The following is a 57,671-nucleotide window of genomic DNA, read 5'->3' on the forward strand; positions in this document are numbered from 1 at the left end:
GAGCAAAAGGATGGATGAACGGATGCATATCCGTGCTGCTGAGATCGTGTTTTTCATACCATGTCGCCGCCGGCAGCACGATATCGGAATACAACGCCGTACCCGCCATTCGAAAATCAAGATTGATTAATAAGTCGAGCTTACCTTCCGGCGCCTGCTCCCGCCATTTAATTTCTTCAGGGCGGATGCTGTCGCTGTCGTCATTCATCAAACCGTTCGTCGTTCCCAGCAGATGCTTGAGAAAATATTCATGCCCTTTTCCTGAGCTTGAGATCAGATTGGCCCGCCATACGAAGAGATTCCTTGGGAAATTGGCTTCATTGTCTGGATCTTCAATCGCAAATTTCAGTTTTTTGTTTTGAAGCTGCGAGGCGACGTACGCACCAACGTCTTCAGGTGTCTCCGCCCCCGCTTTTTCAGCCTCTTTGTATAGGTCAATGCCGTTTTTATCGAAAGTCGGGTAGGACGGCAGCCACCCTAATCGCGCCGCCAGCACATTGTAATCGGCGTGATGCTTGTAGCGGGATGACGCAGCGATCGGTGAGGCCAAGTCACTGATCGGCTGGTCTTCGTAACGCCACTGGTCTGTCGCAAAGTAGAAAAATGAGGTGCCGTTTTGCAGCTTAGGCACGCCTTCCCAGTCCTTTGCATTTGCGATCGTTTGCCACCCTTCAGCAGGACGGAGTTTTTCCTGACCGACATAATGAGCCCAGCCTCCGCCGTTTACGCCTTGGGCGCCTACGAGTAAAACAAGATTTAACACCGCGCGGTAGATTGTGTCGGAATTGAACCAGTGGTTAATCCCCGCTCCTACGATAATCATGGACCGGCCGTCTGTATCAATCGCATTTTGAGCAAACTCCCTCGCAATCTGAATGACGGCTTCTCTTTTAATTCCCGTGATCTGTTCCTGCCAGGCAGGTGTAAACGGACGAGGATCATCATAAGATGCGGCTGATTGTCCGCCGATGCCCCGGTTCACCCCGTAGTTGGCCAATATCAAGTCAAACACGGTCGTGACACACACCTCTTCGCCGTTCAGGTCCAATTTTTTAATAGGAAGATCCCGCTTGAGCACTTTGTTTCCGTCATTTGAAAAATATGGAATGCGCACCGTACTGATTTCGTCCTCCATTCCAAGCACAGAGAGTCGGGGTTCAATCGGTTCCCCAGTGTCTTCATCGATCATATGCAGGTTCCATTTCTGCTGCTCGTCCCAGCGGGAGCCCATTGTTCCTTGCGGTATGGCAAATTCGTTTGTCTGTTCATTCCAGACTGCAGGCTTCCATTGATCATGCTTTGTCTGCCGCCCAATGTCCTTCGCATGCAGAAACCGGCCCGCTGTATATACACCGTTTTCTTTTGACAGAGTGACGAGGAATGGAAAATCCGCGTATTGCTTCGCATACTTGATAAACCGCTCCGTCTCTTGATTCACGTAAAATTCCTGCAAAATGACATGCCCCATTGCCATCGCAAGCGCCCCGTCAGTCCCTTGGCGGATACTGAGCCAGTCATCGGCGAACTTTGAGGATTCCGCAAAATCCGGACTGATCGAAATGACCTTAGCGCCTTTATAGCGGGCTTCCGCCAAAAAGTGCGCGTCAGGCGTTCTCGTTAACGGAACGTTTGAACCCCATGTGATGATATAGCCGGAATTGTACCAATCGCTGCTTTCCGGAACGTCCGTCTGGTCGCCCCAAATTTGCGGGGACGCCGGCGGAAGATCCGCATACCAGTCATAGAAACTGAGCATAGGGCCGCCGATTAAAGACATGAATCGCGAACCTGATGCGTGGCTGATCATGGACATGGCCGGAATCGGTGAAAAGCCGACATTCCGGTCAGGTCCGTATTTCATGACTGTATACAGCAGAGAGGCTGAAATCAGCTTCAGCACCTCAGACCATTCAGCGCGCACAAATCCGCCTTTCCCTCTTGCCTGTTTATAAGACTTCGCTTTTTCAGGATTTTCAACGATTGATTTCCAGGCATCAAGCGGATTTTGATGCGCCTGCAGTGCTTCCCGCCACAAATTGACCAGCACACCGCGCACGTACGGATATTTCACACGGAGCGGGCTGTAGATGTACCACGAAAAACTGGCGCCCCGCGGACAGCCTCTCGGTTCGAAATCAGGCATATCCGGGCCTGTTGATGGATAATTCAAGTTTTGTCCTTCCCACGTGACAATTCCGTTTTTCACGTAAATATTCCAGCTGCAAGAACCCGTGCAGTTGACGCCGTGGGTGGAGCGAACGACTTTGTCGTACTGCCATCTGTTTCTGTATACATTCTCCCAATCACGATCTTCGCTAGTGGTTTGGCTATGTTTATTTGAATGATGTTCGATAGGAGAAAAATAGTTTAATCTCCTGAACAGCGGACTCATTTTCTTTTTCCTCATGATCGTTCACTCCTTCTGAGTCAGGTGATGCTATGTACACTATAAACAGGGAGAGCGCATTTCCTTGTGAACTATGTCACACACTCTGCTTTTTTCACAAAACGTTCAAACAAAGGAGCAGGAAAGACGGCGGCGTTCATGGCAGGACGTTTTCTTTCACAAAAAAACCGGCTCTAATTAAGAACCGGGCTCGGCGTTTTCATCGCGTGATGTATGCAGGTACCTCAAAAACAACTGATAGGAACAAAAGACATTTTGCTGAAGCATCGCCAAAAAATTCATTTGCAGCCGCGGATGGTAAGACATCATCTGCTTAAAAACGGAATATGGAATATGGAGTGCCAGAATGTCTGGTGAGGCATTGACTGAGATAAAAGGCGATAAAGAATGCCCGCCTTTTTCATCAATCGGAAACACATCGCCTTTATCCCACAGCGCAACGGTTTGTGACCCTTCAGGGAGCCTGCTGTCCGTAAAACGGATACTGCCTTTTAATACAATATAAACGGATTGTGAATGAAGAAAGGATGGAGACTGATCAGATGATCCGCTGATAAACGTCCCGTTTTTCAGCAAAGTTTCGACAATGGACAGGGGCACTTCGTTAAACATAGGAAGTTGTTTCAGAAATAATAAATAGTGACACTGATTCATAGGAAAGCCTCCTGTGCTGATGATAGCTTTAGTGTAGCCCGATTGAGCCTGTGCGGCAGTGATGTATTTCACAGCTTGTATGATGAATATCACTTATCAGGAGGATGCTTGCATTTATAATGACATACAAAAGGAGGATTTCGATGAAGGTGATGATTCCGAATCAGCACGGCGCATGGGCGATGCTGCTGATTCCGTTTTTACTCGGCATGGTCAAAGGAGGCCCGGTTTTCTGGCATATTCCGCTCTTTCTGGGCTGGTTTTTCCTTTATTTAACGGTTTATCCCGTTTCGCTTGCCTTGAAAAAGAAACGGCTCAAACCCTATCAAAAGTGGATATATATTTACGGTTTTCCGGCATGCTGCTTTTTGATCATTTCTATCTATCATAAACCGCAGCTCGTCTGGGTGGGGCTTTCTTTATTGCCGCTGTTTCTTATCCATATGCATTATGCCCGCCGAAAAAACGAACGGGCACTCGTGAATGATATGGCGGGAGTTTTGTTCTTTTGTTCAGGCGGGCTTGCGAGCTGCTGGCTGGGGACGGGAACCCTTGACGGCTGGGCTTGGTTTATTCTCTCTCAATCTGCTTTATTTTTTATCGGAAGTTCCTTTTATGTGAAGTCGGTCATCCGGGAGAGAAAAAACAGAACATTTGCGTACTGGTCATGGGGATATCATTTGCTGCTCCCCTTTTTATCGTGTCTTCTCGGAGCAGGCTGGGCATTTCTCGCTTTTATCCCCAGCAGTTTGAGGGCGTGGTTTTTTCACGGGAGAAATTGGCCCGCGAAAACGATCGGCATGCTGGAAATCGCAAATGCCGGCTTCTTTTTCGCCGTCATGTGTATATGTATCACAAATTGAAAAAACAAGGACACCGGCTGTCCTTGTTTTTTCAGTCAATATTGCAGATCTCAAGCGGACAGTTTTCACACTCGATCTCACACCGTAAATAGTCCCGCTTGTGCAAAATAATTTTTCCGGTTTCGTCTATCGAAATAACCCCTTGTTTGCGCAGATCTCCCAGCATGCGGTTGACACTTTCCCGTGCCGCCGCACAAAACTTTGCCAAATCCTGATTTGTCAGCACAATGTTAATCAGAATCCCGTCGCTTCGTTCCACCCCGTAGCTGTTTGACAGACGGATAAGGGTGGAATAGAGCGCCCCTTTTTTGCCGTGAAGAAGCAGATCCCTGATCTTAGACTGGATTTTTCGCAGATGGGTGCTCATCCATTTCATAAATTCAAACGTCAAATTACCGTTTTGAATCAATTCCTTTTCCAGCTTGTTTTTATTAATGACGAGCACCTCGCCGTCCTCTAACACTTTTGCACTGAGCATATACCTCGGCTCTTCTGTGAACAGTGTCAGTTCCCCGACGATATCGTGTTTCTGGCAGATTCTAAGTGTCAGGTCTTTTCCGTCAGACGTCAGCTTGCCGATTTCAATGAGCCCCGATTGAATCAGATAAAGCTCTTCTGCATCCATTCCTTCTTGAAACAAATAGGTGTGTTTTTTCATTTTCTTTTTCGTGCTGATTGATTCCAGCAATTCATGCAGTTCACGGGAAAGAAGTTCTTTATCAGATTTTCGGACAGAGAGAATATTCATGAGCTCACCTCGAAGAAAGTCACGTTGCGTATGTATATTGTAACGTGACTTGATTTGCACTCACCCAGAAAAAACTAACAATCTTGTGAATGGATCATTATGAATTGAGGCTCTGACTGTTTCTCTCCGTATGTGTTTTCATTCTTTCCTGCCAATACAGCCAGATCACAAGAACAAAGCTGGCTAACGCAACCTCTGAAAGCGCCATGAACCCGATCGCGTATTGGCCCGTTGCCTGAAATACACTTGCCAGAATCAGCGGAGGGAAAAAACCGCCCAGCCCGCCCATTGCAGACACAATACCGTTGGCAATCCCCGCCTGCTTCGAAAAATAGAAAGGCACCAGTTTAAATACCGTCCCGTTTCCAATCCCTGAGCAGACTGCCACCGTCAGTGATCCGAACGCATAGAGGCCGATCGCCGGCGAGAAAGACAGCATAACGCCTGACAGCGTAAGCCCTGCGAAAACGAACATCAAAATGCGGAGCGGGTTCATTTTATCGGCAAGAAATCCTCCCGCTGGCCTGAGCAGCGTAGAGACCGCAATAAAGCCGGCCGTCCGCAGCCCTGCATCCGCGGGGCTCAGCCTGAAATGCTCAACCAAAAAGTTCGGCAGATAGATGGTAAAGGCGACAAAAGCGCCAAACGTAATAAAATAAAACATGCTCAAAAACCACAGCACATGATTTCGGTAAACAGCTTTGATTTGGGTTTTTACGGAAACTTTGGCCTTCTTCTCATGCCGGTCGCCGAACAAAACGTGCAGTAATGCGAAAACAGCCAGCAAAACGAGATACATCTGCACGGCTGCTCTCCATCCCGCGGCCTGAGCGATAACCGGCGCCGCAAAAGTGGTAATGGCGGTTCCGATGTTTCCGGCACCGTAAATCCCATTGACGGCACCGTGCTTTTCTTTCGGATAATATTTCGGAAGCGACGTCACTCCGATGGAGAATACCGCCCCTCCGATCCCTAAGAAAAAGCCGCCCGCGATTAAATCAAACAGAGAATCCGCCATACTGATCCAAAACACGGGAAACAAAAGCAGGATGAAGCTGATCATGAACATCAGCCTCGCGCCGTACCTGTTCGTTAAATACCCTAAAGGAATGCGGAGAAGCGATCCTAGAATAACGGGAATCGCCGTCACCAATGAAATCTCGCCTTTGGTTAAATGAATATCTGATGTCATTTGGGAAATGAGCGATGAAATCAGCACCCACACCATAAACCCCGCCACTAAGCTTAATGACTGCAACGATAATTGAATATGTTGACGATTGATCATTCGGCTTGCCCCTTTCACTGATTCAATATCAGTCTTATCATACAAAAACTCGGTGTGCGAGATTGTGAAGTACATCACACGTTTTATATACAAAAAAAAGACAAAGCCCGAAGACTTTGTCCTATCATAATGATTACATTTTTTCCGGAGCCGATACGCCGATCAGCTGAAGCGCGTTGTTCAGCGTAATTTGCGTCGCCTTCATTAAAGAAAGGCGCGCGCGGCTCTTCTCTTCATTTTCCGGATCGATGACTTTCTCCGCGTTGTAGAAACTGTGCAGAGCAGAAGCCAGATCATAAATATAATTTGTGACACGGTGCGGGATTCGTTTTTCCGCCGCTTCTGCCACTGCCTCAGGGAAGCCGCCGATCGTTTTCAGCAGGTCATATTCTTTTTCTGATTGAATATGGCTGAAATCAAGATCCGCCGCCGGTTTAAGTCCCTGCTCCTCCCCTTGGCGAAGCATGCTGCAAATACGGGCATGTGCATATTGCGCGTAATACACAGGATTTTCGTTAGATGTCGATACGGCAAGGTCCAAGTCAAAATCCATATGCGTATCAGCGCTGCGCATCGCGAAGAAATAACGGACTGCGTCAAGGCCGACCTCTTCAATCAGATCACGCATCGTGACGGCTTTCCCCGTACGTTTGCTCATCTTCATTTTTTCGCCGTCTTTATATAAATGAACGAGCTGAATGATTTCAACTTCCAATGTGCCTTTTTCGTAACCGAGCGCTTCAATTGCCGCTTTCATACGCGGAATATAGCCGTGGTGATCCGCGCCCCATACATTGATGAGCTTGTCGAATCCGCGGTCAAGTTTGTCTTTATGGTATGCGATATCCGGCAGCAGATAAGTGTATGAGCCGTCTTTTTTGATCAGCACGCGGTCTTTGTCGTCGCCGAACGTTGTGGAACGGAACCATGTCGCACCGTCCTCTTCGTATACATGGCCCTTTTCGCGAAGCGCCTCGAGCGCCTGATCAATTTTTCCGTTTTCGTACAGTGACGTTTCAGAATACCATACGTCAAAAGGCACGCGGAAATTCTCCAGGTCGGAGCGGAGTTTATCAAGCTCGTACTTTAAGCCGTATTCCCGGAAAAATGCCCGGCGTTCGCTCTCCTCTTCATGTACGAAGCGGTCGCCGAAATCTTCGGCAAGCTTTTTCCCGATAGCGATAATATCTTCCCCGCGGTAGCCGTCTTCCGGCATCGGTTTTTCGAGACCGAGCGCTTCAAAATAACGGACTTCAACGGAAAGCGCCAGATTGTTAATCTGGTTGCCCGCATCATTAATATAGTATTCGCGGCTCACATCATAGCCCGCTTTAGAAAGCACGCTGCACAGCGCGTCACCTACCGCCGCGCCGCGCGCATGGCCTAAGTGAAGATCTCCCGTCGGGTTGGCGGACACGAATTCAACCTGAATCTTTTCGCCCTGTCCGACGTTTGTCTCACCGTAATGTTCACCCGCTTCAAGCACGGACGGGATCAGTTTTGTTAAGTAGCTGTTGTTCATGTAAAAGTTGATAAAGCCCGGTCCCGCAATATCCATTTTTTCAATGGAAGCCTTTCCTTTATCAAATGACGCCACGATCTCCTCGGCGATTTGGCGCGGCGCTTTTTTTGCGATTCTCGCCAGCTGCATCGCCATGTTTGTGGAATAATCACCGTGTGTTTTGTCTTTCGGTGTTTCTAACAGTACGCTTGGAATCTGGCTTTCTTCCGCCAGGCCCGCTTTCAGAACGGCCGCTTTGATTTCTTCCTTCAGCACGTCCTTCATTTGTTCCGCAATGTTCATGCGTGAGTTCCTCCCTCATACGTGATCGTCATATTATGTAAATGCTGCTGCTCGTCTCCGACATGCATGTCATATGCGATGCTGATTCGGCCTTTTTCTTCACCGAGATCAGATTGAATCGATTTTGTGCTTGTTTCCAGCTCAAGCTCACCAAATGACATTTTATATTTCGCAATTGTGGAAGCTCCCGGTATGAAACGCTGATTCATTTTAACAGCGCCTGACCTCATGATCAGGACTTCGCCTTCGCTCACCTTCACAATCGTTTTTACTTTGCCTAGGTCGTGTTCTTCATAATAAGATAGATACACTTTTTGTTGTTTTACATAGTAAAATCCGGTAGTACGGAATTCGATGACTTCCTCATTTCCGTCATCCTCGATCACAGACTTCACATGGAGTGTTATCGGTGTCTCTTGCTTCATTTTGACACGTCCTTTTCATCATTCCACTTTGACTTGAATAGTATAATCATTCAGCTTGTAAACTTCAACTGCTTCTATCTTACCATCATTGCTCATTAGATTTGAAGATAAACCTCATAAAAAGCGGTTCCTTATTAAGAAGAGAAAATCATATCACTATGTCACCCAATCCGTGAAAAACATGACAGCAGCTTTTCAGAAACTCACACAGTCTCATCAAAGCTGCTGCGACTTCCGGCAACATAGATTGTGCAGCAGCTATGCCAACGATGTCAAAGCGCTGCGTGTTCGAAATCGTCAAAGCCGTCCCTTTCCGCTTTCACACGCCCCTTGCCGTATCAATAGGACTCGCGGTGTTACTGATTCGGCTCATTTATTTATAAACGATTGTCTTATCGCAGCTCTGCTTCTCTCAACCTGAGAAATAAGCTACATTGCAATCGCAGACGGACCCGCGCCAACCGGGATCACCGTCACAGCTGTATAATCGCTCGTGCGGTACACGGTCACGGTATTGTCGTCGGGCTGTGCTGCATAAATGTACTGATTATCAGGTGTTACGGCGAGATCAGAGACGCCGGGGAGAGAGGCAGTTGTTATAAAAGTATGCTGCGCTGTATCTACCACAGTGAGATTCTCCGGGGATGCATCAAAATAGGGCTCAAGGAAAAACGCACGAGTCCCGTCAGCAGAAAAAATAATTGTAATTAAACCGTCAAACAGTCTGTTAATTCGTGAAGATTCGCTAAATGTTGTCAAATCTATCACAGAAACGGCATTCGGCCCTAGCTCACCATTTTCCAGATAAGCAAAATCCCCTATTATCGGGGTTACAATTAAATTTGGTGTTTCAAAGTTACTTAAACTTTCGATCAGCTGTCCGGTGTTTAGGTCATATTTATTAACGACCCAAAATACAGAGTTGGTCGTATAGAAAAACTGTCCGTTAGGGTCTAGGGCAAAATCGTCAGCAGCGGGTGACACCGTGAACGTATTGGTAATGGTTTGCGAGGAAATATTAATTTCATAAACGGAGCTGCCCCCTGCGAGAATATAAGCAAATTCTCCCCCAGTTTCAAACTGGATTTTTCTTGGGGCCCCTGCAAGAGGGATGGTTTGTGTAACCGTTAATGTTTCGTTGTTAATGATCGATACAAGATTCGCATTCCTATGGAGAACATACGTATACGCTTTATTCAAGGTAACACCCAAATCAGTCGGGATATCAGATAAAGAAATGGTACTTACAAGAGTATTCACGTCAGCATCAATGACAGAAACCGTGCTGTCTCCAGTGTTTGCAGTAAACACGTAAGATCGCTGATCCGGTTCCGGCACAAGCACAATCGTGCCCGTCACCGATAAAGGACTGCCATAGAATGGCGGAACGACAACAAGGTTCTCGATCGTAATGTCACTGACATCCGGGCAATCATCGGGTTCATCAGAATAATAGACGACTTGGTCAATCTCTGCATTGCGGATGACAGAAACAGACCCGTCCCCTTGTCCATATTGATTTCGCACTGGTGAGACACTGACGAGAAGCGTAACAGTTCCCTGCAGGCGCACTGCGAATTGAATACCGATTTCATCAGGCTCAGGCCCCGTCTCAATGAAACAGCGTTCAATGATACAAGAAAGGCTGTCTGCATTCCACGTCACGTTTGCAACAGCTTCAGCCGGATCAACAACAAACCCCTCAGGCAATTCAATCGGCGCTTGAAACATCGCTTCACGGCTTGCTTCTTCCTCGCAAAAACATAAACATTCTTCCTGTGCGGCTCCTGCTTTTTCTTTAAAGGAAAGCTTGTTATTTCTCATATCTTCACTTCCTTTTCAGACATACACTGCTCGCGCAGATACAACAGAATATGGGAAGGTGTATTTGTTTGCTTGTACAAATTGTCGGGGATCATAGCGGATTTTTGAAATGATATCCGCAGACATGCGTTTTTAACGAAAGAAAACATTGCGGTTTTTTTGCGCTATCCTTCCGAATGAAAATGATAAAATATGTCATATACATAACGTGGAAGGGAGGGATTCGGAATAGTGGCGAGTGTTGTATCGTCTTCAGCGGTTGGAGAAAAAATCAACGAATGGTATATGTATATTCGAAGGTTCAGCATCCCGGACGCCGAGTACTTGCGGAGAGAAATCAAAGAAGAGCTTGCAAGCCTGGAAGATGACCAGGATCTTCATCTGTACTATTCTCTCATGGAATTCCGCCACAATCTGATGCTCGAATACCTCGAACCGCTGGAATCGCAGCGGATAGAAGAACAGCCGAGACTATCGGATCTGCTCGCGGATATTGATAAAAAGCAGGCCCGGCTGACCGGACGGCTTGATTATTATTTTAATTTTTTCCGGGGGATGTATGAGCTGGAATGCCGTGAGTATCTTTCAGCCATTCAGTTTTTTAAGAAAGCTGAAAGCAAATTGACGTACGTTACAGATCAGATAGAAAAAGCGGAATTTTACTTTAAGATGTCAGAAGTCTATTACTATATGAAACAAACTTATGTTTCAATGGACTATGCGCGGCAAGCTTATTTAATTTATAAAAATGGGGATAATTATAGCATTAGGTTGACTCAGTGCCATTCTTTGTTTGGCGCTAATTATCTTGATGTAAAGCAATATGATCATGCAATATCCCACTTTCAAAAAGCATATACGATGGCTGAACTGGATCAGCAGCCTCAATTAATGGGGAGAACACTTTTTAACATCGCTTTATGCTACAATAATCAAAACAATAAAGATGAAGCCATTCCTCATTTAAAAGAAGCCATAGCTGTTTTTGAAAAAGCTCAAATGAGTCATTCACTTCCGCAGCCCTACTTCTTACTTACACAGATTTATTTTAAGTTAGAAAATATAGATAACGCGTACGATTATCATAAAAAAGGTATCTCAATATGTAAGGAAATAGATGATATAATTTACGAGGAAAAGTTTAAATTTTTGGAATGTTTGTATATGCCGGATCCAAGAGATACGTTAATAAACGATTGTCTGCATTTTCTTGAAAGTAAATTGATGTATGCTGATATTGAGGAATTAGCCCTTGATGTAGCTAAATATTATTACACAAAAGAAGAATATAAAAAAGCTTCTGTATACTTTTTAAAAGTTGAAGAAGCCAGACAGCAGATCGAAGGAGGAGTGAATTTATATGAAATTGAAGTATAAATTACTTATAGTCTGTTTTGCTGTGAGTACGCTATTAGTATCAGCAGGAATAACGAATAGTTTAACTCCTCATTATTATATATCTGAACGTGCAATGATCTGAATTTATAATGAAAGATTTCACTTTAGGTTTGCGGTGACAATTCCCTTGAGTTTTTTTATTCAAGAGATAGATTCTATTACAAAAACCCGGAACAAAGGCTTCTTCTGCCCTATTATTCCGGGTTTTTTTCTTTCTACTTCACAAACCCAAGCAGCATTTCACGAATCATCTTGCTTGCCGTGTTTGCGGTTTGTTCTGAGTGGTCATAGACCGGCGCGACTTCTACGAGGTCAGCGCCTTTTACGTTGACTTCTGAGCGCGCGATTTCATGAATGGAGGCGAGCAATTCCTTAGACGTGATGCCTCCTGCGTCAACCGTGCCCGTTCCCGGCGCATGAGCGGGGTCAAGAACATCAATATCAATGGTGACGTAAACAGGACGTCCCGCGAGCTGCGGCAGCACTTTTTTCAGCGGCTCAAGCACTTCAAACTTAGAAATGTGCATGCCGTTTTCTTTCGCCCATTCAAATTCTTCCTTCATTCCGGAACGGATGCCAAATGAAAATACGTTCTGCGGCCCGATGAGCTCGGCCGCTTTGCGGATCGGAGTAGAGTGGGAAAGCGGTTCGCCTTCATAATCCGTGCGCAGGTCAGTGTGCGCGTCAAAATGAATGATGGCAAGGTCCGGAAACTTCTTATACATGGCTTTTATGACAGGCCATGACACAAGGTGCTCCCCTCCCATGCCGAGCGGGAACTTTCCTTTTTCTAAAATGCTGTCCACGTATTCCTCAATCATATCAAGACTTCTTTGCGGATTCCCGAACGGAAGCGGAATGTCGCCGGCGTCAAAGAAATTCAAATCAGCCAAGTCACGGTCGAGGTACGGGCTGTATTCTTCAAGACCGATAGACACCTCGCGAATTCTGTTTGGGCCAAAGCGTGAGCCCGGGCGATAACTGACCGTCCAATCCATCGGCATGCCGTAAAGGATGGCGTCCGCCTCTTTCCAGTCGGGACGGCTTGCGATAAATACTTTTCCTGAATAAGCTTCATCAAATCTCATGATAAAACCCTCGCTTTCCTGTAAAAAAGCGCAAGATTCGCTCCTGCGCCATACATTTTTATTTGATTAAGTCGCTCACAAATTTCGGAAGAACAAATGCCGCTTTGTGAAGCTCTTTCGTGTAATACTTCGTGTCGATGTCGAAGAAACGGCTGTCCTCCACCTCAAGCGGATCGTACTTTTTAGAACCGATTGTAAATGTCCACAAACCGCTTGGGTACGTCGGGATATTGGCCGTATACAGGCGGGTGATCGGGAAGATTTCTTTCACGTCACGCTGTACGTTTGTAATCAGCTCCGGTGTAAACCACGGGTTGTCCGTCTGCGCGACGAAGATGCCGTCTTCTTTTAACGCCTTGGAAATTCCGGCATAGAAGCCTTTTGAGAACAAATTGACGGCCGGTCCGACCGGCTCTGTTGAATCAACCATGATGACGTCATACTCATTTTCTGATTTTGCAATGTGCATGAAGCCGTCATCGACTCTTACGTCGACGCGCGGGTCATCAAGTTTGCCCGCAATGGACGGAAGAAATTTTTTAGAGTATTCAATGACCTTGCCGTCAATGTCGACAAGCGTCGCTTTTTTTACGCCAGGGTGCTTTAAAATCTCTCTGATGACACCGCCGTCTCCGCCGCCCACAACGAGGACGTTTTCCGGATTCGGGTGCGTAAATAACGGTACGTGCGCAACCATTTCATGATAAACGAATTCGTCTTTTTCAGAAGTCATGACCATTCCGTCTAAGAACAGCATGTTTCCGAATTCTTCTGTCTCTACCATTTCCAGATGCTGAAATTCAGTCTGTTCAGTATGTAATGTTTGTTTCACCTTTAATGTAATGCCGAAATTCTTCGTCTGCTTCTCCGTATACCAAAGCTCGCTCAATTGTCATCTCCCTTTCAAGGCTTATTTCATTTATTGTAAGCGTCTGTTTCGCTTTTATTCCGGTTAAAATCTCATTTTCACCTAAGGAAAAAGTATAGAGGATGGCGGGGAAAAAGTAAAGAAGTGTCGGGTTTGATATGTTTAAAAAACCCCCTTTTTTCACATAATAATAGAATCATGAAAAAGGGGGTTCCCAAAAGTGGATAAAGTATCTGGAAAACAGCTCAGAATCACGCTCAAAATCATCCGCGCCTGCATCTTTCTGACGTTGATCGGCGGAATGCTGGCCGGCGTCTGCTTCACATCCGTTCTTCTTGCAGCGAAATGGCAGGGCGCCCCCTCCGTCCGGGTCCCTCAGTCTACGATTCTTTATGCAAATGACGGCTCAAAGCTGGGAGAGACCGATTTCGGTGAAAAACGCTATTGGGTCCGGTTAAAAGATATTAATCCGATGGCGGTGCAGGCCGCCATTGCGGTAGAGGATCAAAACTTTTACAGCCACCACGGATTTGATTACCGGCGGATGGCCGCTGCCGCGCTTGCCGACATAAAAGCAATGGCCAAGGTTCAGGGCGCCAGCACCATCACCCAGCAATACGCAAGAAACCTCTATCTTGAGCATGATAAGACATGGAAACGAAAATGGAATGAAGCATTTTATACGATCCGCCTTGAACAGAACTATTCTAAAAACGAGATTTTAGAAGGTTATGTAAATACGATATATTACGGCCACGGCGCATACGGAATCGAAGCCGCCTCCCGCTTGTATTTCGGCAAACACGCCAAAGATCTGAACGATGCGGAAGCCGTGCTTCTGGCAGGCATACCGAAAGGCCCGTCCGGCTATTCGCCTTATGTCAGTGAAAAGAAGGCCAAACAGCGCCAGGAAACCATTCTCCGATTGATGACCGAACAGAAAATGATCTCAAAAGAAAAGGCGGAAAAACTCAAGAAAACACCGCTTGCCTATCAGCCGCTGAAAAACAGAACCGCGGCAAAAACGGCGCCTTATTTTTACGATGATGCGATGAAAGAACTCGAGAAAAAGCTCGGGATGACGCGCGAACAGCTGACAACGAGCGGGCTGCGTGTTTATACAACGCTTGATAAGCGCATGCAGCGGATCGCAGAAAACACTGTGGCACATACGATCCGTACCGGCTCTGACATTCAGGTCGGCTTTTCCGCGATTGATCCGGCAACAGGGCGCGTACTTGCGCTGATCGGCGGACGTGATTACGAAAAAAGCCCGTTTGACCGGGCGACACAGGCGAAACGCCAGCCGGCTTCCACGATCAAACCGCTTTTATACTACAAAGCGATTCAAAGCGGCTTTACTCCGGTCACGCTGATGAAAAGCGAAGAAACAGAGTTTCAGATTGACGATAACGGAGATACTTATTCTCCAAGCAATTACAACGGCTACTACGCCAATAAACCGATTACGCTGCTTCAGGCGCTTGCGTTATCAGACAACATCTATGCCGTGAAGACCCATCTCTTTCTCGGCATGAATAAGCTCGTGTCGGCGGCAAAGGAATTCGGCATCAGCGAACATTTAAAGCCCCTTCCGTCTCTGGCGCTCGGAACTGAACCCGTGCGCCCGATTGAAATGGTCAATGCCTACGCGATGCTCGCAAACGGGGGGAAACAAATCACCCCTTCCTTTATCACAAAAGTAACGGATACTGCCGGCAATATCTTGTATGAACAGCCGCGCAGACATCAGCAGGCGCTCGATAAAAAAGCCGCATTTGTGACGGCGAGCATGATGACGGGCATGTTTGATCAGGATTTAAACGGCTATACTTCCGTCACAGGGCGCACCATTTCAGACAGGCTGACCCGGACGTACGGCGGGAAATCAGGCACCACAAGCGCGGACAGCTGGATGATCGGCTTTAATCCCGCTCTTGCTGCCGGTATTTGGACAGGCTATGACAAAAGCAGCACGATAGATTCCGTAGAGGAAAAGAGCTATGCGAAGACGATTTGGGCGGACTTTATGGAGAAGGCGCTTAAAGGAGAACCGGAAATAGCGCTTAAACCGCCGAAGGGCGTCACGGGCGTCTATATCGATCCCGCTTCCGGCTACACATCGGGACCTGGATGCGCCGCAAAGCATTATACGTATTTTATCGCAGGCACAGAGCCCGCGGATGTGTGCTACGGACCGGAACCGTCTAAAAAAGAAAAGGAACACGCTCCAACCCGCAAGGAACCTCCGCGCAGAAAGTGGTGGGATAAGTGGCTCGGCAAAAAAGACTAAGCCCGGTGCATCGTGCGCCGGGCTTTACTCCGCTTCTTCCTCAAGCACCCACGGGAGCAAGAGTGAAAAGTCGAGATGGATAATAGGATCGGGAAAATCCTTCGGTATAAAAATGTTGTACTCGGCAAAGAAAATGAAAAGCGGATATCTCCCGCTCTCTCAATATGAAACTTCGGCCAGCCTTCCCTAAGCCTGCCGACAATCGGATAACTGCCCGCATAATGATGCCAGCCGTTTTCCTTTCCATGCTCCCCTAAGTCGCGGCAGACAGCCGGACGAATCCCAAACTGCGTAAACAGCCTTGTTTTCTCGGCGGGAAGGAGATTCATCGCCTCGGAAAAGTTCCGGCAGCTCCCGCAATCGCAAGGATCAGCCCATGATTTTTCATATTGTTTTCTCGTTTCCGCCGCATCTGCTTCAATGACCCAAGGCCCGATTTCAAATACGGTGAACATGATGAAACCTCCGCTCAACATGAAAAACCCCGAGTCTTGGTTCGGCTCGGGACTTTCCATGTCCTGATTCTGTATCAACAGTTTACTCAGTAAAAATGTAAAATAGTGCAAATATTTATAAAGTTCACAAAAAGTTCACAAATTATTTTTCTTCCGGAAGCAGACCCGTCTTCAATTCATCAGATGAACGATCCCAGAGCCCTTGGTCATGCTTCTGAAGAAATTCAGCAAGCACCTGCTTTGAGCTGTCATCCATTTTATCCACGATAATGCGGCGCTTCATTGATTTATCCATTAAATTCACATGCTCCGGCAATGACTTATAACCTCTGCGGATACTTCTGTCCACGGTCATTTCACAAGCCGTCACACCCGCGTAATAAGGGCCTTCTTCTTTTCTGTCAATGGTGACCCACACGAGCCAGTACGGTTTTCCGTTCGGCACTTCATCCTTGTTCGGCAGGAATTTGATCCCTTTTTCTACGACACTGCGGGCGTGCATGGCGCCGATATCGACGAAGGCTTCCTTCTCTTCCACATCGACAAATACCGGAGAAATATTGTCAAGGCTCAGCGATCCGGCGCCGAAACCGCCATGTCCGTCGGTCGGATCACTTTTAATGATATTAAATCCGATTGTTTTTTTCTTTTTTTCTTCCATGAAAATACCCTCCTACAAAAGCGGTTGAAATATAATGGCAAAAACCTTGAGAATCCAGTCTCTTCCCTCGCTTAACAGCGGCCACACGACATAGGAGCCGACCGGTGTCACAAACAAAACGAGAAACACGATGATCCCGTAGCTCTCAAATTGAGTCATTTTCGCGCGCACCCGCGGCGGCACGAGATCCTCAATAATCCGATAGCCGTCAAGCGGAGGAAGCGGCAGCAGGTTGAATAAACAAAGCGCGAGGTTCAGCTGAATCCATATAGAGAAAAAGCGGTCAAGCCCCATGCTGAATGCCGAAAGCAGCTCCATTCCGTAAGCATGCATCAACACTAGCAAAAAGAAACCGATAAAGGCAAGAAGCAGGTTGCTTACAGGCCCCGCGACGGAAACCAGCACCCCGGCCAGCCGCGGTCTTTTAAAGGCGCGGCGGTTCACCGGCACCGGACGGGCCCAGCCGAAACCCGCGACCAAAATAAGAATGGTTCCGAAAACATCAAGATGTTTAATCGGATTGAGCGTTAATCTTCCCTGTCTCGCCGCTGTATCATCACCGAACCGATACGCGACATACGCGTGCGCCAGTTCATGCATCGTAAATGCCACGATCAGCGTAATGACGACATAGGGCATAAGCTCCAGCGGATAATATAAAAATCTGTCCAAATGTAAAAATCCCCTTTTTTTAAAAATGCAAGATTGTCCTTCATTCAGTATACTATAAGTGATCTCTCTTCCAAAGAGAGGAAACGATAAAGGAGGATCAGCACCATGCCGCTCGTAACCGTTAAAATGCTTGAAGGCCGCACAGATGAACAAAAACGGAATCTGGTTGAAAAAGTGACAGAAGCCGTCAAAGAAACGACAGGCGCAGCCGAAGAAAAGATCATTGTCATGATTGAAGAAATGAGAAAGGATCATTACGCCGTCGCCGGCAAACGGATCAGCGATACGGAGTAATCCTTGATAAAGGCCGGCAATGCTGTACGCAGGCCGGCTTATTTCACAACCTTTTCAACCAGGCTGAAAAAGATTTTCTTTTCTTCCTCTGTCAATGCTTCGAACAGTTCGTCAATCAGCAGCTGCCGGTTTTCAATCATTTGCATGGCCGCCATTTTCCCCGATTCGGAAAGCGTCATCCATACCGTGCGGCGGTCTTCGTTGTTTCTCGACCTTTCCACGAACCCTTCTTTTTCTAAGTGATTGAGAGCGGTTGTCGTGGCGGAAGGTGATAATGTAACCTCCTGCAATATATCTTTAATCGTACACGTGCCGTGCCGGTAAATAATCCTCAGAATAAATCCTCTGATATTATTGATACTCTTCGGAATTGTCGCCTCATCAAGCTTTTTCGTGCTCTTTAAATACTTTGTAAGAGCGTAATCCAGTACATTTGCTTGCAAGTTATCGTGCTTCATGCAGAAACTCCCCATTTCAAGATGCATCCATCATCATTTGTTAGTTTTTTATTACATTTTACTGATACCTTACGGAGAAAGTCAAAATTCCGGCCGGAATGCCCGCAACTTTTATCCTGCCTTGTCCAGACTTTTGTCTCCCTCTTTTTTACCATATCCTTTTATGCAATGCTGGTTTTATAGACACGATTCAGGTAAAATCATAAAGGTGGCTGATCTGATCGGATGCGGCAGACAATATGATTGGAAAAGAAACGAAACAGACAGGGAAACAGAACACAGGATTGTTGATTACACAGAAGATGTGACACGGGTAAAAGCCAAAGAGCTCCTCTTGGTTTTTGCTTTCGGATGGAGGGATGCGTGTTGCGGAATATCCTACAAAAAAAAGACATCACCCAGCTGCTTGAACAAAGCAGAAACAGGCAGACTGCCAAAACGATGGGTGGATTTGATTTAACATTACTGGGCATCGGCGCCGTCATCGGGACGGGTGTCATGGTCCTTACAGGCATTACGGCCGCGAAAAACGCCGGGCCTTCCGTTATCTTTTCTTTTATCATTGCAGCCGTTGTCTGCAGCCTTGCAGCATTATGTTACGCCGAAATCGCTTCTGTTCTCCCGGTTTACGGAAGTGCTTATATTTACTCTTACACGACGATGGGAGAAATTATCGGCCATTTAATGGGCTGGACGCTCTTATCCGTTTATATGGTGACGGCATCCGCGGTCGCAAGCGGCTGGTCAAGCTATTTCAATAATCTGTTAGCCGAAATCGGCATGCCTTTGCCGGACAGTCTGCTGCACGTGCCGAGCCAGGGAGGCATCGTCAACCTTCCTGCCATCATCATTACTCTATTAATTGCGGTCGTTCTGTCACGCGGCTCCAAAGAGAGCAAAACATTTAATAATATAATGGTTCTCGTAAAAATCGGAATTGTTTTGCTGTTTATCATCACAGGCAGCTTTTTTGTAAAGCCGGGCAATTGGCATCCTTTTATGCCTTTTGGAATGAAAGGCGTCATCACAGGGGCTTCTGCCGTCTTTTTTGCGTTTCTCGGGTTTGACGCGATTTCCGCTTCGGCTGAAGAAGTCAAAAAACCGCAGCGCAACCTGCCGATCGGCATTATCGGTTCACTGGTGATCTGTACATTAGTATACGTCATTGTCTGTCTCGTCATGACGGGAATGGTTCCGTATACACAGCTTAATGTGCCGGAAGCCATGTCTTATGTATTGCAGACTGTCGGACAAAATGCGGTGGCGGGCGTAATCGCTGCCGGAGCGGTAATCGGACTGATGGCCGTCGTTCTCGCGCATACGTATGCGGCGACCCGTATATCTTTTGCGATGGCAAGAGACGGAATGCTGCCGAAAGTCTTTACCATTGTCGGAAAGAAATCGGGAGCGCCGATCTTTAATACGTGGCTGATCGGACTGATCAGTGCATGCATTGCGGGTTTTGTTGATCTGAAAGAACTGTCGGATCTCTCAAACATCGGCGCATTGCTGACATTCGCCATGGTCAGTCTGTCCGTGCTGATTCTGCGCCGCACTCATAAGGATCTGCCTCGGGGATTTAAAGTGCCTTTCGTACCCGTACTGCCGATTTTGGCCATTATCTGCTGTTTGTTTTTAATGGTCAATCTGCCGCTGAAAACGTGGCTTTATTTTGCCGCCTGGCTGATCATCGGCGTGATCGTTTACTTTTTATATTCGTACAAGCACAGCAAATTGAGACAATAAACAAAACCAGGCCCGCATGTTGCGGCCTGGTTTTTACATAAAAAAAGACGAAAGCCATCGCCTTTAACAAATGTGTTTCAGCTCTTCTATGTAGTGAAGCGCCTCATCATATTCTTCATCTGTATATTTCTGCTTGCTCTTGATCGTAAACACTTTCTCTTTCTTTTCCTCAGCTTCAAGGCCGTCAAAATACAAAATCGTAGACACCAGCTCCAGAAACCGGGATGAGCGGCTGTTGACGCTGTCGATGTACTTCTTCATATCCGGCATCGTCAGTTCCGCGTGATGTAAAAACTCAGCGCCCGTCTCCGTCAGCGAATACCGGTATTGAAAGTAGCCGCCCTTTTTTTCCTTCACCTCATCCAGAAACCCAAGATTGCACAGCTCTTCAATTCGAAGCGTCAGTTCTTCGGAATACGGGCCGTAAAAATGAAAATCATATTTTTCGTAGAAAGGATACTGCATTTTCTTCGCGATATAAATGATTTTCTGCAGCTTTTTCCGCCCGATGATTTCTCCAGAATCCGAGAACACTTTCATCAGTTTTGCATGTTCTTTCAACAAATTCCCGACATCTCCTTTTCCTTCTTTACCAAAATCCTTTTATGTCAGTCCCAGCAGCTGCCGGATTTTTAATTTCGCTTCAGGGTTTTCTGAATCGTCAAAAATGAGGTCCATCGGATAGTACAGCTTATGATCCGTCCGCAGTTTTCCCGAAATGGATTCGACAATGGCGGACTGCCTGGACAGCTCTTTGATTTGGCCGTTCTGCGTTAACAGATGAATCGGCAGACGCTCCTCCTCTTCACCCGGACGGTAAAAATCATACGGCAGATCCGATGAAGAATCGACCACCAAATAATAATTGGGATCAATTCCCGCCTCTTTAAACAGAGCAGTCAGTTCAAAATAAGCCGACATTTCCTCATTCGGGTTAAATTCGGCATACTGAAACAGCTGGCGGTTAATAAAGCGGCGGCACAAGTCGGACAGAATCTGATCCTCTTCATCCTCCCAAGCCTGGAAATAATATAAAATGATAGCTTCATCTAACTTCAGATAATCCTCAAGCGTCAGCTTCCCTTCAAAGATGGAATAAAAATGAACGGGAGCATGCGTGAAGATATACCCTTCTTCATGGAGCTGCTTCGCACGGTGGAGGATTTTCGTCAAAATGACTTCAGCGCTTCTCGTCACGGGATGAAAATACACCTGCCAATACATTTGATAGCGGCTCATAATATAGTCTTCGACGGCGTGCATGCCGCTTTGCTTAATGACGATCTGGTCCTCACGCGGACGCATCACCCTTAAAATCCGTTCCATATCAAAATGTCCGTAGCTGACGCCCGTATAGTACGCGTCCCGCTGAAGATAATCCATCCGGTCGGCGTCAATCTGGCTCGAAATCAGGCTGACCACCTGTTTGTTTCTGTATGTTTTAGCAATGACTTCTGCAACATCCTGCGGAAATCCGGGACCCGCCTTTCTGAGAACCTGATTCACCTCGGTATCGCCGAGAATAATTTCTCTCGTAAAGTCTTCATGATCCAGATGAAAAACCTTTTCAAAGGAATGCGAAAACGGCCCATGTCCCAAATCGTGCAAAAGCGCGGCGCTGAGACAGAGTTCGCGTTCATTGTCATCCCATTCAGGGCGGCCTTTAAAAACATCGTCAACCATTCTTCTGACAATCTCATAGACGCCGAGAGAATGGTTAAAACGGCTGTGTTCCGCGCCGTGAAACGTCAAATACGTCGTACCGAGCTGTTTGATCCGGCGCAGCCGCTGAAATTCACGGGTGCCGATCAAATCCCAGATCAGCTTGTCCCGCACATGAACATAGCGGTGAACGGGATCTTTAAACACTTTTTCTTCTGATAATTTTCCATTTGGATACGCCATCGTCATTCCCTCTTTTTTTTAGCCGTGCTTCTATTATATCGGCTCAGTCTTTTGAAAACATCCTTGAATTTGTCCGGCGTTTTGTTCCACTTTTTCCGAAACTGATTTTTTTGAAGCAAAAAAGCCTGACCCATCGGGCGAGGCTGTCGAAACACACATTTACTTTTTGATCTTCTTTTTCACTTTCTCAATCAGCTCGTCCTCAGTCGGCGCCGACAGCGGGCGGTTGTTTACGAAAGCAAACGATTTTTTGCGTCCGGGCCCGCAATATGACTGACAGCCGACCTCCACTTTTGCATCCGGGTCAGCTTCTTTTAAACGCGGCAGCAATGTTTTAATATTGGTGGCTTGGCAATCATCACACACTCGGAATTCATTAGCCATGATGTACGCTTCCCTTCATTCAATGTTCCTCTATGTTAAATCTTAATTTTAAAAACGAAAAAAATCACATCACATCTCATTGTACAAGGATTCATCTTATCCTGCAAGGCTCTGCGTATCTCTCATTCTTTCAGCCAATTTGTATAAATATTTTCCAATCTGGACATTCTAATACCATCAAAGATATTGGGGGTTGAGAACATTGACAAAACAAAGACAGGACGCCTGGTCAGAAGAAAACGACCTGCTGCTTGCGGAAACCGTGCTCCGTCACGTTCGGGAAGGAAGCACGCAGCTGAACGCCTTTGAAGAGGTAGGCGATAAGTTAAACAGAACGTCGGCAGCGTGCGGATTCAGATGGAATGCCGTCGTCCGCCATCAATACGAAAAAGCGCTTCAGCTCGCCAAAAAACAGCGGAAACAGCGGATGCGCGCGCTCGGAAACGGACAGCCGGCCAAGAAGAAACTATTATATCAGCCGCCTGCTCCGGAAGCGGATATCATGCAGGAAACCGCAGCCGAAGAGACGGTTCAAGCAGAAGCGCCTAAAGAAGACCGGCAAGCCGTCATGTCCGGCGAACATATGCCTTATGTTGATGAAAGCTTCAAGGAAGAGTTAGCTAGTTTATCACATTTGCTGGCGCCTCAGCAGCCGAGCCAAAAGGCGGAGCTCACAATGGCAGACGTCATTCAATTTCTGCAGAGCTATGAAGGCAGCGGAAAGCAAACTTCCGCCCTGCAAATGGAAAATGACCGTTTAAAACGGGAAAACAAAGAATTGCAGTCTAAAACCGAGCAGCTGGAAGCGGCCGTCGAAAAGCTTGAAAAAGACCAAAAAACCATTCAGGAAGACTACGAAACCTTGGTTAAAATTATGAACAGAGCCAGAAAACTAGTTTTATTTGAAGAAGACGAACACGCCTCCCCGTCCTTCAAAATGGACCGGAACGGCAATTTAGAAAAAATGGCCGAATAACGGAAAAACCCCCTTTCCTTGTCATGGAAAAAGGGGTTTTTGCCATTTAGCAAAAACGCTATCTGGTTTTATAAAGTAAAAATATTCATTAAGAACTTTAACTTTTCTTAAGTGGTAGTCAAAAGGCACCGTTTAAAATTCCCCATAACCTTTTAACACCGTTCCCCCGCCCCCTCACTCCTGAACGTTAGTGCCATTCTTTTTGCAAAAGAGGCATTAATTCTAACCAACCCGAAATAATATTTGAAAAATTCTAACTAATCAGTTGATAAAAATACATTATTTGTATAATATGGTTTTAGTTACAAATAATAATATCGGAGGCGATAAAATGGGTGTCATAGCAAATACCTGCAGAACTTCAAAGGTGCCTGCTTTGAAATCTAAAGCAGAAGCACTTGCAGTCAAGAATCAGGAATCATTGGTAGAAGTTTATCTAGGTGCTATAGAATTTGACAGAGCAGGTGAGCATTATTTCGCAGGAGATAAACACAAGGCGATTGCTGCAGTCAAGGAAGGCTTTAAAAAATTAAAGAATGCTAAAAATCTCCTTATTGAAGTCTTGCATAAAGAACTCGAAATGCACCCTCATAATACTAAAAAACTTGAGACAGAGTATGAAGAACTAATGTATGATGAAAAACAATTGGAGGAAATTTTCAGAACAAGAGTTCGAGGAATCCAAAGCATTATACAATGTATAGATCATTTGACATTTCTTAATACCGAAGAAAAGGCGATTGAAGCGTTAGAAAACCATGATTTTAATTCACTTTATCATTCGGTTTCAAATTCCGGAAGGGAGTTAATGGCAGCTGCTCTACAACATAACATGACAGTTATTCAACAGTCTAAATTTACGCATGAAACTTCAGATGTTATAAAAACATTATATCCTGAAGCAAAGCAAATCATAGCTAATTAAAATATTCGGGGACTATCTATATTGGTAGTCTCCGAATTTTTAATTAAGAACCGAACTTCAAAAATTTGTGTTTTTACATAAGCTGAAGCGGCCGCTTGATCGTTCTGTGGCAAAAGCACATGATTTTTTATATTGCAAAAAGCAAATATAAAGAAGCCTTTTGGTTTTCGAAAATGCAGATAGAAAGTTATCCGAACACCTTCTCATTCCGTTCCAGCATTCGGGTCAGATTTTTTTCAAATGCCATTTCTTCTTCCGGCGATAATCCGGCTGCATACAGGCGGCCGCTGCGTTCCTTCAGTTCGGTTAAAAGTGACAGCATTAAATCCTGCACGGTAATGTCCGTTTGCAGCAATTCGCTTAAGGAAGCCATCGTTTCAGGCCGGATGTCGGGGTACACGCCTTTTGTGTCATTGCTTTTGTCTTTTAAAGCGGCTTGATAGAAACGTCTGATCAGATCGGCGCGTTCGCTTCCGCTTTTATCAGCGCAGAGGTAAATCTGAACTGCGGTTCCGCCCCGCAGGCGCCTTTGTGAGATTCCCGCGAATTTCCGCCCGCCGATGCTGAGATCATAGCTGCCCGGACAATACGATCCTTTAATTTCATATGCTTCAATTTCAGCATTGTAGGAACGCAGCATCCGCCGCACAAGCTCCGTCATCGCCTCGTAGCCTCTGTCGATGTCGATGCCTTTTTTCTCGTCTTCAAAAATAAGCGAGATATTCAATACGCCTTCATCGAGAACGACCGCGAGGCCTCCTGAATTGCGGACAATCACACGATAGCCTTCGTCCTCCAGCAATTTCACGCCGTCCTCTAAAAACGGCAGGCGTGTGTCCTGAATACCGAGCACGATCGTCCGGTGGTGCACCCAAGAGCGTGCTGTCGCAGGCGATTCCCCTTTACCTACGGAGGCGCACAGCGTATCATCCATTGCGAATGACTGCTTCGCATCAAAATAAGGACCGAGGCTGGATTGGTCAATGATTCTCCAGCTCGGCTGCATCAATAAATCAATCGGTTGCTTTCCCATCTATATTAAATCCCTTTCGTCATAGGCTTTCCATGCATTTATTATATCATTCCGCTTAAGATGATTGAAATTGACTTTTCAAAAGAGCGATGAAGATTTCTTTGTTTTTTGTGTTCTCCATAATGGAAGATTGAATGATAGACAGTTTCCGTTTTAAGGAAAATCCTTTAATCTGAAGCACGGAAATGCTGCCGTGAAGCAGATCCTTTTGCAGTACGCTTTTTGACAGAACGGAAAGACCCATTCCGCTGATCACAGCTTCCTTGACGCCCTGATTGCTGCTGATCGTCATCATGGATTTCGGCCGCAGTCCGTTTGAATGCAGGACATGATCCAAATACTCCCTCGTCCCCGAACCCTTCTCCCTCGTCACCCACGCTTGATTTTGCAAGTCGGTCACCGGGATGTTTTTTCTGCCGGCGAGCGGGTGTCCGTTAGGTGCGGCAATGCATAATTCATCCTCCATGAACGGCTGAATGTCGAGCTCGTTTTTCCCCGTATGTCCTTCTATTAATCCGATATCGGCTTGAAGCATCCGAACCGCTTCGCTGACCTCCTCCGTGTTCCCGATCATGACATCAAGGTTCAGTTCGGGATACTCGTCATGAAGCTTTGCAAGAAGCGGCGGCAGAATATATTCGCCGATGGTAAAGCTCGCGGCGATTTTGAGCTTCCCTTTGACATAATGATGATGGGCGTAAATTTCGGTTTTCGCCTGCTCGTACAAGAAGACCATTTGCTTGGCGCGCTGATAGAGAATGTCCCCCGTCGGCGTAGTCGTAAAGTGCTTCGGGGAGCGGTTCAGCAAGGCGGTTTGGAATTCTTTCTCCAGATTTTTAATGTGAAGGCTGACGCTCGGCTGAGAAATCATCAGCTTCTGCGCCGCTTTTGTAAAGTTTTTTTCTTCGACGACGGCAATGAATGTTTTCAATTCCCCATAATACAAAAAGCATCGCCCCTTATCATTATTTTTTCTAATCGTTTAGATCATATAAATATATTTTACTAATGATTAAGACCGCAGTAAAGTGGAGTTATCAACCTAATGGGAAGTGACTGAGATGAAGATAGTAAAGGGTGTTTCAGTTACCGCAGGAATTGCGTTTGCGGCTTTCTATGCCAGCCGCCTGCCGTTTTTAAATTTGCTCGGAATGCTTGTCCTCGCGATGCTGATCGGAATGGTCTGGCGCGCCGTTTTCGGACAGCAGGCGGCATTGGAGCCGGGGATTCGATTCTCAAGCAAATACTTGCTGAAAGCCGGTATTATCCTGCTTGGCATGAGACTGAACCTGACGGATATCTATCATGCCGGCTGGCACGTATTTGCAATTGCCATCTGCTGTATGATGGTTGCTGGTGCCGTCGTATACGGACTGTCCCGGCTGTTCCGCATTGATCAGACACTCAGCATGTTAACAGCCTGCGGCACTGCGATCTGCGGGGCGGCTGCCATTGCCGCGATCGCGCCGCAGATCAGGTCAAACGAAAATGCGACAGCCATCAGTGCAGCCGCCGTTTCGTTATTAGGAACCGTTTTTACTGTTGTATATTCTCTTTCTTATCATGTATTGGGCTTTTCTCCTGCTGCTTACGGCGCCTTTTGCGGGGCAACGCTTCATGAGGTGGCGCATGCGGCGGCGGCCGGAAGCGCCGGAGGAAAAGCAGCCGTCGAGATGGCGGTGATCGTCAAGCTGACGCGGGTCGCGCTGCTCGTCCCGGCCGCATTCATGCTTGGAATGCGGGCGCGCCGCGGCGGGAGATCAGAGACAGCCTCTGCTGCTTCACTGCCGATCCCTTGGTTTATCTTCGGATTTCTCGGAATGAGCGCCATCCACACATCAGGCATCATTTCCGCCGCGCATTCCGCGTTTCTTGTTCAAGTGTCCTATGTTTTAATCGGCATGGCAATGGCGGGTCTCGGTTTGAACGTTCATATATCGGCGTTTCGTCATAATGGCTGGCGGGCGCTCGCGGCTGGCTTGATCGGCTCTCTCTGTTTATCGCTGTTCGGCTGGGCCGCAGTGGCTTTCTTTCTATAAAAAAAGCCGGCCTTCTTAAAAGGCCGGCTTTTTCCGGATTACAGCGCTTGAGCAGCCGTAATTAACGCAAGATTGTAGACGTCTTCCGCATTACATCCTCTGGAAAGATCGTTTACAGGCATATTTAATCCTTGCAGAATCGGTCCGACCGCTTCAAAGCCGCCTAAACGCTGAGCGATTTTGTAGCCGATGTTTCCTGCTTCAAGGCTTGGGAATACAAATACATTCGCGTCTCCTTTAATGTCGGAGTCCGGCGCTTTCTTCTCCGCAACAGACGGCACAAATGCAGCGTCAAATTGGAATTCGCCGTCAAGCGTAAGCTCAGGCGCTTTTTCCTTCGCGATTTTCACTGCTTCTGACACTTTTTCCGTCTCATCAGATTTTGCCGATCCTTTTGTAGAGAAGCTTAGCATGGCAACACGCGGGTCAATGTCAAACATTTGAGCCGTATTGGCGCTTTCAATGGCGATTTCGGCAAGGTCCTGGCTGTCAGGGGCAATGTTGATCGCGCAATCAGCAAACACATATTGCTCGTCACCGCGGGCCATGATGAAGACGCCTGATGTTTTTTTCACGCCTTCTTTTGTTTTGATGATTTGCAGTGCAGGGCGCACCGTATCAGCAGTAGAATGTGCAGCTCCGCTGACAAGTCCGTCCGCGAGACCTTTGTACACAAGCATCGTGCCGAAATAGTTTTCGTCTAACAAAGCTTTGCGGGCCTGTTCTTCCGTCGCTTTGCCTTTACGGCGTTCTACGAAAGCCTGAACGAGTTCTTCCATGCCTTCATATGTATGCGGGTCAAAAATGTCAACGCCGTCAAGTGTAAGATTTAATTCTTTCGCTTTTGCTTGAATGTCTTCTTTATTGCCGACTACGATCGGCTTTAATACCTTGTTGCCCGCCAAATTGTTGACCGCAACCAGGATACGTTCGTCCAACCCCTCAGGAAATACGATTTTCACATCTTTTCCTGCTACTTTTTCTTGTACTTTTGTAAATAAATCTGCCACGATATACCCTCCTCTATGTTGACAAAAAACGCTTACTTTTACAGCATACTCTTCTTCCAGCTAAATTCAAATAACCAACTTCTATTATAGCGCTTTCAATAAGAAATCTTATTTTTCTAACTAATTTAACTGACGGGTAGTTTACGGCTTAGTTTCTGATACAAGGGGTGGGATTATTCAAGGTTTCTCCACAGCCGAAACGGTTAAACTGTGATATAGTGAAGGCATCAATGAAAAGATATAGGAGTGAAGATACATGAGTGAGCAGCAAAAAACGAACGAGGCCGCACAAACGCTTGACGGCTGGTATGCGCTTCACGATTTCCGCACAATGGACTGGACGTCATGGAAGCAGTTATCCAGCGATGAGCGCCTGTCGATTATACACGAATTTACGGGACTGCTTGAAAAATGGGGCGTCGCCCAAAAAGAAGGCAAAGGCTCGCAAACCATCTACAGCATCGTCGGACAGAAAGCTGATTTTATGCTGATGATTCTTCGCCCGACAATGGAAGAGCTGAACGAAATCGAGCTTGAATTTAATAAATCAAAGCTTGCTGAATTTACAATCCCGGCTTATTCTTACGTGTCCGTGGTTGAGCTGAGCAACTATCTGGCAAGCGGAGAAGGCGATCCGTATGAAAATCCGCATGTCCGCGCCCGCCTGTATCCTGAGCTGCCGGAAGCGAAATATGTCTGCTTCTACCCGATGGATAAGAGAAGAAGCGGAAATGACAACTGGTACATGCTTTCTATGGATGAACGCAGAAACCTGATGAGAAGCCACGGCTTAATCGGACGGAGCTACGCAGGCAAAGTCAAACAGATTATCACGGGATCGGTCGGTTTTGACGATTATGAATGGGGCGTCACGCTCTTCAGTGATGATGTGCTTCAGTTCAAAAAGCTTGTGTATGAAATGCGTTTTGACGAGGTCAGCGCGCGCTACGGCGAATTCGGCTCATTCTTTGTCGGAAACCGACTGTCTCTCGACACGCTTCCGAAGTTTTTGCACGTGTAATAAGTTGTTAAAGCCTGATTTTAAAAATCAGGCTTTTTTTCAAAAAACCATTTACAAAATATTGAATTCTTTGTAAAGTTTACTTTACGTAAAGCGAACTTTACTTGCCGAGCAATTGTTGCATCGAAATGAGGTGAAATATGTGTGAAAAATCGGTTAAAAGAAATGAGACAGAGGCATTCTTATTCACAAGAAACTTTAGCCTTGAAATTAAAAGTGTCCAGACAAACGATCATTTCAATTGAGAATGGGAAATATAATCCCTCGCTGCCTTTAGCTTTGAAAATAGCAAAGATTTTCAGAGAAAGTGTAGAGAATATATTTTTGTTAGAGGAGGAATAGAAATGAAGAGAAACTTTTTTTTAATATCATTTGTTTTTTTTATTATCGTCTCAGGAGCTTTCATCATACTGTCAATCTTTACACAAACAAAACTGCCCTCAATCACTTTTTCTACGTTAACTCTTTCAATCATAAGCTATGTTCTTTGGTCAACCTTCGCATCCTTATCGCCAAAAAAAGATGAACGGATAAAGTTTATAATCCAGAAGAGCCTGGCTCATACTGGCATGCTGACTTTCATTTATCTTTTTATCTTCTTGACTATATTTTATTTTAGATTAATCAACCTGGACAAAGAACAAATTTTACTCCTATTTTCCTCGTTAGTTATAAGTACAGCGTTTTTATCAATCCTCATTCTGAATAAGAAATACTAGCAATCAGCTTTTAATAATTAGAAATCTTCATTATCATTCCACTTCGAGACCAAGCATTAAAATCTTTCCTATTAAATTGATATTCAATTGCTCATTGATCGAACACCCCCCCCTGTCCGGCGGGTTTTTTTATTTGTCAGAATTTAAATAAGATTTGCTGTTTTTATTATTTTTTTTACGATGTTAAGGAGATTCCATTTTGTAAAGGGGTGCAGACAGTTGTCAAAACGAACCGCATTTATTATGGGCGCCAGTCAGGGGATCGGCAAAGCGATTGCTTTGAAACTGGCGGACAATGGCTTTCATACCGTCATTAATTCACGGGTTCCCGAAAATATTGAATCGGTAAAAGAGGAGATCCTCGCCAAGCATCCGGATGCGGGCGTCACCGTTCTGGCCGGGGATATGTCGGACCAGAAGACGAGAACGGGCATTTTTGAGGACATCAGATCAAAATGCGGACGGCTTGATGTATTGATCAACAACATTCCCGGCGGTGCGCCGGATACCTTTGAAAACTGTGATATAGAGAATATGACCAATACTTTTACGAATAAAACAATCGCTTATATCGACTCTATAAAAACGGCCGCAGCGATCATGAAACAGCACGAATCCGGCAGAATCATTAATATCGTCGGAAACCTATGGAAAGAACCCGGCGCCGACATGTTCACCAACAGCATGATGAACGCCGCTTTAATTAATGCCAGCAAAAATATCGCCACTCAGCTTGCGCCTTTTCACATCACTGTCAACTGTCTGAATCCCGGCTTTATCGCCACGGATCGTTATCACCAATTTGTGCAGAACATGATGAAGCAAAACGGAATTTCCGAGGCGGAAGCGGAAGCACGGATTGCCTCGGACGTTCCGATGAAGCGTGTCGGAACCGCCGAAGAAACCGCGGCGCTGGCTGCCTTTCTCGCCTCGGAAGAAGCTTCTTATATTACGGGACAGCAGGTATCGGCCGACGGCGGAAGCATGAAAAGCATATAAAAAAACATCCCGCTGTCAGCGGGGTGTTTTTTATAAACTTTATTTACCGATACAATGACTGGTCGGCCCTATACTCATAACTGCCATATCTTCTGTAAGCAAAAACGCTGAGGACAAAGCCGATGAGGGTGACGGCCGCACAGATAAACCCGACAGCTGCATATCCGTATCCGACATAGATCGGACCCATGACAGCCGAGCCCAAGGTCACGGCCAAATTGGACGCCAGACTGTAGAATGCCATGATTTTACCGCGGCGGCTATGTGAGCAATCGCTTAAAATGGTGCTGAGCAAGGTCACCGTCAGGCTTTGCATCAAGCCCCAGATGAATAACCCGATGACCAAAATCGGCATTGATGACGGCGCATAGGCGAGGCAGGCAAGCCATATGCTGATCACGGCCAATGCCGCGATCAAAGAGCGCATTTTCCCCGCCTTGTCTGCGATTTTCCCCGTGAACACGCTCATGGAAAAACCGATTCCGTACACCATGATCATCAGCCCGGAAGCGGTATTTCCCCCCGGCAGCACGCGGTGAAGATATGTGCCGAGAAAGGAATACATGCCGTAAAAACCGATCATGTTGCAGAAGGTGATCGTGAGGTATACAGGGACGCGGGGCACCTTCAGCGCATCCCGGAAGGTGCCTGCCTGCCGTCCGTTTTCCTCTTCTGATTTGTTCCCGTCCGTGCTGCGGCGCGCCTCAATGAAAATGAGCGAAGCAACGAGGACAGACATCAAAGCGAAAATCCAAAACGTCCACCGCCAATTCAAAACGCCGCCGATAAAAGAACCGATGGGGACGCCGAAAATCAAAGCGAGCGACCAGCTTGAAACGATCAGACCCATCACCTTGCCGCGGTACGCATAAGGCACACGGTCGCCGACGACTGCATATGCTGTCGGCACAAACGCCCCCGCTGCAAGCCCGGAAAGCGCCCTGCCCAGAAAGAAGAAAAAGAGATTGTGCGCCAGCGCGCAGATCAACGTACCGGCCGTAAAGATAAGCAGCGCCGCCATCAGGCTGAGTTCCCGGGAATATTTATCTCCCAGCGGAACGAGAAGCGGCGCGCCGATAAAAATCATCACTCCGTAAATACTGATGGAAAGCGCCAGCACACTGACATCCGAGCTGAAAGCCCGTGCTAAATCCGGAAGCAGCGGGGATATCACCAGCTCTTCAGAACCCGCGGCAAATACGCCTAATGTCAAAGCAAGCGCGAGACAGACCGGAAATCGGCGTTTCATTTCGTTGTGATCGATTTGTTTGCTGTTCATGCTCTTTGAACACCTCCTCCGTAAAACTTTTCTATCTTTTGTTATTTCATAGTTTAGCATCCTTATTTTCCATTTTACATTTCATTCGAAAAAGAATTCTGTTTTTTTATTTGCATTCAGATTTTAAATAATCTATTTATTTTATATTCGATAAACGATATAAAATATGCCTTCCGGTTATGCTATAGTGATAGAATCATTTGTTAAGGTGGGTCATGGAATGAATAACGCTGGTTCAAAGGCCGCCCGCGCAAGCCTCGGGATGGTATTGATTCTCGGGACGCTCGCTTCATTCGGGCCGCTTTCGCTCGATATGTATCTGCCCGCTTTGCCTGAAGTGGCGGCCGATCTCCATACGACAGCGTCCCTTGCGCAGCTGAGCCTGACGTTTTGTCTTTTGGGGCTGGCGGTCGGCCAGATTGTTGTCGGGCCGCTCAGTGATATGATCGGGCGCCGGAAACCGCTGATTCTGTCATTGCTGCTTTATACGCTGGCATCTTTATTATGCGCCTTCAGCCCTTCTGTTTCGTTTTTAATTGTCATGAGGTTTATTCAAGGATTCACAGGGGCGGCCGGAATTGTCATCGCACGAGCTTCCGCGCGCGATATGTATTCCGGAAAAGAATTGACGGCTTTTTTCTCATTGCTGATGCTCGTCAATGGGGCGGCGCCGATTTTAGCGCCGATTACAGGGGGATTTATCCTTCAGTTTGCCGGCTGGAAAATCGTATTTATCGTGCTGGCGGTGATCGGCTGTATCATCTTTGCAGCAGTGCTTACGGCATTGCCTGAATCACTCCCGCCGGAAAGGCGGACAAGCGGCGGACTCCGGGAGACGCTGATGACGTTTCGCGGCCTGCTCGGTGACAGGATGTTTATGGGATTTGCGCTCAGCCAGGCATTTGTGATGACCGGCATGTTCGCATATATTGCCGGGTCCCCGTTTGTGCTGCAAAACATCTACGGCGTATCGGCGCAAATGTTCAGCCTGCTGTTTGCCGTAAACGGTGCGGGAATTATATGCGCCACCCAAATGACGGGACGGATGGCCAAAACACATGATGAACGGAAGCTGTTTGTCTCCGGATTGGTCATTGCCGTCACCGGAAGCGTCGCTTTGCTTTTATCGCTTGCTTTCGACTTGGGTCTGACGGCGGTCTGCATTTCTTTATTTATTATTGTTTCTTCTGTCGGGATCGTCACGACGACAGGGTTTTCTTTGGCTATGCAGAAACAGGAGAAAGGCGCGGGAAGCGCAGCGGCTCTTCTCGGACTCCTGCCCTTTATCGGCGGTGCGCTTGCCGCTCCCCTGGTCGGTATTGCCGGAGAAGAAAACGCCTGGCCGATGGCTGTCAGCATTTTCGGTTTTCAGCTCTTTGCCGTTCTTTCCTACGTGCTGTCGGCAAAACGAAAAACAAAGTAAAGCCCGCCGCTTTTTACGGAGGGCTTTTTTTCTTATCCTGCTGCGCCTTTTTCCGAAGAAGCCGGCTCACGTTTCAGGCGTTTTTTGATACCGAAGTGGTAATACGCGTAACAGATGATCATCAGCGGGACGCCGCAGTACAGGCCGATACGCTGGTCCGGAATAAAAATGAGACTGATTAAGATAAGACCGTAAACTGAAAATCCGAGAATCGGCACGATCGGATAAAGAGGCGTTTTAAATGCCAGGTCTTTCAGATTTCCTCCTTCAGCCAGAAAGCGTCTCCGGAAAACGAATTGTGAAGCGCAGATTGACATCCACGCGACGACGGTAATCATACCCGAGATGGAAATGAGCCACACATACACCGTTTCAGCCGCGACTACACTTGTCAGCAGGGATAAACCTGAGATGGCGATGGTGATGGACAGTGCTTTCAGAGGCACGCCTTTTTTCGTCAGTTTTGTTAAGGAAGCGGGGCCCATTTTACTTTTTGATAGAGACCACATCATTCTGGACGAAGCGTACAGCCCGGAGAGTTCGCCACCGACAGCATGGCGGTCAGAATGACAAAGTTCATGATGTCAGCCGCGTACGGAACACCGATTTTATCCAGCACAGCCACAAACGGGCTTTCGATGACCCCTGCCGTTTGGTACGGCAAAATGGACACGAGAACAAACATCGCCAGCACGAAGAAAAACAGCGTGCGCCATATGACGTTTCGGATTGAGCGGGGAAGCGTCTTTTCCGGATTTTCGCTTTCTCCCGAGGCGATTCCGACCAGTTCGGTTCCTTGGAATGAAAAATTCACCATGACAAGCGTAAACAGCACGGCCTGAGCCCCGTTCGGGAAAAGCCCTTTGTCCGTCGTAAAGTTTGACAGATACGGCGCCGTCTCCCCGCCGTTAAAACCGACAAAGCCGAATACGGCAGCGCAGCCGAGAATAATAAATAATACAATAGCCATAACCTTAACGCTGGAAAACCAAAATTCCATTTCCGCAAAACTCCGTGCCGACAGCGCATTAATGGAGAAAATGACGACGCCGAATACAAGGCACCACACCCAAATCGGAATGGCCGGAAACCACCGCTGCATTAAAATCCCCGCCGACGTCAGCTCAAGCCCCACTGTATTGGCCCAGCTGAATGCGTACATCCACCCGATCGTAAAGCCAGTAGACGGCCCGAGGAACTTTGCCGCATACGCCTGAAATGATCCTGCGACCGGCATGGCGACTGCAAGCTCCCCCAAACAAAGCATCACCAGATACATTAAGAATCCGCCGATCACATAAGCCAATATCGCGCCGATCGGTCCCGCTTCACTGATCGTAAAACCGGAGCCCAGAAACAGCCCCGTCCCGATCACGCCGCCGAGTGCGATCATAAACAAATGCCGGCCCTTCATCGTACGCTGCAATTCATTTTGATTGGTATCTCCCTGCATATACATCCCCCTTATTCCGTTATGTCAGCCTTTTGTGCGTATGTCTAATCGGTAGCTGTGCAAAAGGTGCAGCGTCGTCTGCTGAATGAGTTTCGGCAGAACATGGAATGTGTACGGTTTATACACCCGTTCCGTCCATTTATGGCCATCCTTGCCGTATACCCCCATATTGACTGACGGAATATTTAATTCCCTTATTTCTTTAAAAGGAATCGTCCCGATGACATCCCAGCCCGGAAAATTATCGGTAAAGGCGGCGACCTCCGCATCTGTTTCATGCAGCGATAAAAAGCTTCCGTCCGCTAAATAAGGGAAAAATTTTTTAAAGATGAATGTTTCCCCCGTTGATACCGCTGTTTTATCGACGGCTTCTTGAATGACATGCTGCAAAAGCCGGTCCCGCGTGCTCTCTTTCTTCAAGTAATTGTGCGGGAGGTAAGGCGGCGCATAAAAAATAATAACCTTGGCGCCCTGCTCAGGATCCAGTTTTTGCAGTTCCTCGACGGCTTTAAAGCATCTCATCCGCAGTTCAAGATGTTCATATGTTTTAAATGCCTGCTCTATACACTGCGCAGGGTCGATGCCGCGGCTTCTCAGCCTTTTCAAGTAATCTTCCAGACTGTACACTTGAACGTTCCATGTGATGTCTTTTTTCGGGAGGCTCGTTCTCTCACAGTATTCGTCATAATAATCAGATAATTTTTGTTCTGTCTCTTTACAGGCTTCCTCAGCCACGGCAGTCAGCTGATCCATGACTTCTTTGGCGGTTTTTTCGTAAATAAAGTAATTAAAATAGACATGGCTGCTGACGGCGGTCTGCACGTTATACGCTTCCTTGTTGTCACGCTGGTAGAGGCAGGTCGGCGGCAGCACAAGCTCCCCTTCAATGTTTTCCGTCATATGAATATTGTTGTGGATTCTTCTGGTGATTTCTGAGGCGATCAAATTCGGGTCAATGCCGGACAGCGTATCACCGACATGCACCTCCCGCCCGTAAATCGCAAAGCAAGGCAAAAGCTTTCCTGCCGCGCCCGTGTAGATATACCTTGTCGTGTCACCTTCATACAGCGGCGTGATGAAGTCGTTATTAATCGCTGCTAAATATCGAAGCTGCTTTTCTCGTTTCAGCCGTTTTAATTCAGAAATGCTCGTTAGAATGCCGGAATGCTGGCTTTCTTCATCCGGGTTTGCCATGAACAGAATATGGCCCGGCAGCTGATCGCGCCGTTCAGAAAAGTGAAGCAGATTGGTGAGATGAACGGCAATACCGCTCTGCATATCAACAGAACCCCTTCCGAACATCCACTCGCCTGAGCGGGCGTCCCGCTGCACATCCCGATCAAATTCATAGCTTGAGAAATACGCCGCGAGACGGTCGGAATCAAAAGCGATATCTTTTAAAGGGCCGAAGTCTTCTATGCCGACCGTATCAAGATGAGCGTGATAAATGACCGTATTCAGGCTGTCACCGTTTCCTTCAATAAACGCGAAGATATTCTTGCGGCCGTAAGGGTCCTCAGGAATCGCCTGCTCCCACACATGTGACGGGTTCTCCTGGAAGTAGGGAAAGCTCTTGATCATATCTTTGATATAGTCAGCTTTTTTTCCTTCTCCCAATGTGCCGTTGATGCTGTTTAACGCCACCAGTGATTTCGTAATGGCTTCTATTTTCTCCTCCGGAAGCATCTTGCTGAGCTGCTGATACATATTCCATCCTCCTTACCCTCATATAGAGAAAATAGCGCGACTCTTTTTTCATCGCGCTATTTCCGAAAGATTAATAGGCTTCAGACGTTGTTTTTGCCTGCATATGAAGAATCAGATAGTCAGGTCCCCCAGCTTTTGAATCCGTTCCTGACATATTGAAGCCGCCGAACGGCTGGTATCCGACAATCGCCCCGGTACAGCCGCGGTTGAAGTACAGATTTCCGACGTGAAAATCTTCGCGGGCGCGTTCAATGTGCGCGCGGGTTTTCGATAACAGTGCACCTGTCAGTCCGTAATCCGTATTATTGGCGATCTCAAGCATATGGTCGAAATCCCGGGCTTTTGAGATCGCGACGACCGGCCCGAAAATTTCCTCCTGCATCAGGCGGGCGTTTTCATCAACATCCGCAAAAATGGTCGGCTGAATAAAGTATCCTTTCGAATCATCACCTTCGCCTCCCGTCAGAAGCTTTCCTTCTGTTTTGCCGATTTCGATATACTTCATGACTTTATTATAAGACGCTTCATGGATGACAGGCCCCATGTATGTATCAAAATCTTCCGGACTTCCGACAGTGAGTGACTTCGTTAAAGCGACGGCTTTCTCGACAACTTCATCATAGACGTCCTGATGAATCACCGCACGGGAACCGGCTGAACATTTTTGGCCTGAAAATCCGAAGGCGGAATACACGATTGAGGAAGCGGCAAGATCAAGATCAGCATCTCTGTCTACAAGCACCGTATCTTTTCCGCCCATTTCGGCGATGACCCGTTTCAGCCATTTTTGGCCCGGCTGCACTTTTGCGGCTCGTTCATAAATGCGGCATCCGACCGCGCGGGAGCCTGTAAACGACACAAATCTCGTTTTCGGATGCTCAACCAGGTAGTCGCCGATTTCTCCTCCGTCGCCCGGTATGAATTGGAGCACGCCGTCCGGCAGGCCCGCTTCCTTCATCACTTCAACGAATTTCGCTGCTACGACAGGCGCCGCATCCGCCGGTTTCAGCAGTATCGTGTTGCCTGTTACGATGGCTGCTGCCGCCGTTCCGGCCATGATCGCAAGCGGGAAGTTGAATGGAGAAATGACGATCCCCACGCCAAGCGGCTCATAATGATACTGATTATATTCTCCGTCACGGCTCTTTACAGGGGAACCGTCTTTCAGCTTCAGCATCTGACGGGCATAATACTCTAAAAAGTCAATCGCTTCCGCCGTATCCGCATCCGCTTCCTTCCACGGTTTTCCGGCTTCTTTCACTAGATACGCGGAGAATTCATGCTTTCTTCTGCGGATGATCGCCGCCGCTTTAAACAGCACATTCGCGCGGTGTTCCGGCCGTACTTTTTTCCATGTTTGAAATGTCTGCAGCGCAGCCTGCATGGCCTTTTCCGCATGTTCTTTTCCGGCCGCCGATACAGAGCCGATTATTTCTTTTTTATCTGCCGGATTGACGGAAATGATCTTTTTATCCGTCTCAATCACTTCACCGTTGATGATAAGCGGATAATGCTTGCCGAGCTGTGAATTCACATAAGCAAGCGCTTTTTGAAACGATTGTTTATTTGTCTCTTCCTGAAAATTTGTAAATGGTTCGTGTGCGTATGAAACTGTCATTAGAATTCCTCCCTGTATTTTGTAATGTGTGCTCACGCTTTATGAAGATGCAAGAAGCATACCAGCATAACAATTAGCCGAAAGCAGACGAAGCTTGTCTGAATCTGTCGGCTGCATTCAGTAATGCAAAGAAATTTTGCGATCTCCTATATAAAAGACGCAAAATATTTTTGCAGATCACCCTTATACCCAGCCGCGGAATCGGGCCGCTTCAGCCGACTTTCTGATGCCCGTCATATAGGCGGCCAAGCGCATATCGACTTTGTGGGTATGCGCTGTCTGATAAATGGATTCAAACGAATTCACCATGACGCTGCGCAGTTTTCCGGCGACTTCCTCCTCAGACCAGTAAAAGCCTTGATTATTTTGCACCCATTCAAAATAAGATACCGTCACGCCGCCGGCGCTTGCCAAAATATCCGGCACGAGAAGCACGCCTCTTTCATTCAGAATTTTCGTGGCGTCTATCGTTGTCGGCCCGTTCGCCGCTTCCACAATGATTGAGGCTTTAATGTGATGGGCGTTTTCAGCTGTAATCTGATTGGAGATTGCGGCAGGCACGAGAATATCACAGTCTTTCTCCAGCAGCTCCCGGTTCGTTATGATATCTGAGAAGAGATTCGTCACCGTGCCGAAGCTGTCCCGCTTATCCAGCAAGTAATTAACGTCAAGGCCGTCAGGATCATACAAAGCGCCATGAGCGTCTGAGATGCCGATCACCTTGGCGCCGGCGTCATGCATAAATTTAGCGAGAAAGCTTCCGGCATTTCCGAACCCTTGAATGATGATGCGCGCATTTTCCAATGGAATCCCTTTTTTCTTAACGGCTTCCTCAATACAAATCGTGACGCCTTGCGCGGTCGCCGTTTCCCGCCCTTGTGATCCGCCGAGAACGATCGGTTTTCCCGTAATGAATCCCGGTGAATCAAATTCTCTCAGGCGGCTGTATTCGTCCATCATCCAAGCCATAATCTGCGAGTTGGTATATACGTCGGGAGCCGGAATATCCTTTGTCGGACCGACAATCTGGCTGATCGCCCGCACATATCCGCGGCTCAGCCGTTCCAGTTCACCGAAAGACATTGTCCGCGGATCACAAATGATGCCGCCTTTTCCGCCCCCGTAAGGAAGGTTTGTGATGCCGCATTTTAAGGTCATCCAGATGGAAAGCGCCTTGACCTCTTCCTCACTGACTTCCGGGTGAAACCGCACGCCCCCTTTTGTCGGGCCGACAGCGTCATTGTGCTGCGAGCGGTAGCCCGTGAAAACCTGTACTGATCCATTGTCCATTTTGACCGGAATGCGGACGGTCAAAAGCCGCATCGGCTCTTTCATCAGGTCATACATATTGTCAGGATAGCCCAGTTTGCGCAGGGCCTCTTTTATGATCGATTGTGTTGACAGGAACAAATCAAGAACTTCTTTTTCTTCGTCTTTCTGATTGCTTTTAGAAAGCGGGTTGGCTGACATGTTTTATCACCTCATCGTATTTTACGTGTAAGCTTCAATTACCGGCAGAACAAATTGTAAGCGTTTTTACACCAAGACCCATCAGTCCCTTTCACATAGTCGTTACGTCCCTTTTTATATGCAAGATTCATGCCAGCCTTTTGCGCATAAAAAAAAAGAGACTGTTGTCAGCCTCTCAGATTAAAGAGAAAGGAAGATTTGAAGACGTATACAGAAGAAACCTTATTGCTTTTATTAAAATCTAATACGTCTTAAACGTACAGAAAACGTTGTTTCTTTGAAGGGGACACTATTTAGAGATATACTTCCTTCCATTTGCTCTACTAATCTCTTAGTAATTGTCAGACCCAATCCGCTTCCCTGATAATTGGTGTTTCTCGAGTCCTCTAATGTGTACATTCGTTCAAAGACACGGTCTTTATGCATTTCATTTATCCCTTTTCCTTTATCTGATATTTCTACAAAAACATCATGATCAGTTATTCTGATCTTTAAACCCACCATCTTACCATCAGAACCATATTGAATTGCATTCGTAATTAAATTATTTAGAACCCTCTCAATTGCATCTTCATCTCCGCTAACAAATACAGGATCATCGGGTATATCAATCACTACTTCAAATTCTTTGCTTATTAAAATTTCGTAGTAATCCAAAATTATTTTTCGGCTGACTTCACATATATCAATTCGTGAAGAATTTAATTTTTTATCTCCTGACTCTAATTTTACAAGTTCAAAAAAACGGTTTATTAACGCTAATACCTCGACCGTTTTTAAATTAACTGTTTTTAGTAAACTCATAATCTTTTCCGAAGTCAGACTTTTATCGTTATTTATAATTTCAATATAACCTAGTATAACTGTTAAAGGCGTCTTTAAATCGTGTGAAATATTTGATAACATTTTTCGCATGGACAGTTCAATACTATTGTAGTTCCCTTTGATCTTTTGATTATGGTCTAAAAGACGGTTTATTTGAATTAACAAGGATTTTATATATTTATCATCCGTGTTAATCAATAATCTTTCGCCTGTCTCTTCATTAACAACTTTTCGAAGTTTATTTCTAATATATTTAATCTCAGTCCTTAGATGTAATCGGCTTCGGAAAAGAAATATATTTACTGCTGCAGAGGATATGAATAAAATAACCAACATATAAAACAATTTAAAAATCTCCCAACTTATAACCGATTCCCCACAAAGTTTTTATGTACATTGGATGAGATGGATCGTCCTCAATTTTCTCTCTAAGCCGTCTAATATGAACATTAATTACATTCTCATCTCCATGATACTCATCTTCCCATACGGATTTATAAAGTTGAGCCTTAGTATATACTTGTGAAGGATTAGAAATAAAGAGTTTTAAAATATTAAATTCTTTTGCCGTGAGATTAATCTTTTCATTGAATTTTTTAACAGAAAAGCCATGCAGGTCAACACTCAAATCACCTATTTTAATGATTTTTTCTTCCTTTGGAGACAGGGAGCTCTTATAGTGTCTTTCTCTTCTAATAGTTGCTTTAATTCTGGCTAATACTTCCAGCATAGAAAAAGGTTTAGAAATATAATCATCAGCTCCGAGGCCGAGACCAAGTGCCTTATCTACATCTTCATCTTTTGCAGACATGATAAGAACTGGAATCATGCTTTTAGAACGAATCATTCTTAAACATTCCATACCATCTATCTTCGGAAGCATTAAATCCAATAATATAACCTCAAACTTTTGTGTGTTCAATATGTCTAAAGCTTCTTCACCGTCAAGAGCTGCTGTTACTTCAAACCCTTCTTTTGTTAAGCTTTCGCTTACCATATGGCTTATGAATTGGTCGTCTTCTACAATTAATATTTTGTAACCCAAGCTTTCCGCTCCTTAAATATAAAACTGATATTCTTAACTCACTGTTTATTTCAATCATTATACAGATAATTAATCTCATTATAATTCTTTTTTATCCAAAAAGAGATAAATACTCCAAAACATTTTTAATACAAACAAATAAGACAACCATTCTTCAATAGCGGGAATTGTTGTCTTGTGTTTTTCTCTTTTTATCTAACCTTTATCGAACCCTAAATAGACTTACTTTATTACTTCCCGCGCCAATTTCACCTTTTTTCAGTTTTACGCCATCATCTAGATCAAGCGTTACATCAGAATTACTCTGAGCAAAAACAGCAAGTGAAGTTGGCGCTTTTTTATAAGATACACCTATATCTCCTGATTTCGTATTTACTGATAAAGATTTTCCTTCTGTTATGTCCTTGATTGAAACCGTCCCATCTATAGAAGAAACCTTTACATTAGAACTACTTGGTTATTTCAATATTGTTCATACCTGAATCGGGAACATTAATATAGATTGTGCCGCCCTGTTTTCTAAAAGTAATTCCTTGACATTGCTATAATTTTCTTCAATGTGTAATTTCTCCTCATTTACACTAAATCTTTTTGTTCTATTTTACGGTAAGAAAGATAACCCACTAAAAGACCAAATAAACAAAGTACAATTGGAATGATAATAAATTGACTTAAACTGACTGTTTCTCCTCCGTCGGAAACTGTTGCATTGATAAAGAACCCGATTATGAAAGCCCAAGTGATTGCAGCAGCAGTTGATTTTTTTCTCATGCCGAAAAATAAAGGAATCAGACTCACTCCTCCCATCATAAAAGCGGTGAGAAGAGTCGATGGCATAGCGGAAATAACTTCACTCATTTCAACAGGCTTCTCGAATAAATATAAGTGCGGACTCACGAAGAGAATTAACAAGTTAATAACAAAAGTAGCAATAACAATACTTACAAAGCAGAATAGGAAGACAATAGATAGTTTAGCTTGCATTAATTTTTTTCTTTGTAAAGGATAAGTAAACAGCAATTGTATTGTTTTATTTTTATATTCATCAATAACTAAACGGGATAAAATCACAGCAGAAAAACTAATAAATACAATTCTAATAAGAATATTAGTTAGAGATATAAAATCTGCATAATCACGAAACATAAGTTCATTTTCATTTTTAGATTCCCATCCCATAAGAGCCGCTAAGGCAAAGATGATTAATATCCAAAGTGCCACCCATTTAAAATACTGTGATAAGTGATGTTTTTTGTACTCTAATTTCATAAGTTTTAACATGCTAATAGCCTCCAGCAGAAGAATTTAAGACAATGCAAATAAGGTGCATAACACAGACGGGCAATCTATCTAGTGTGTATTCCCTCCCCATTCATAGAATTTAAGAAGTATTCTTCTAAAGAACTGTGTTTTTTATTTATACTTTCTATACCAATGTCATTCAGAATAAGTACTTTAGAGATTTCTTGTTGTGTAACTGCTGTTTCATAGATACGAATTAATTGTTGATCAATCATTTTAAAATTTCTTATCCCCAGATTTTGCTCTAAAATATATAATGCTTTTTTTATGTTTTGGACTTGTACCTCTATATACTCTGTTTGTTTTCCGTTTATACTCTTCATAGAAACTTCTTTTATTAACTTGCCATTCTGTATGATACCAATAGTATCTGACATTTGTTCCATTTCGGCTAAAATGTGACTGGAGACTAATAATGTAATTCCATATTCTCTGCAAAGTAACTTAAAGAGATCCCTCAACTCTTTTATACCTATTGGATCCAGGCCATTAATTGGCTCGTCTAAAATGAGAAGTTCTGGTCTTGTAGAAATAGCTCTGGCTATTCCTAACCTTTGTTTCATTCCTAAAGAAAACTCTTTCACTTTTTTATTATCAATATTATGTAACTTTACAAGCTCGATAGCGTGGTCAATGGATTTTTTATCGTAATAGCCCATATATTCACAATGGAAATCTAAATTTTCTTTAGCAGTGAGGTTGTCATAGAAAATGGGATATTCAATAATGGTGCCCATTCTTTTTAAAACTTCAAATGACGTATCTGTTAATTTCTCACCGAAAATTTCGATTTCACCACTTGTAGGCTTGATTAAATTTGTAATCATTTTCATAATGGTTGTTTTACCTGCCCCATTGGGACCCAAGAATCCATAAATCTCCCCTTTTTTCACGTGCATATTAACTCCGGAAACAACTTCTTTTCCTTTAAATGATTTTGTAAGCTGACTCGTTTTTAAGATGTATGTCATTCGCTTCCCCCTTTCCCTATATACTCCTACTATATAAAGGAAAGTTCTCTTTTCTCTTAAGCAAATATTACTTTTTTCTTAAGATTTTCAAATCCTATCCCCATTCTATAAATCATTTTTTGTTTTTTTAGGATGCATGATGTCCATAAGAGAAGAAAGGGAGGATCTCTTAAATTTCAGTTCCCTAACTGACCGCCATTTTCCAAGACATTTTTGATGAAATTGTTCTTCAGGCCAGCAATCATGATATAGCGGGCGGTCGTATCTTATTCACCGGCAAACACAAAAACGAAGACATCCGCTGTCTTCGTCTTCTGCGCTACCGGTGAGCCGTCTGCCAGTCAAATCCGATGGTTTCGTCGTTCCATGGGATTCTTTTTTCATCCGGCTGATCCGGATTGTAGGACATTGTCGTGAAATAAATAATGGTCAGCGGCGTTTCTCCCAGCACTCTGTACCCGTGCGCGACACCTTTGGGAATGAGAAGCAGCATCGGATTGTCTTCTCCCATGTAGTAGACATCCGTTTCTCCCTTGGTTGCTGACTCTTCGCGAAGGTCATGCAGCACGACCTGGGCGTGGCCCGTCGGGAAAAACCACAGGTCATCCTGTTTCTCGTGATAGTGAAATGCTTTAATGACGCCGGGATAGCTTTTGGACCAGGAAGCCTGCCCGAATCGCTCCAAGAGATGTTCATCGTCGCGGACGAGTTCTGAAAAGAACCCCCGGTCGTCACTGTGTTTGGTCAGCTTTTTGATTTTTACGCCTTCGATCACTTGCATTGCCCCTCCCTTTGTAAATAATCCCGCAGCGCATCCCGCCAGTGCCTCATGCCGAGCCCCTGCCGTTCGATCGACTCAAGGCTTAACACCGAGTAAGCGGGACGCGGCGTCTCATTTCCGTATTCCTCCGTCGTCACGGGCAGCACGGCGGCGTTCCTGCCGCTTTCTTCAAAAATGGCCTTGGCGAATTCATACCAGCTGCACACTCCGCTGTTTGCGGCGTGGTACGTGCCCGGCGGCCTGTCAAACAGACCGATCACTGTTTCAGCTAAATCCTTTGTATACGTCGGCGAGCCGACTTGGTCATTGACGACACGCACTTGTTTATGTGTATCCGCAAGCTTCAGCATTGTATTGACAAAGTTATGCCCGCCGATGCCGTACACCCACGATGTTCTGATAATGGTATGATTTTTTCCCGTTAACCGGATCAGTTCTTCACCGAGTTTTTTGCTTTTTCCGTAAATCGTGCCGGGGTCTGCGGGATCATCCGTCTGATAAGGCCGTGTTCCTTTGCCGCTGAAAACGTAATCGGTGCTGATGTGAATGAATCTCGCTCCGGTGTTTTCAGCCTCAAGCGCGGCATAATAAGCGCCGATTCCGTTTATTAAATACGCTTTGTCGAGCTCCGTTTCACATTTGTCAACGGAGGTGTATGCCGCCGTATTGACGACGATATCCGGCTTGTAATGGCTGAATGAGTGCCGCACCGAACGCTGGTCGGATATATTCATCATCGCTTTTGTCAGGGCGATCACCTCATACCCTTCCCGCTTCAGCAGGCGGCATAATTCCCGCCCCAGCTGGCCGGCAGCTCCGGTTACTAATACCTTCGTCAATCGGATCCCCTTCTTTCCGATCAGTCTTGGCTGTCTGTATACCAGCGAATGGTTCTTCTCATTCCTTCTTCAAATGTGACCTGCTGCCGCCAGCCCAGTTCATTTTTCAGCTTTGAGGCATTGATGGCGTAACGGCGGTCATGCCCTTTTCTGTCTTCGACATGAACAAACCGCTCCTCCACTCCGAGCTCCTTCATGATAAATCCCGCCAGATCTTTATTCGTCCGTTCATTTCCGCCGCCGATATTGTAAATGTCACCGAGCGTTCCATTTTCCAGCACGAGCTTAATGGCGCGGCAATGATCCTCGGCAAACAGCCAGTCTCTGATCTGCATCCCGTCGCCGTACAGCGGAACCGGCGTACCGTTTACGGCGTGCCTGATAATGGTCGGAATCATTTTCTCGTGATGCTGGTAAGGCCCGTAATTGTTGCTGCATCTCGTGATGATCGCAGGGAGCTTATGGGTTTTCACATAAGACATGACGAGCAGGTCTGAGCCCGCCTTGCTTGCGGAATACGGATTATTCGGAGAAAGCGGCGTCGTCTCTGTGAAAGCGGGATCGTCCGGCCCCAAATCTCCGTACACCTCGTCTGTGGAAATGTGAATCAGCCTGCCGGCTTTGCCCTGTAACACCGCGTCCGCCAGTCTGTATGTGCCCATCACATTTGTTGTGATAAACGGCTCTGCCTGATTAATGCTTCTGTCCACATGGGATTCAGCTGCAAAATGAATGACAGCGTCATACATTTGGGAAAAGGCTTTATCAATGTCTTCTTTTTTGGAGATGTCACCTTTGATAAAACGGAAACGGCCGTGCTTTTTTAAGGCTTCTATTTCAAGCGGCCTGCTTGCATACGTGAGATTATCCAGAACGGTAATCTGCGCGTCCGTTTCTTTCAGCATCATGTTTGTAAAGGTAAGGCCGATAAATCCTGCGCCGCCTGTAATTAAATATGATTTTGGCATGATTAATGTTCCTGTCCTTTCTGTATTGCCTGCTGCGCCAGGCTTCCGGCAAGATAGAGCGATTCATGCGTGCCCGCATCCACCCACCAGCCCGTTAACACATCATACGTTAGCTCGCTGTGTTCAATGTATAAATTATTGACATCGGTAATTTCCAGTTCGCCGCGTTTTGATGGAGAAATTTGTTCAATATAAGAAAACACTTCTGCGTCATACATGTAAATCCCTGTGACACATAAGCTGGTCGGCGGATGCTCCGGCTTTTCAATGATCGACTTGATCCGTTTGTTTTCTTCATCAATCTCGGCGATGCCGAAGCGCTCCGGATCGTCAACTTCTTTCAGCAGCACTTTTGCCCCTTTTCCCTGCTGTGCGAAACGTTCCGTATAAGGTTTTAATGAATCTTCGAAAATATTATCTCCTAAAAGCAGGACGAAGGGGTCGCGTCCGGTGAACCGCTTTGCGTACGATAAACCGTCCGAAATCCCTGATGCGGCGGGCTGAACCTGGTATGTGATCGACACGCCGAGCTCTTCTCCGGTTTCAAGAAGCTTATGAAATTGCGGAATATACTCTTTTTGCGTAATCAGCAATATATCCGTAATTCCCGCTTCTTCCAGCTTCATGATCGACCAGTAAATCATCGGGTACGGACCGACAGGGAGTAAATGCTTATTAACCGCTTTCGTCAGCGGCATAAGGCGCGAGCCGGTGCCTCCGGCTAAGATAACACCTTTCACATGAACACTTCCTTACGTGTGGTTTTATCACAAATCATAAAGAATCGCCGCCGCCCGTTTGATGCCTCTCCCGTCAACCAGCGGCGTTCCGTTCTGATGAAGCCCGAGCCGTCTCGGATAATCCGCAGCCAGCTCAGACATATGCCGAGCGAGCACGTCTGCCGGAGTGTGTTCTCCCAGGCCGAGATGAACGGCGGCGCCCCGTGCGGCGAATTTTTCAGCCGTCACGGTTTGATGCGCCACTTGAGAAAGAACGATGCAGGGCACACCCGTACAAATGGTTTCATATAAAGTGATGCCGCCGGACACGACGGCCATATCAGCCCTCGTAAGAAGTGCGGCCATGTCATTTGTCTGCCTTACCATCTCGGCATAAGGCATTTGCGCGATAAGCGTGCGCACGTCATCAGCGTGAGCCGCGGCTCCGCCCATGACAATAATCACTTGTTTTCGATGAATATCCGGAATCCGGCGGCATGCTTCTATCACTTTAAAGACAAGCTTCTTCGGATCGCTTCCTCCTAAAGAAACCAAAATGGTCCGGCATTCTTTTCTCAGCTGATAGTGCTGTTTGGCTTTTTCAAATTCCGGATGAAGAATGATATATTCCGGGCCTTCATATATAACGGCTCTGCCCATTTTCATTGTCCGGCTTTTCAGCCCGCCATATATGCCGTTTATGACGGCATCACATAAATGAATGACATGCTCCCGCTTTTCTTCAAATAAGACGATGCGTGCCGATGAATGCCGTCTGATTTCTTCAAGCCAGTCAGAAGGCATATCAAGCACGTCGAATATGAGCATGTCAGGAGCCTGCCTGTTTATTTCCCGGACAATAAATTCCTTCTGTCCCTTGTCAGGCTTGATGATCACTTCCCATTGATCAGCAGACAGGTATGAAGAAGCCTCCTTATTGGTGTAAAACGTGATTGAGCATTTATTCAAAATGGCGCCGGCAAGCAGCTTCATCCTGACGGCGTGCCCCATACCGATTTCACGGCCCCCATCTGCGAATATCAAAACCCGCATCCTAATCAGCCTCTTTTTGCCGGATCATTTGATTAATGGCCCTGAGTTCAGGATCGCTATTCAGCAGATGAATCAATTCTTTTGCCGGAATATCAGGGTGCGAGCCTGCTTTTTCGTATAGCTCGCGTGCCAGCCTGTAGTCCTCTTCGGTATCGACGGTCAGCCGCAAATGAGGAGCCCGGAGTTCCTGCGGGGGTTCGGGAAAGAGCAGCCGGTACCTCTCAGGAGATTCTCTAATTAAAAGCGTGACATGCTCCTGATATTTGTCTGCCAGCGTTTTGTCGGCATTGATCTCCGTTAGGAGGCGCGCGTTAACCGCCTCGCCGCCGATGCCGAGCGGCGTACCGCTGATATACGTGTAGTCTGCGTGCTGGTCTGAATGCGATTGAATCAGGACATCGAGCAGCGAAGGGTCGACAAACGGGTTATCTCCAGTCAGTCTGACTGCGATGGCTGGTTTTACTTGTTCAATGACTTGCGCAAACCGGTCAAGCACGCGCTGTTCGCTGCCGCGGTGCACCCGGTAGTGCTTGCTGAGGCAGTGCGCGTACAGAATGTCGTCGGTCTTGCTGTCGGACGTGGCCACGATCAGATTATCCCGAGCTTGATCATAATACGCGCTTTGCCGAACCCTTTTGACAATCATATCGAGGATGGTATACCCGCCGATCGGTTTCAGCACTTTGCCAGGAAGACGCCCGCTCCCCATCCGCGCCTGAATGATGAACAAAATGTCAGTCATCATAAGAGCTGCCTTTCGTCAAAAGGTCATCCCAAGTGATACCCGTGTCGGCAGGGATATCCCTGACCGCACGCGCCCCGTCAATTAAAAGCTCAAAATACCTCGGGTGAAGCCCCTGCGGTTTTTGGCCGGGACGAAGGACGGCAAGATTATCCGCCGTAAAACATTCGCCTTTTTGAATCGGCGCTGTTGAAAAAATGCCTCTGTAAGCGAATTTTCTGATATCCCCTTCAATCGGTGTCGTGGTCTTATGGGAGCTTCCCGACAGCATTTCCGGTACCGGAGCGTGATGCCCCTGCCGCAGCTCTTCTTCAACTGACCGGATCGCCGCAACCATTTCTTTTAATTCATCCGGGTTGAGGGCGAAGGAGTGATCAGCGCCGGGCAGATTTTTGTCGATCGTAAAATGCTTTTCAATCAGTTTCGCTCCGAGCCTGACAGCCGCGCACGGGACATCATACGGATGGGCGCTGTGGTCGGAAAAACCGATCACAGCATCAGGGAAAGCAGCGGCAAGCATGGGAATGACGCTCAGATTGCTGTGTTCAGGCGGAGCGGGATATTTCGCCACACAGTGCATGATTGCAATTTCTTTGTTCCCCTCGCCGGTAATGGTTTGATAAGCCTCCTGAATATCTGAAATATCAGCACCCGCGGTTGAAAAGATAATCGGGGTCTTCAGCCCCGCCACATATTTCAATAACGGCAGATGATTCAGCTCGTAGGAGGCGATTTTAAAGGCGGGCGGGGAAGTCGCATAGAGTAAGTCGGCAGAGCCTTCGTCACATACCGTGCTTAAAAACAGCACGCCTTTTTTCTTACAATATTCAAGCAGCGGTTCGATCCATTCAGCGGGCATTTCCATTGATTGCACGAGTGAAAAAATAGAGACGTCTTTTCCCGCAGCGGTTTTGTATAGACCGGGGTCTTTCTGATACATTTTGTCAGCCTGAAACATTTGGAACTTGACCGCGTCCGCGCCGGCCTCACTGGCCGCATCTATCAATTCAAACGCCTGGTTCAGCTTTCCGTCATGATTAATTCCGGCTTCGGCGATAATGAAAACGGGCGAATCTCCGCCGATTGACTTCGATCCGATTTTGCATGATGCCATCAGTCCGCCCCCTTCCCGGGCCACACATGATAGTAATAATAAGATGCATCCGCTTTAAAGCCCATTCGTTCATACAAACGGATGGCTCTTACATTGTGGAGCTGCGTGCCCGCTGATACAGTCTTATGCTGAAAGCGCAGTGATTGTTCAATAATGCGCGCCGCTAAATGGTATCCCGCTCCTTTTCCTTCAAATCCCGGCTTTACCGCCATCAGATCAAGGACGAATTCATCGCCTTTAGAAAGCCCCTGCACAAAGCCCACGGTCTCTCCCTTATATTTGGCGGCGAATTGTAACGAAGCCCTGCCTTCCGCGTTATTCCGCGCCCACTCTTCAAACAGGCGGTTTGCACTTTCATAGCTGAGATGGGGGTCCTGATAATACCTGCTTTTTGTAAAGGCATCTCGGGCCAGCCGGCTGATCGCTTCCGCGTCGCCGGGACCAGCTTCTGCAATCTCAAATGGCGGCGTGCTGTTAAATACACGCACCGGGCTGACGAGTTTGAACAGACTCCCGACAAAACAAGCATTTGGAAGCTGCTGCACGACCTGCATCGCGCCGACATCCTCAGCCGGTATTTTAATAAATATAAAATCAGTGCCGTCCGCCCGCCTTGACGCGTAAAATTCCTGAAACAGCCTTTTGAGCTGACCGGTGCTGTTTGCGGCTGCAAGCTTCACATTGATGATTTTTTTTTGGAACAATTGACTTTCCCACGAAGAGCTCTCATATAAAATCACGCCTTGAAGGCTGTTTTCTTCCAATAAACAAAGTGACGACTCATAGGCCTCCGGCTGAATGCCCTTCTGTTGCAGAAAAGCTTGAATCACATCCTGTGCAAGATTTCTCTTCAGTCTGTACACCTAATCAGCCCCTTTGATGATATCCGTAACTGCCGCAATGACGTATTCAACGTCATCATCTGTCATTGACGGATAAAGAGGGAGTGATACGGTGCGGTGATAATACGCGGCCGCGGCCGGAAAATCAGTTTCCTTATATCCGTACGTTTTTTGATAATACGGATGAAACGGAACCGGAATAAAATGAACGCTTGTGCCGATGTTATATTGATCTTTTAAAGCGGAAATCAGATCGTTCCGGCTGATCCCGGTTTCCTGCTCCTCTATTTGAAGAACATACAAATGCCATGCATGCCGCCCGTCATCACTGACATATGGGACGGTCAGCCCTTTCATGTCCCTGAAAGCGTCCTGGTAGCGGCTTGCAATTTCAGCCCTTCTTTGCTGCATGCTGTCAATCCGTTTCAGCTGGTGAAGCCCAAGCGCTGCCTGAAGGTCAAACATATTCATTTTATAGCCGGGCGCTTCGACCTCGTAATACCAGCTTCCGTTTGAAGAATAGCGGTTCCACGCGCCTTTGCTCATCCCGTGAAGGCTGAGCACCCTGATCTGATCGGCAAGCCCGTCATCATCGGTCGTCAGCATGCCGCCTTCACCGGTTGCCAGGTTCTTTGTCGCGTAGAAACTGAATGCCGTCGCGTCCCCGATTGATCCGACCATTTTCTGTTTATACGTGGTGTACACGGCATGTGCGGCATCCTCTAAGACAAACAGCTGATGCTTTTTAGCGATGGCCAGAATCCGATCCATATCACACGACTGGCCGGCGAAATGAACGGGCACAATCGCCTTTGTCCGCGGGGTGACGGCCGCCTCAATGTTCTCAGGGTCCGCATTCAGCGTAAGCGGGTCAATATCAACAAACACCGGGACGGCGCCTGTATGCACGATGGTATTGGCTGTTGAACTGAACGTCACGGCAGACGTGATGACCTCGTCGCCGGGACCGATTCCTTTCGCTTTCAATGCCAAAAACAAAGCGGCAGTACATGAGTTCAGCGCGATCGCGTGCTTTGCTCCCGTCCAGGCGGCAAAAGCTTTTTCAAACGCCTCCACTTTCGGTCCCTTTGAAAGCCAGCCCGTTTCTAGCGTATCAATAACCTCCTGAATTTCGTCCTTCCCGATCATGGGCAATGAATAGGGAAGAAAAGCTGATCTTTTTTGCACCATTTTCTTTGCGCTCCTATCGTTTTTATGAAGAGTCAGCCTTTCTGAAGCCGACTCCGGTTTTTTCCTGAAGCACCTGACATAAAGCCGCAAGCGAATCCTGAACCGGGTAGTTCGCCGCGATAAAAGCCCGGCGCGCCTGTTCCGCCTTTTGATATGCTGCGGGGCTTTCGCATACCCGGATTAATTCCTGAGCCAGTGCCTGCGGGTCCTCAAAGGCAAATTCCCCGAGTGAATGGTAATAAGGGTATTGGCGGGTTCCCGCTGATTTTCCGATCAGCACGGGTTTTTGAAACAGCATCGCTTCAAGACCGACCGTTGATGTCTGCGTCACCGCGGCGTCAACATACGGGAGAATATCGTAAAGCCCCATTTCTTTCTTGATGATTTTGCCGGCTTTGTATTTCCGCAGCACCTGATTGTAAGCATCCAGCTTGTTTTTGCCGATTTCCCACGGATGCGGTTTAATAATGAGCTGCATGTTCTTATGCTTGACAAGTTCATCAAGCACCCCCGTGTAAAAGTCATCAGAGAACGGCTGCGTGGCGATCAGCACCGTCCGCTGCGACGGGAGAAAGGAAAGCTTGCGGTAAAACGTGTCTTTATCTATCGGTTCTCTTGAGAAGATCTCATCGAAGCGGGGATGCCCCGTGATGATGATTTGTTCATCCCTGCAGCCTTTCGCTTTATACCACTCCGCTTCATAAGCCCCGAATACAGCCTGATAGTCCGTAAACACGGGCAGAAACGCTTCATCTCCCATGAGGGCTCCGTGCTGAAGACAGATGCTGACGGCGTTTTTTTTCGCGCACATCAGCGCCAGCACACGGCTGTAAATATCCTCTGTCGTGCCGACCACAACGGCGGAAATGGGCTCAGCCGTAAACAAACTATCAAGCGCATCAATCGCTTCAATAAATAACGGAATATCTTTATATAATCGCTCCTGAAATTCTCTGTTTCCGAAAGCGGGATGGCTGTGCAGCTCTTTCAGAATGGCATGGGCTTTTTCAATATAGGGGACGGGGTTCCCTTTTTGGCCCATTCCCGCCAGTTCCAATTTGCAGATAACGGGCAGCCCATGGTGGTCAGGCAGACTCCATCTCGCCAGTACCGCTGTTTTTGCCGGATCAAACTGCCGGTAATTTTCCTCGGTGAATCGAAGATGGTCGAAATGCAGAATGAGTTTTCCATTTACCGGTTTCTCACCTGTTTTCTTAATGGATTGCTTCTTTTGATCAAAATAAGACTGAATATCGGCTTCAGGAATATGCCGGTCGGCGGAACCGAAAAGCTCTGGGTTCTGTTCCATGCTCTCCCGAAGCGCAGGGCTGATATATTGATAAAAATTACTGATCAACGCGAGCGGAATGTCTTTGTAGCGAAGTGACTGAAAAAGGTCAATATACTGCCGGTACAGCACCCAATAGTTCGCTAAGTATGCCGACAAGCCCTCACCCCTTTCCAAGCTTTTTTAATGATTCCCTCAGCTCCCGGCACGTGGCCTGCTGCGGAAGGCTGCTCACAAACTCATTTTTTTCCGCCGCGAAAAGCTGATAATGAATGGATTGATCGGTAATATAATTGATATCAAGCTCCTCAGAAATCGGGTGAAACGGATAAAAATGATTCACCCTCCAGAAGAAACGGGCATCACCGATGCGGTAAAACGCGGGGCTTTCATCCCAATAGGAACCGAATGCCGATTTGACCTGTTCCAACACGGAAAACCGATGCATGACTGAGCAATGGTCAATGGCGCACGGCGCATTCCATACGATCCGATCGGCGGGCCTGGCCGTTTCCTTCACCGTCTCCTTCTGCTGATTCAGATGATAGGTTTTGGAACTTGAATACACAACGGCTTTTTCCGGGTCGGCATCAAGCTCTTTCACCATTTTCTCAAGCCGGTCCGGCACATATGTGTTGTCGTCGGTCGCATACGTCACATACTCGCCCTCCGCCATTTCTATTGCCTGATTAATCAAGGCGGCGTAGCGTGTTTTTTCCGTCCTTTCTTTGACGCCCGATACATCGCTTTGATAAAACCGGACGCGGGGATCGGTGAGAAAAGGGCGTATTTCCGCCAATGTCGCTTCATTTGAGTTGTCATCCATAATAAAAAGCTCAAAGTCTGTAAATGTCTGGGACAGAATACTTTTAATAGAGCGGGCCACATAGTCACTTTTGTTATAGCTCGTCATGATCACTGACACTTTAGGCAACTCGTCACCCCCTTTACGTACCTGAAACTACCGCTATCATATGTTTCTTATGTCAAAGATGCGCTAGGATTACAGACTATTGTGTGAAAAGTCAGCTTTTCTTCACACAAAAAAGCCGGCTTTGATGGCCGGACTAAAGGAAGCGTGTTTCTTTTTTTGCATAAATCTTTCTATGGGCTCATATGGTGGAATAGATAAAAACGGCAGCCGATTTAAGGCTGTCTGATACTTGTCAGGAGGTTCCAGCACCAAGAGGTTTTCATCAAAGGAGGAACAATATGAAACCGAAAAAGAATCAATATCAGCAAATGCAGGGGATGGGGATGGGAATGGATATGCAGGGATACCAGCCGCAGCTCGGGCCTAATCCTTATCCGCAGCCTCAGGGCCAAGGATCACAGATGATGCCGATGCAGCAGCAAATGCCAATGCCGATGCAGCAAAGCCAGCAGGGCTTCGGCGGAGGGTTCTCCGGCCAGCCGCAGCAGCAGGGCGGCGGGTTTCAAATCCCGTCGGGTCCATCATCATCACAAAGCGTTCCCGGCATGCTGCCGATTGAAGAATCATACATTGAAAATATTCTGCGGTTGAACCGGGGCAAAACGGCGACAATTTATATGACATTTGAAAACAGCAAAGAATGGAATTCAAAGATTTTCCGCGGTGTGATTCAGGCGGCGGGGCGTGACCATATCATTATCAGCGACCCGAAAACGGGCACCCGCTATCTGCTTTTGACCATTTACCTTGATTACATCACGTTTGATGAAGAAATTGCTTATACTTATCCGTTCTCCATGTCTTCCTATTCTCCGAGATAAAGCAAAAAGCCAATCGCTCACTTGGCAGAGGATTGGCTTTTTTTCTTTATAAATATTTGACGGCTGCGACGATAATCATAATCCATGAAATAATAAACGCCACGCCGCCGAGCGGTGTAATCGCTCCGAGAATGGAAATCTGAGTCACGCTCAATACGTACAGGCTTCCTGAAAACAGAACGATGCCCGCAAACATCAGCCAGCCTGCAACCGAAACGCTGCCTGCGCCGGAGAGCTTCTCGGCCAAAAAGGCGACAGCCAGAAGGCCGAGCGCGTGATACATATGATATTGCACGCCTGTGTGCCATACCTGCAGATATTTATCGGGGATTTTCCCTTCAAGCCCGTGTGCGCCGAAAGCGCCCAGCGCCACTGCCAATAAGGCGTTAATCGCGCCCAGAATAATAAACACTTTCATCTATTTTCTCCCGCCTTTTCGTTAAAGTTTCCATTTCAATCATAACCCAACATCGGCAAAATTCAACGTCCGTCCTCCGATGACACGAGATTGTCGGATTTTTTCTTTTTGATAAGCTGGGTTCGGTCAATCGCGATCGCCAGCAGCGTCCCCAGCACAAGGCCGTTGCTTAAGATCGAAATCAGGATCGGGTGCATCCCTGATAATGCGCTCTCCGGCACAAACATCACCCCGACTCCCGTCAGAAGTGCCAGACCGATAATGGAACGAATTCGTTTTTGCTCCGCTTTCTCATAAGAGTCAAACTCTGTAAAGGCAAGACCCGCCATTGTTGAGAAAACGACGAAGTTTACCGCAAAGCCGACCGGTGAGGGCAGACTCGCAAACGCATTCATAAATAATGGGATCATACTGATGATGATGACAAATACACTGCCCAAAAGAAACGGCTTTTTCGAAGGAAGCTTCGTCGTCTCAATAAAACCGGCCGCCCCCGAGATCGGCACAGGCGCAATGCCTCCCGAAAGTCCGCTTAAAAGGTGGCTGATCGAGGCCGCAAACCCGGCCGGACGCTCACGCCGCTTCCCCACGGTGCCGCCGAATTTTTTCACAGCCGCTTCAACAACTCTGATGCTCGCGAGCATATTGACAATCAAAAGCACTGTAATGAAGAGTGACGTAATGATCAGGCCGCTGTCGAACGCAGGCTTTCCAAACGGAAAGAGAGTCGGAAGCTGAATCATGCGGTCCGGTATTTGAATCGGTCTGGCAGCGCCGAAGACGGCAAACAAGAGCCAGCCGCCGGCAAGCGAAAGAAGAATCGCATACTGCCTTAAAAAAGTAACATTTGATCGGGACATGATGAACATCGCAGCCGTCACAACCATGGCGAGCCCGAAGACAAGACCGTCGACGCTGTTTTTTAAATAGCCGATGCCCAAAAGGCCTTTCACAATCGGCTGACTCAGCTGCATGACCAAAAGCAGCAGATACACGCCCGTCACTACCGGTGTAAACAATACAGCCAGCCGTTCAATCACTTTAAAAAGGCTGAACAAAAAGAAAAAGACAGCGCTTAATAACAGCGCCCCCTGCAGCGCCCGCAGCGTCTCGCCGAATGTCGCAAACACCGTGCCCGTCAATCCGCCGTAAATCGTGTATACGCCCCACCATAAGCCTGCCGGACTTTCATTAATCGGCAGACGATGGCCCTGAAGACATTGGATGACCGCAGCGACGCCAAGCACAAAAAATGTGCTCTGAATCAATACAGCAGAATCAGCATGGTTCAAGTGAAATGATTGTGCGATGGCGACAGGAACCACAATTGCAGCCGCAATCATGAATGCCGTCCATTGCAACCCCCCGAGTATCAGTTTCAAATCAATCAACCTCTCCTGTTAAAAATCGAAAATGGAATCCCCGTTTCCGTCTTCCTCACGTTCGTCTTTCGCTTTTTTCTGATATTGGCTCAGTCCGGCGCTGCCCATCATTTTTTCAAGCAGAAGCGGGTCTGTCGAAGGTGACGCGGAAGGCTTCGGCACCGCTTTCGGAATCGGATTCTGCACAGGCGCCTGAGCGGTATCCGTCTGGGTGCCGAGCACGACGTCACACAAAGAGCGGATGGCGGCCGCGTGCATTTTGACATCCTCGGCGCGGGATGCCGTTTTGGCCTGCCTCAGTTCTTCTTCCATCTTCTGAATCAAAGCAGAGATATGTATGTTCATGAGTAAATCCTCCAGCAGTAATTTGTCTTCTTCCTGCATTTTATCAAATTTCTGAACCAATCGCAGAATTGAGTTTGTTATTTTTTCTGACAACATACCGCCCGGAACGTCAAAAAAGACGCTTCCGCCGAGCGGAAGCGCCTCAAAACACCATTTATTGCGGCAAGTCGGGAATGCACCAGTC

56 protein-coding genes and 3 pseudogenes (2 of these 59 only partly in view) are annotated in these 57,671 nt (G+C 46.7%); 15 read left to right on the forward strand and 44 right to left on the reverse strand.

Annotation, left to right across the window (positions count from 1 at the left end; translation table 11 throughout):
- Positions 1-2,407, reverse strand: partial view of a nitrate reductase subunit alpha gene (locus AD710_RS06375; RefSeq protein ID WP_049627586.1) — the 5' portion only. The gene continues 1,280 nt to the left of window position 1, outside the view; the window shows 2,407 of its 3,687 coding nt (coding positions 1-2,407); its start codon is at positions 2,405-2,407; the stop codon falls past the left edge of the window.
- A 177-nt stretch (positions 2,408-2,584) separates the two neighbouring features.
- The gene (locus AD710_RS06380) at positions 2,585-3,061 is read right to left on the reverse strand and encodes a cyclic nucleotide-binding domain-containing protein (protein ID WP_049627587.1); all 477 of its coding nucleotides are present in this window, start codon (positions 3,059-3,061) and stop codon (positions 2,585-2,587) included.
- Positions 3,062-3,204: 143 nt separating this feature from the next.
- Between AD710_RS06380 and AD710_RS06385 the strand changes: the two genes are divergently transcribed.
- Complete coding sequence (locus AD710_RS06385) at positions 3,205-3,924, forward strand: YwiC-like family protein (protein ID WP_049627588.1); 720 nt, start codon at positions 3,205-3,207, stop codon at positions 3,922-3,924.
- 31 nt (positions 3,925-3,955) lie between these two features.
- On the opposite strand, the gene fnr is transcribed toward AD710_RS06385, so the two are convergent.
- From fnr to AD710_RS06405, 4 genes are all read right to left on the reverse strand, one after another.
- Positions 3,956-4,672, reverse strand: a complete 717-nt coding sequence (fnr, locus tag AD710_RS06390; protein WP_016937599.1) for a fumarate/nitrate reduction transcriptional regulator Fnr — start codon at positions 4,670-4,672, stop codon at positions 3,956-3,958.
- Positions 4,673-4,769: 97 nt separating this feature from the next.
- Positions 4,770-5,960 (reverse strand): nitrate/nitrite transporter, encoded by a 1,191-nt coding sequence (locus AD710_RS06395; RefSeq protein ID WP_049627589.1) that lies wholly within the window; start codon positions 5,958-5,960, stop codon positions 4,770-4,772.
- Positions 5,961-6,093: 133 nt separating this feature from the next.
- Complete coding sequence (gene argS / locus AD710_RS06400; protein WP_016937597.1) at positions 6,094-7,764, reverse strand: arginine--tRNA ligase; 1,671 nt, start codon at positions 7,762-7,764, stop codon at positions 6,094-6,096.
- The gene (locus tag AD710_RS06405; protein ID WP_045926590.1) at positions 7,761-8,189 is read right to left on the reverse strand and encodes a YwiB family protein; all 429 of its coding nucleotides are present in this window, start codon (positions 8,187-8,189) and stop codon (positions 7,761-7,763) included. Before AD710_RS06405 ends, argS begins: the two co-directional genes overlap by 4 nt.
- 154 nt (positions 8,190-8,343) lie before the next feature.
- Here AD710_RS06405 and AD710_RS19005 point away from each other — a divergent pair.
- Positions 8,344-8,554: pseudogene (locus AD710_RS19005) on the forward strand (bacteriocin biosynthesis protein AlbG); the annotation flags it as partial.
- 64 nt (positions 8,555-8,618) lie between these two features.
- On the opposite strand, the gene AD710_RS06410 reads toward AD710_RS19005, so the two are convergent.
- Positions 8,619-10,013 (reverse strand): YncE family protein, encoded by a 1,395-nt coding sequence (locus AD710_RS06410; RefSeq protein WP_049627590.1) that lies wholly within the window; start codon positions 10,011-10,013, stop codon positions 8,619-8,621.
- 231 nt (positions 10,014-10,244) lie between these two features.
- Here AD710_RS06410 and AD710_RS06415 point away from each other — a divergent pair, with 231 nt between their 5' ends.
- Both AD710_RS06415 and AD710_RS19515 read left to right on the forward strand, forming a co-directional pair.
- A complete protein-coding gene (locus AD710_RS06415; RefSeq protein WP_016937593.1) occupies positions 10,245-11,390 on the forward strand; it encodes a response regulator aspartate phosphatase in 1,146 nt (381 codons plus the stop codon).
- Positions 11,374-11,493, forward strand: coding sequence for a PhrC/PhrF family phosphatase-inhibitory pheromone (locus AD710_RS19515; protein WP_115996635.1), 120 nt, complete (start codon positions 11,374-11,376; stop codon positions 11,491-11,493). Before AD710_RS06415 ends, AD710_RS19515 begins: the two co-directional genes overlap by 17 nt.
- A gap of 133 nt (positions 11,494-11,626) precedes the next feature.
- Here AD710_RS19515 and speB read toward each other — a convergent pair whose 3' ends face one another.
- Together speB and speE are read right to left on the reverse strand one after the other, a co-directional pair.
- Complete coding sequence (gene speB, locus AD710_RS06420; RefSeq protein WP_016937592.1) at positions 11,627-12,499, reverse strand: agmatinase; 873 nt, start codon at positions 12,497-12,499, stop codon at positions 11,627-11,629.
- A 58-nt stretch (positions 12,500-12,557) separates the two neighbouring features.
- Positions 12,558-13,388: a spermidine synthase gene (speE, locus tag AD710_RS06425; RefSeq protein ID WP_013353957.1), complete on the reverse strand. Its 831-nt coding sequence runs from the start codon at positions 13,386-13,388 to the stop codon at positions 12,558-12,560.
- A gap of 199 nt (positions 13,389-13,587) precedes the next feature.
- Here speE and AD710_RS06430 point away from each other — a divergent pair, with 199 nt between their 5' ends.
- Positions 13,588-15,660 (forward strand): transglycosylase domain-containing protein, encoded by a 2,073-nt coding sequence (locus AD710_RS06430; protein WP_049627591.1) that lies wholly within the window; start codon positions 13,588-13,590, stop codon positions 15,658-15,660.
- Between the two features lie 24 nt (positions 15,661-15,684).
- Here AD710_RS06430 and AD710_RS06435 read toward each other — a convergent pair.
- From AD710_RS06435 to AD710_RS06445, 3 genes and pseudogenes are all read right to left on the reverse strand, one after another.
- Positions 15,685-16,115, reverse strand: a pseudogene (locus AD710_RS06435) (hypothetical protein).
- Positions 16,116-16,257: 142 nt separating this feature from the next.
- Positions 16,258-16,776 carry a YwhD family protein gene (locus AD710_RS06440; protein ID WP_016937589.1) on the reverse strand — a complete coding sequence of 173 codons (519 nt, stop codon included), beginning with the start codon at positions 16,774-16,776 and terminating at the stop codon, positions 16,258-16,260.
- A 12-nt stretch (positions 16,777-16,788) separates the two neighbouring features.
- Positions 16,789-17,448, reverse strand: a complete 660-nt coding sequence (locus AD710_RS06445) for a site-2 protease family protein (protein ID WP_003151043.1) — start codon at positions 17,446-17,448, stop codon at positions 16,789-16,791.
- Positions 17,449-17,553: 105 nt separating this feature from the next.
- Here AD710_RS06445 and AD710_RS06450 point away from each other — a divergent pair, with 105 nt between their 5' ends.
- Complete coding sequence (locus AD710_RS06450) at positions 17,554-17,742, forward strand: 2-hydroxymuconate tautomerase (protein WP_003151042.1); 189 nt, start codon at positions 17,554-17,556, stop codon at positions 17,740-17,742.
- A 38-nt stretch (positions 17,743-17,780) separates the two neighbouring features.
- Here AD710_RS06450 and AD710_RS06455 read toward each other — a convergent pair whose 3' ends face one another.
- Positions 17,781-18,200, reverse strand: a complete 420-nt coding sequence (locus tag AD710_RS06455) for a MarR family transcriptional regulator (RefSeq protein WP_003151040.1) — start codon at positions 18,198-18,200, stop codon at positions 17,781-17,783.
- A 366-nt stretch (positions 18,201-18,566) separates the two neighbouring features.
- Here AD710_RS06455 and AD710_RS06460 point away from each other — a divergent pair, with 366 nt between their 5' ends.
- Positions 18,567-19,946, forward strand: coding sequence for an amino acid permease (locus tag AD710_RS06460; RefSeq protein WP_049627592.1), 1,380 nt, complete (start codon positions 18,567-18,569; stop codon positions 19,944-19,946).
- A gap of 63 nt (positions 19,947-20,009) precedes the next feature.
- Here AD710_RS06460 and AD710_RS06465 read toward each other — a convergent pair whose 3' ends face one another.
- The 3 genes from AD710_RS06465 to AD710_RS06475 form a co-directional block, all read right to left on the reverse strand.
- On the reverse strand, positions 20,010-20,510 hold the full coding sequence (locus AD710_RS06465) for a YwgA family protein (protein ID WP_007407653.1): 501 nt from the start codon (positions 20,508-20,510) through the stop codon (positions 20,010-20,012).
- A gap of 39 nt (positions 20,511-20,549) precedes the next feature.
- Entirely contained in the window at positions 20,550-21,851 is a 1,302-nt protein-coding gene (locus AD710_RS06470) for an HD domain-containing protein (protein ID WP_016937586.1), read from the reverse strand.
- Between the two features lie 159 nt (positions 21,852-22,010).
- Positions 22,011-22,235 carry a YuzB family protein gene (locus AD710_RS06475; RefSeq protein WP_003151034.1) on the reverse strand — a complete coding sequence of 75 codons (225 nt, stop codon included), beginning with the start codon at positions 22,233-22,235 and terminating at the stop codon, positions 22,011-22,013.
- A 202-nt stretch (positions 22,236-22,437) separates the two neighbouring features.
- On the opposite strand from AD710_RS06475, the gene AD710_RS06480 reads away from it, so the two are divergent.
- Positions 22,438-23,211, forward strand: a complete 774-nt coding sequence (locus AD710_RS06480) for an RsfA family transcriptional regulator (protein ID WP_016937584.1) — start codon at positions 22,438-22,440, stop codon at positions 23,209-23,211.
- Between the two features lie 331 nt (positions 23,212-23,542).
- A complete protein-coding gene (locus AD710_RS19980; protein ID WP_231595045.1) occupies positions 23,543-24,136 on the forward strand; it encodes a hypothetical protein in 594 nt (197 codons plus the stop codon).
- A 187-nt stretch (positions 24,137-24,323) separates the two neighbouring features.
- Here the strand turns inward: AD710_RS19980 and AD710_RS06490 are convergent, their stop codons facing one another.
- Both AD710_RS06490 and AD710_RS06495 read right to left on the reverse strand, forming a co-directional pair.
- The gene (locus tag AD710_RS06490) at positions 24,324-25,169 is read right to left on the reverse strand and encodes an octanoyl-[GcvH]:protein N-octanoyltransferase (protein ID WP_049627593.1); all 846 of its coding nucleotides are present in this window, start codon (positions 25,167-25,169) and stop codon (positions 24,324-24,326) included.
- 55 nt (positions 25,170-25,224) lie between these two features.
- Positions 25,225-26,115: a cysJI operon transcriptional regulator CysL gene (locus tag AD710_RS06495; RefSeq protein WP_016937573.1), complete on the reverse strand. Its 891-nt coding sequence runs from the start codon at positions 26,113-26,115 to the stop codon at positions 25,225-25,227.
- A gap of 115 nt (positions 26,116-26,230) precedes the next feature.
- On the opposite strand from AD710_RS06495, the gene AD710_RS06500 reads away from it, so the two are divergent.
- Positions 26,231-27,208: a YeiH family protein gene (locus AD710_RS06500; protein WP_049627594.1), complete on the forward strand. Its 978-nt coding sequence runs from the start codon at positions 26,231-26,233 to the stop codon at positions 27,206-27,208.
- Positions 27,209-27,246: 38 nt separating this feature from the next.
- Here AD710_RS06500 and pta read toward each other — a convergent pair whose 3' ends face one another.
- Positions 27,247-28,218: a phosphate acetyltransferase gene (gene pta, locus AD710_RS06505; protein ID WP_045926607.1), complete on the reverse strand. Its 972-nt coding sequence runs from the start codon at positions 28,216-28,218 to the stop codon at positions 27,247-27,249.
- A 256-nt stretch (positions 28,219-28,474) separates the two neighbouring features.
- On the opposite strand from pta, the gene hemQ reads away from it, so the two are divergent.
- From hemQ to AD710_RS06525, 3 genes are all read left to right on the forward strand, one after another.
- Positions 28,475-29,239, forward strand: coding sequence for a hydrogen peroxide-dependent heme synthase (gene hemQ, locus AD710_RS06510; RefSeq protein ID WP_016937570.1), 765 nt, complete (start codon positions 28,475-28,477; stop codon positions 29,237-29,239).
- A gap of 144 nt (positions 29,240-29,383) precedes the next feature.
- The gene (locus AD710_RS06515; RefSeq protein WP_016937569.1) at positions 29,384-29,581 is read left to right on the forward strand and encodes a helix-turn-helix transcriptional regulator; all 198 of its coding nucleotides are present in this window, start codon (positions 29,384-29,386) and stop codon (positions 29,579-29,581) included.
- A 596-nt stretch (positions 29,582-30,177) separates the two neighbouring features.
- Positions 30,178-30,957 carry an NADPH-dependent reductase BacG gene (locus AD710_RS06525; RefSeq protein WP_049627595.1) on the forward strand — a complete coding sequence of 260 codons (780 nt, stop codon included), beginning with the start codon at positions 30,178-30,180 and terminating at the stop codon, positions 30,955-30,957.
- Between the two features lie 43 nt (positions 30,958-31,000).
- Here AD710_RS06525 and AD710_RS06530 read toward each other — a convergent pair whose 3' ends face one another.
- Positions 31,001-32,236, reverse strand: coding sequence for an MFS transporter (locus tag AD710_RS06530; protein ID WP_049627596.1), 1,236 nt, complete (start codon positions 32,234-32,236; stop codon positions 31,001-31,003).
- A 220-nt stretch (positions 32,237-32,456) separates the two neighbouring features.
- Between AD710_RS06530 and AD710_RS06535 the strand changes: the two genes are divergently transcribed.
- Entirely contained in the window at positions 32,457-33,659 is a 1,203-nt protein-coding gene (locus AD710_RS06535) for a multidrug effflux MFS transporter (RefSeq protein ID WP_049627597.1), read from the forward strand.
- A 32-nt stretch (positions 33,660-33,691) separates the two neighbouring features.
- Here AD710_RS06535 and AD710_RS06540 read toward each other — a convergent pair.
- From AD710_RS06540 to AD710_RS06630, 20 genes and pseudogenes are all read right to left on the reverse strand, one after another.
- Positions 33,692-35,112, reverse strand: a pseudogene (locus AD710_RS06540) (amino acid permease).
- A 24-nt stretch (positions 35,113-35,136) separates the two neighbouring features.
- Entirely contained in the window at positions 35,137-36,819 is a 1,683-nt protein-coding gene (locus AD710_RS06545; protein WP_049627598.1) for a M20 family metallopeptidase, read from the reverse strand.
- Positions 36,820-36,889: 70 nt separating this feature from the next.
- Complete coding sequence (gene pruA, locus AD710_RS06550; protein ID WP_016937559.1) at positions 36,890-38,437, reverse strand: L-glutamate gamma-semialdehyde dehydrogenase; 1,548 nt, start codon at positions 38,435-38,437, stop codon at positions 36,890-36,892.
- A gap of 183 nt (positions 38,438-38,620) precedes the next feature.
- The gene (locus AD710_RS06555; protein ID WP_016937558.1) at positions 38,621-39,907 is read right to left on the reverse strand and encodes a Glu/Leu/Phe/Val family dehydrogenase; all 1,287 of its coding nucleotides are present in this window, start codon (positions 39,905-39,907) and stop codon (positions 38,621-38,623) included.
- 234 nt (positions 39,908-40,141) lie between these two features.
- The gene (locus tag AD710_RS06560) at positions 40,142-41,077 is read right to left on the reverse strand and encodes a sensor histidine kinase (protein ID WP_049627599.1); all 936 of its coding nucleotides are present in this window, start codon (positions 41,075-41,077) and stop codon (positions 40,142-40,144) included.
- A 1-nt stretch (position 41,078) separates the two neighbouring features.
- Positions 41,079-41,777, reverse strand: a complete 699-nt coding sequence (locus AD710_RS06565) for a response regulator transcription factor (RefSeq protein WP_049627600.1) — start codon at positions 41,775-41,777, stop codon at positions 41,079-41,081.
- A gap of 202 nt (positions 41,778-41,979) precedes the next feature.
- Positions 41,980-42,204 carry a DUF4097 family beta strand repeat-containing protein gene (locus AD710_RS19800; RefSeq protein ID WP_442853082.1) on the reverse strand — a complete coding sequence of 75 codons (225 nt, stop codon included), beginning with the start codon at positions 42,202-42,204 and terminating at the stop codon, positions 41,980-41,982.
- Between the two features lie 149 nt (positions 42,205-42,353).
- Entirely contained in the window at positions 42,354-43,058 is a 705-nt protein-coding gene (locus tag AD710_RS06570) for an ABC transporter permease (protein WP_049627601.1), read from the reverse strand.
- Between the two features lie 65 nt (positions 43,059-43,123).
- Positions 43,124-44,050: an ABC transporter ATP-binding protein gene (locus tag AD710_RS06575; protein ID WP_049627602.1), complete on the reverse strand. Its 927-nt coding sequence runs from the start codon at positions 44,048-44,050 to the stop codon at positions 43,124-43,126.
- Between the two features lie 319 nt (positions 44,051-44,369).
- A complete protein-coding gene (locus AD710_RS06580; protein WP_029575291.1) occupies positions 44,370-44,825 on the reverse strand; it encodes a dTDP-4-dehydrorhamnose 3,5-epimerase family protein in 456 nt (151 codons plus the stop codon).
- Positions 44,822-45,670 (reverse strand): dTDP-4-dehydrorhamnose reductase, encoded by an 849-nt coding sequence (rfbD, locus tag AD710_RS06585; protein WP_049627603.1) that lies wholly within the window; start codon positions 45,668-45,670, stop codon positions 44,822-44,824. The genes AD710_RS06580 and rfbD overlap by 4 nt, the downstream gene beginning before the upstream one ends.
- 20 nt (positions 45,671-45,690) lie before the next feature.
- The gene (gene rfbB, locus AD710_RS06590; RefSeq protein ID WP_045925779.1) at positions 45,691-46,638 is read right to left on the reverse strand and encodes a dTDP-glucose 4,6-dehydratase; all 948 of its coding nucleotides are present in this window, start codon (positions 46,636-46,638) and stop codon (positions 45,691-45,693) included.
- Positions 46,639-46,640: 2 nt separating this feature from the next.
- On the reverse strand, positions 46,641-47,378 hold the full coding sequence (locus AD710_RS06595) for a sugar phosphate nucleotidyltransferase (RefSeq protein WP_016937550.1): 738 nt from the start codon (positions 47,376-47,378) through the stop codon (positions 46,641-46,643).
- Between the two features lie 27 nt (positions 47,379-47,405).
- On the reverse strand, positions 47,406-48,410 hold the full coding sequence (locus tag AD710_RS06600) for a PseG/SpsG family protein (protein ID WP_049627604.1): 1,005 nt from the start codon (positions 48,408-48,410) through the stop codon (positions 47,406-47,408).
- A 1-nt stretch (position 48,411) separates the two neighbouring features.
- A complete protein-coding gene (locus tag AD710_RS06605) occupies positions 48,412-49,152 on the reverse strand; it encodes a cytidylyltransferase domain-containing protein (RefSeq protein WP_049627605.1) in 741 nt (246 codons plus the stop codon).
- Complete coding sequence (locus AD710_RS06610; RefSeq protein ID WP_049627606.1) at positions 49,145-50,266, reverse strand: N-acetylneuraminate synthase family protein; 1,122 nt, start codon at positions 50,264-50,266, stop codon at positions 49,145-49,147. The genes AD710_RS06605 and AD710_RS06610 overlap by 8 nt, the downstream gene beginning before the upstream one ends.
- Complete coding sequence (locus AD710_RS06615) at positions 50,266-51,129, reverse strand: GNAT family N-acetyltransferase (RefSeq protein ID WP_016937546.1); 864 nt, start codon at positions 51,127-51,129, stop codon at positions 50,266-50,268. Before AD710_RS06615 ends, AD710_RS06610 begins: the two co-directional genes overlap by 1 nt.
- Positions 51,130-52,299, reverse strand: coding sequence for a DegT/DnrJ/EryC1/StrS family aminotransferase (locus AD710_RS06620; RefSeq protein ID WP_016937545.1), 1,170 nt, complete (start codon positions 52,297-52,299; stop codon positions 51,130-51,132).
- 22 nt (positions 52,300-52,321) lie between these two features.
- Positions 52,322-53,746: a capsular polysaccharide export protein, LipB/KpsS family gene (locus tag AD710_RS06625; protein WP_049627607.1), complete on the reverse strand. Its 1,425-nt coding sequence runs from the start codon at positions 53,744-53,746 to the stop codon at positions 52,322-52,324.
- 4 nt (positions 53,747-53,750) lie between these two features.
- Complete coding sequence (locus AD710_RS06630) at positions 53,751-54,521, reverse strand: glycosyltransferase family 2 protein (protein ID WP_016937543.1); 771 nt, start codon at positions 54,519-54,521, stop codon at positions 53,751-53,753.
- A gap of 278 nt (positions 54,522-54,799) precedes the next feature.
- On the opposite strand from AD710_RS06630, the gene gerQ reads away from it, so the two are divergent.
- The gene (gerQ, locus tag AD710_RS06635) at positions 54,800-55,342 is read left to right on the forward strand and encodes a spore coat protein GerQ (RefSeq protein WP_047475915.1); all 543 of its coding nucleotides are present in this window, start codon (positions 54,800-54,802) and stop codon (positions 55,340-55,342) included.
- Between the two features lie 46 nt (positions 55,343-55,388).
- Here the strand turns inward: gerQ and AD710_RS06640 are convergent, their stop codons facing one another.
- From AD710_RS06640 to AD710_RS06655, 4 genes are all read right to left on the reverse strand, one after another.
- Positions 55,389-55,760 carry a DUF423 domain-containing protein gene (locus AD710_RS06640; RefSeq protein ID WP_003150969.1) on the reverse strand — a complete coding sequence of 124 codons (372 nt, stop codon included), beginning with the start codon at positions 55,758-55,760 and terminating at the stop codon, positions 55,389-55,391.
- 62 nt (positions 55,761-55,822) lie between these two features.
- Complete coding sequence (locus tag AD710_RS06645) at positions 55,823-57,142, reverse strand: purine/pyrimidine permease (RefSeq protein ID WP_049627608.1); 1,320 nt, start codon at positions 57,140-57,142, stop codon at positions 55,823-55,825.
- A gap of 18 nt (positions 57,143-57,160) precedes the next feature.
- Positions 57,161-57,583: a YwdI family protein gene (locus AD710_RS06650; protein ID WP_029575290.1), complete on the reverse strand. Its 423-nt coding sequence runs from the start codon at positions 57,581-57,583 to the stop codon at positions 57,161-57,163.
- Between the two features lie 58 nt (positions 57,584-57,641).
- Positions 57,642-57,671: the end of a uracil-DNA glycosylase gene (locus AD710_RS06655; RefSeq protein ID WP_016937539.1), read on the reverse strand. 654 nt of this gene lie beyond the right edge of the window; 30 of the gene's 684 nt are visible here — the last part of the coding sequence; the start codon falls outside the window, past its right edge; its stop codon occupies positions 57,642-57,644.

This window comes from Bacillus sp. JFL15, from assembly GCF_001184225.1.
Classification (GTDB): Bacteria; Bacillota; Bacilli; order Bacillales; family Bacillaceae; genus Bacillus; species Bacillus siamensis.

Bases quoted from the DNA above. Each gene is read 5' to 3' on its own strand.
- AD710_RS06530 (WP_049627596.1), bottom strand. From the start codon at position 32,236: ATGAACAGCAAACAAATCGATCACAACGAAATGAAACGCCGATTTCCG.
- AD710_RS06455 (WP_003151040.1), bottom strand. From the start codon at position 18,200: ATGAAGCACGATAACTTGCAAGCAAATGTACTGGATTACGCTCTTACA.
- AD710_RS06500 (WP_049627594.1), top strand. From the start codon at position 26,231: ATGAAGATAGTAAAGGGTGTTTCAGTTACCGCAGGAATTGCGTTTGCG.
- AD710_RS06410 (WP_049627590.1), bottom strand. From the start codon at position 10,013: ATGAGAAATAACAAGCTTTCCTTTAAAGAAAAAGCAGGAGCCGCACAG.
- AD710_RS06535 (WP_049627597.1), top strand. From the start codon at position 32,457: ATGAATAACGCTGGTTCAAAGGCCGCCCGCGCAAGCCTCGGGATGGTA.
- AD710_RS06450 (WP_003151042.1), top strand. From the start codon at position 17,554: ATGCCGCTCGTAACCGTTAAAATGCTTGAAGGCCGCACAGATGAACAA.
- AD710_RS06395 (WP_049627589.1), bottom strand. From the start codon at position 5,960: ATGATCAATCGTCAACATATTCAATTATCGTTGCAGTCATTAAGCTTA.
- argS (WP_016937597.1), bottom strand. From the start codon at position 7,764: ATGAACATTGCGGAACAAATGAAGGACGTGCTGAAGGAAGAAATCAAA.
- speB (WP_016937592.1), bottom strand. From the start codon at position 12,499: ATGAGATTTGATGAAGCTTATTCAGGAAAAGTATTTATCGCAAGCCGT.
- AD710_RS06385 (WP_049627588.1), top strand. From the start codon at position 3,205: ATGAAGGTGATGATTCCGAATCAGCACGGCGCATGGGCGATGCTGCTG.
- AD710_RS06380 (WP_049627587.1), bottom strand. From the start codon at position 3,061: ATGAATCAGTGTCACTATTTATTATTTCTGAAACAACTTCCTATGTTT.
- AD710_RS06440 (WP_016937589.1), bottom strand. From the start codon at position 16,776: ATGGAAGAAAAAAAGAAAAAAACAATCGGATTTAATATCATTAAAAGT.
- AD710_RS06600 (WP_049627604.1), bottom strand. From the start codon at position 48,410: ATGCGGGTTTTGATATTCGCAGATGGGGGCCGTGAAATCGGTATGGGG.
- rfbB (WP_045925779.1), bottom strand. From the start codon at position 46,638: ATGCCAAAATCATATTTAATTACAGGCGGCGCAGGATTTATCGGCCTT.
- gerQ (WP_047475915.1), top strand. From the start codon at position 54,800: ATGAAACCGAAAAAGAATCAATATCAGCAAATGCAGGGGATGGGGATG.
- AD710_RS06650 (WP_029575290.1), bottom strand. From the start codon at position 57,583: ATGTTGTCAGAAAAAATAACAAACTCAATTCTGCGATTGGTTCAGAAA.
- AD710_RS06605 (WP_049627605.1), bottom strand. From the start codon at position 49,152: ATGACTGACATTTTGTTCATCATTCAGGCGCGGATGGGGAGCGGGCGT.
- AD710_RS06575 (WP_049627602.1), bottom strand. From the start codon at position 44,050: ATGACATACATCTTAAAAACGAGTCAGCTTACAAAATCATTTAAAGGA.
- AD710_RS19980 (WP_231595045.1), top strand. From the start codon at position 23,543: ATGGGTGTCATAGCAAATACCTGCAGAACTTCAAAGGTGCCTGCTTTG.
- AD710_RS06490 (WP_049627593.1), bottom strand. From the start codon at position 25,169: ATGGGAAAGCAACCGATTGATTTATTGATGCAGCCGAGCTGGAGAATC.
- AD710_RS06470 (WP_016937586.1), bottom strand. From the start codon at position 21,851: ATGGCGTATCCAAATGGAAAATTATCAGAAGAAAAAGTGTTTAAAGAT.
- AD710_RS06545 (WP_049627598.1), bottom strand. From the start codon at position 36,819: ATGTATCAGCAGCTCAGCAAGATGCTTCCGGAGGAGAAAATAGAAGCC.
- AD710_RS06640 (WP_003150969.1), bottom strand. From the start codon at position 55,760: ATGAAAGTGTTTATTATTCTGGGCGCGATTAACGCCTTATTGGCAGTG.
- AD710_RS19515 (WP_115996635.1), top strand. From the start codon at position 11,374: ATGAAATTGAAGTATAAATTACTTATAGTCTGTTTTGCTGTGAGTACG.
- AD710_RS06475 (WP_003151034.1), bottom strand. From the start codon at position 22,235: ATGGCTAATGAATTCCGAGTGTGTGATGATTGCCAAGCCACCAATATT.
- fnr (WP_016937599.1), bottom strand. From the start codon at position 4,672: ATGAATATTCTCTCTGTCCGAAAATCTGATAAAGAACTTCTTTCCCGT.
- pruA (WP_016937559.1), bottom strand. From the start codon at position 38,437: ATGACAGTTTCATACGCACACGAACCATTTACAAATTTTCAGGAAGAG.
- AD710_RS06610 (WP_049627606.1), bottom strand. From the start codon at position 50,266: ATGGCATCATGCAAAATCGGATCGAAGTCAATCGGCGGAGATTCGCCC.
- AD710_RS06620 (WP_016937545.1), bottom strand. From the start codon at position 52,299: ATGGTGCAAAAAAGATCAGCTTTTCTTCCCTATTCATTGCCCATGATC.
- AD710_RS06570 (WP_049627601.1), bottom strand. From the start codon at position 43,058: ATGTTAAAACTTATGAAATTAGAGTACAAAAAACATCACTTATCACAG.
- AD710_RS06405 (WP_045926590.1), bottom strand. From the start codon at position 8,189: ATGAAGCAAGAGACACCGATAACACTCCATGTGAAGTCTGTGATCGAG.
- AD710_RS06555 (WP_016937558.1), bottom strand. From the start codon at position 39,907: ATGTCAGCCAACCCGCTTTCTAAAAGCAATCAGAAAGACGAAGAAAAA.
- hemQ (WP_016937570.1), top strand. From the start codon at position 28,475: ATGAGTGAGCAGCAAAAAACGAACGAGGCCGCACAAACGCTTGACGGC.